This is a genomic window from Polaribacter sejongensis (assembly GCF_038024065.1).
Taxonomy (GTDB): domain Bacteria; phylum Bacteroidota; class Bacteroidia; order Flavobacteriales; family Flavobacteriaceae; genus Polaribacter; species Polaribacter sejongensis.
In genome coordinates this window covers 3,864,360-3,922,030 of sequence record NZ_CP150667.1, presented here as the reverse complement: position 1 = coordinate 3,922,030, position 57,671 = coordinate 3,864,360, and the positions used below count along the sequence as shown (strand labels likewise).

Here is a 57,671-nt window from a genome sequence, read left to right as displayed (position 1 = left end):
TTTTACTCCATCAGCATTTAAAATAGTTTCTTCGGATATTTCTTCTGATTGATATGTAGTTTGGTCTTTAATATCCTGACCACTCATCACATTTAAAACAATTCTAATATCTTCGATTGATTTTGCAATTGGCCCAACACAATCTGTAGACGATGCGTATGCCATTAATCCGAATCTAGAAATTCTTCCGTACGTTGGCTTTAATCCGTAAATTTTATTATAACCTGCCGGTTGACGAACAGAACCTCCTGTATCTCCACCAATTGAAAATACAGTAAAATCTTTGGCAACGTTTACTGCAGAACCTCCACTTGATCCTCCAGAAACTAAATCTGTATCAATCGCATTTTTAACGGCTCCAAAAATGGTGTTTTCAGACGATGAACCATGTCCAAAACTATCGCAATTTTCTTTTACTAACGGAATTGCGCCAGCATCAAATAATTTCTGAATGGCAGTTGCTGTATATGGTGATTTGTATTTTTTTAATAAATCTGAACTTGCCGTTGTTAAGGTTCCTTGTACCATGTACACGTCTTTAATTCCGAAAGGAATTCCCTCTAACAGACCAATTTCTTGTCCATTTGCAATTTTTGCATCTACTTTTGCAGCCAATTCTAACGCTAACGTATCTAAAAGTGAATTGACGGTATTGTGGGTGTTCGATTTTAATAAATCTAATCTTTCTTGTACTAATTGTGTACACGAAATTTCTTTGTTCACCAATTGCTGATGAATTTTACGTATTTGCGATTCCATAATTATTCTTCTATCACTTTAGAAACTACTAAATAGCCATTTTTTTCTTTCGGGAAGTTTTCGATAATGATTTGCTTTTCCGCTTGCGGACTATCAATAACCACATCTTCTCTTAAATCATTTAAAGACACTGCATTATTATGATTGCTATTAGAAGTAGAATTTGATGTATTTGCTTTTTTAATTACCTCAAATAACTGATTCACCGATTCCGATGGTTTTGCTCCTTTAATGCTAGACAAAATGTCTACCGTCATTATTTTACTCATGTCTTTATTTTTAGATTCAAAAAAAAGCCTTCCGATTTGGAAGGCTTTATTTATATATTTCTAAACAACAACCTTCCGTCCTAACAATTAGGATTATTGAAATTACGATTGTTATTATTGTTTGTCATTTTTGTTATACTGATGACAAATATATACAGAAAAAACTGTTTATATTCTTCTTTTTTAAGATTTTATACAGCCTTTACAGTATTTTTAAAATATTGATATTTATTTATTGATATAGCAACAGATTAAAGAATATTTACAAGAAACTTACTAATTAAATAGTAAGCTTCAAATAAACATCTCGATAAAATTGGGGGATTTCACTGTTTTTATTAAAATAAACTTATTTTCTTAAAGGAATTGCAATATTAGGGTAATCGGTAATAATTCCGTCTACACCCATTTTTAGTAGGTTTACCATATCCTCTTTTTTATTGACCGTCCAAGGAATTACTTTCATATTTTTATTTTGAATCGTTTTCACCTCATCTTTATTCAATAAAACAAAATACGGACTGTAAATTTCTGGCACAAAACTTAACATTTTCATATTCGTTTCAAAATCATTTTGATACGTTAAAAATGCCAATATAAACTCAGGGTATTTCTTATGAATATATTCTAAAATACGAGGATCAAAACTTTGAACCGTTATTCTATTTTTAGGAATTTTTGCTTTTATCAATTCCGCTATAACAAGGTCAGAAAATTCGGCAACAGCAGGTTGAAACTCTCTTTTTTCATCATCAGGCGTACTTTTAATTTCGATATTATAACGAATCTCCTCATTTTTAGCTTCGGCAAAAGCAATTACCTCAGACAACAATGGTTTGTATGCTTTCTCTTTTTTCTGCTCTAAGAATTTTGGATTTCCGATAGAACCAACATCATAACTTTTAATTTTTTTGTATTTATTTTTATACATATTAAAAGCCAAAGCGCTTTCTTTAGAAATCTTATTTCCTTTAGCATCTAAAGTAACGTCCTCATTTAACCAAGGCTCATGAGAAACTACAACCTTATCATCTTTACTAATTACAACATCTAACTCTAAAGTATTTACACCTAATTCTAATGCTTTTTCAAAAGCCTGAATTGTGTTTTCTGGTGATAAACCTCTCGCTCCACGATGACCCTGTAAATCAAATTCGAACTTTTGTTCTTTCTCTAAAATTACGTCGTCAATAAAAGTTACTGTTTCGTTATAAACACCTTGCCAATCGTTAGATCTTAAATCGCACGCAATTACATGGTTTCCTGCTTCCGGAAAAGAAACTTTCACTTTTTTATCCGCAGAAGTTCCTAAATCATCATACATTTTTAAAATTGCCTTAACAGAAACCACCTGATCTTGTTCTTCTTCATTCTTATAATAATAGCCAACAAATACAGGAACTTTAACTTTAGCAAAAGTTGCTGGCTTCATATTATCTAATAACATTTTTATTAAAGCCTCGTAACCATTAACATGATACGTAGTAGACCAATATTTAGCTTCTTCTTCAGGTCTTTTCTGCTTTGTAATTTCACTTCCGTTCATTTTTATAAATCCGGCTTTTCCTTCTGGAGTGGTAATTGCTGCAAATGCAGGATTTTTAAGTCCAATAAAAGGAGAATACATTACCAAACCTAAAATAGAAGCATCTTCCGAAGCTAGTTTTAAGCTTAAAGTTCCGCCAGTAGATGTACTTACCAAAATTACTTTCTTACCAATTATTTTACCAATGGATAAAGCTTCTTTCGCTGTTTCTATATAATTTTCTGGAGTTAACTTCTTAAAACTATCATCTCTCTGTATACCATGTTCTTTTAAACGAGACACATAAACATTTGCGTTGTATTTTTTAGAAAGCATACTCAATATAGGCTCTCCCTCCCTACCACTTGCTCCAAAACCATGCAAATAAACAAATGCAATATCAGATTGTTTATTTTTATAATTATCAGCCCAAATAATTCTAGCATCATTATTAGGTTTAATGTTTTTATTACTATCCTCTTTCTTTTTTACAATACTTTCAATTGTCATAATCGTTTTTACTTCTTGACCTAAAACTATAAAATTAAAGGCTATTAATAAAAGCGAAGTTAAAAATGTTTTTTGCATAATAAATTGTGTTTAAAAAAAAGCTATCTAAAATGTTTGTTAAAATACATTAAGATAGCTTTTCTATTAATTATAAGCGTTCTTAAAAGTTCGCTTTTACTTGCATTCCAAAAAATCTTGGTGCCCCAGCAATAAAGGTTGGTATACCAAAAGCTCCTCCAGTATTACCTGCATCAACAATAAACTCTTTATTTAAAGCATTATTCATAAAGAAAGTAAGTTCGTAATCTTTGTTAATTACAAGACCTGTTTTAAAATTTAAAATTCCGTACCCATCTTGAGAAATATCTGGCAAATTTGTTTCTTCAAAAAATACTTTAGATTTATACGTATAAGTTGGTCTAAAAAAGTAGCTTAAATTTTTAGTAGCATCTATGTTGATATTAAATCCTGCAGAAAAAGAATTCTTAGGTGTTAATCTAAATGTATTTCCTGCTAAAGCTTGTGCATTTCCATTAGAGTCTTCGTCATCAAAAGAAGCATCTATATAACTATAATTTGCAAAAAAGCTTGATGTCTTAGAAAAAGCATATTGCATAGCCGTTTCAAAACCAAAAGAACTTGCACTTCCACTATCTTCTGGCGTTGCCGTTAAGACTCCATCTTCAAATTTAGAAATAGTTGTTTGAAAATTTGAATACTCATACACATACGCATTAACATCAAATTGTAATTTATTATTTAAAAACAATGATTTTGCACCTACCTCATAAGACCAAACTGTCTCGTCTGATAATACATTTGTTTCTGTTGCCGTTACATTAATAACATTTGGCCTTCTCCCTCGGGCTGCTGTACCAAATAATGTAATATTATCATTTACATCATAATTTAAAGCGAAACGCCCAACGGCTGATAAAAAGTTTTCACTAGCTTCTATTTTTTCTCCATTTGTTGATGCAAACAACACATTTGGATAACTACCTAATAAGTGCCCTAAAACAGAAGGATTTTCTGAATCCGTTACTTGATATCCTGCATTAATGTTTTCTAATGTTGCTCTTAATCCTAAAGTAACAGATAATTTATCTGTAAAATCATAAGAAGCATCTGCAAAAACATCTCCAGAATAATTTTCTCCAAAGTTAGTATTAGATTCTGTATTAAAAGAATTTAACGGAGCACCTGCAAGTGATCCAAAAGTATCTGGATCATTTGGTACGTTCGGTAATAATGTTGGCACACCACTAATTAATAAAGCTTCCGGATTTAAAAATAACAATGCTACACTTTGCTCATTATATTCCCAAGGCACTCTTTGAGAACCTTTTTCATAAAAGAAGTTCCCTCCAAAAAACCCTCTAAACTTATCATCAGTATCAAAATTGAATCTTAACTCTTGGCTAAATTGTTTTCCTTCTGATATCTCATGGAAAAACAAAGCAGGAGCTGCAGTTCCGTCTGCATCAAAAGCTTCATCAGAATTAAATTTTCTGTACGCTGAAGTAGCAGTAACACCCCAAACATCATTTAAATCATGTTTTAAAATTGCAGTAACACCCCAAACAGTTCTGTCTAAACCTAATTCTTCTCCCCTTTCTAAATCTGCAAAAGTATTCGGGTTTGTATCTCCGCCGAATGGCGCATAAGTTCCGCTTTTAAAAGAAGTTCCCGGAGGCGTATCTTGTTGCCAGTTTGCAATTACATCTAAAGTAGTCTCATCATTTAATAAATATCTAAATGAGGTTCTAAAAGCAACTGTTTCTTTTCCGTTTAAATCTCCACCAGAAAGGTTTTCGATATAACCATCTCTTTTATTATAAATTGCAGATGCTCTAAAAAATAATTTATCTTCAACTAAAGGTGCATTATAATGTCCTGTTGCTAAAAACTGATTAAAGTTACCATACCCTAATTTTACAGCACCAGAAGTTTCATTTTTTGCTTTATTTTGAATAATATGCATTGCTCCTATCTGTGCACCTCTGCCAAACAACGTTCCTTGCGGACCTTTTAAAACCTCTACACGTTCTATATCATACAATTCTACCACAGATCCTCTAGATTTACTAATAGAAACTCCGTCTTGAAAAATAGAAACTCTTGGCTCTACTCTAGAATCTCCACTATCACTTGTAATACCTCTTACTACAATCCCAGGATTGTTAACACTTTGAATTTGCACTTGAAAACCTGGTACATATTCAGATAATGCATCATACTCAAACGTTCCTTGGTTTTCTAAAAAATCCGTTCCGTAAGAAGTTATTGCAATAGGCACATCTTTATTTTTTTGTTCTCTTTTTTGAGATGTTACCACAACACCTTCTAATTGATAAGCACTTTCTTTTAAAACAAAGTTCTGAATAGTTTCTAACTTATTAATAACTACATTACTAATAATAGTATTGTACCCTAAATACGAAATCTCTACACGATATGTCCCCTTAACAATCTTATCTAACAAAAACGTACCATTTTCATTTGAAGTTGCTCCTTTTGCTATTTTTTTAACATGAACATTTGCTCCCATAATAGGCTCTCCTTGTTCTGTAGTAATAGTTCCTTTTAGGACACCTATATCTTGGGCATTTATACTAATTACACTAAAGAGTGTTAAAAATGTAAGTACAATTTTTGAAAACATTGTTTTATGAGTTTATAATTAATTTGAACCGCAAATTTATCATCGTAAACCGAGACTCTTATTAATTTAAAATCATACAAACGTTACTTTTTTAATCATTAGGACCTATTCTATACAGATAATTTACAAAACAATAACACCAAAGTTTCAGCATATTAATGTTGTTTGCCTTTATCAGAAAAAACACTTTTAGATTAATAACTGATTTATAAATTATTAATCAATTTAACCGTAAAATAAGCTACTTTAAACAAAGAATCATAAACTTAACTTACACATATCCATAACACCTTAATATCGTACTAATATTCCTTCAAACTAAGAATGTCTGCTATTTTGTAGTTTTAAAACAAAAGGTTTAAGCTACTTTAAATCAACCGAAATTTAAACTCGATTTAAAAAACATCAAAATTAAATTTAACACCCATTTTAAGCGATTTAAAGCACTTTTTAAAAATTAACAAATGTTGATAATTTCAGACAATAATCTCTAAAAAGCTTTTAAAACCCCTTTATTAATTGTAAATTTGAGATTGTGAATTTTGCTTTTTAAGGGCAAATTTCATCAATCTAAAAAAACATTAATTTACTTTATATAATGAGCGAAGAAATTAAAAAAGAATATGATGCTTCCAGTATTCAGGCACTGGAAGGAATGGAGCATGTTAGAATGCGTCCTTCCATGTATATTGGAGACGTTGGCGTACGTGGTTTACACCATTTGGTATACGAGGTTGTAGATAACTCTATTGATGAAGCAATGGGTGGTTATTGTGATACAATTGACGTTACTATAAACGAAGATAATTCTGTTACAACTAAAGATAACGGACGTGGAATTCCTGTTGGAATGCACGAAAAAGAAGGCGTTTCTGCATTACAAGTAGTAATGACAAAGATTGGTGCTGGTGGTAAATTTGATAAAGATTCTTATAAAGTTTCTGGAGGTTTACACGGTGTTGGTGTTTCTTGTGTAAACGCACTTTCAGATCTTTTAGTAGCAACAGTGCATAAAGATGGTAAAGTTTGGAGACAAGAGTACTCTCAAGGTAAAGCATTATACCCAGTTAAAACCATTGGAGAAACTGATTTTACAGGTACAATTGTTACTTTTTTACCAGACAAATCTATCTTTAAACAAACTACAGTATTTAATTACGAAACGCTAGCTACTCGTATGCGCGAGTTATCGTTTTTAAATAAAGGGATTACCATTACTTTAACAGACAAACGTGAAACAGATGATGAAGGAAACTTTATTTCTGAAATTTTTCATTCTGATGAAGGTTTACCAGAATTTATTAAATATTTAGATTCTACTCGCGAACAATTAACATCGCAAGTAATTTCTATGGAAGGCGAAAAAAACGGAATTCCTGTTGAAGTTGCCATGGTATATAATACTTCGTATGCAGAGAACTTACATTCTTATGTAAACAACATTAACACACACGAAGGAGGAACGCACTTATCTGGTTTTAGACGTGGATTAACAGGAACTTTAAAAAAGTATGCTGATGAATCTGGTTTATTAAAAAATGTAAAATTTGATATTGCTGGTGATGATTTCCGTGAAGGATTAACGGCAATCGTTTCTGTAAAAGTGGCAGAACCACAATTTGAAGGGCAAACAAAAACAAAATTAGGGAACAGAGAAGTTTCTGCTGCAGTTTCGCAAGCAGTTTCAGAAATGTTAACTGATTATTTAGAAGAAAACCCAAATGATGCTAAAACAATTGTTCAGAAAGTAATATTAGCTGCAACCGCAAGACACGCTGCACGTAAAGCCAGAGAAATGGTACAACGTAAAACGGTAATGTCTATTGGTGGTTTACCTGGTAAATTATCTGACTGTTCTGAAACAGATCCAGCACAATGCGAAATTTTCTTAGTTGAGGGAGATTCGGCAGGTGGAACAGCAAAACAAGGTAGAGATAGAAACTTTCAAGCAATTTTACCACTTCGTGGAAAGATTTTGAACGTGGAAAAAGCAATGCAACATAAAGTTTTTGAAAACGAAGAGATCAAAAACATGTTTACAGCTTTAGGTGTTTCTATTGGTACAGAAGAAGATCCAAGAGCTTTAAACTTATCTAAAGTTCGTTACCATAAAGTAGTTATTATGTGTGATGCCGATGTAGATGGTTCACATATTGCTACCTTAATATTAACGTTCTTTTTTAGATACATGAAAGAAATGGTAGAGCAAGGTTATATTTACATTGCAACACCACCTTTATACTTAGTTAAAAAAGGTCAGAAAAGAGAATATGCTTGGGATGACAATCAACGTGATATTATTGCTCAAAACATGGGTGGTTCTGTAAGCATACAGCGTTACAAGGGTCTTGGGGAAATGAACGCAGATCAACTTTGGGACACAACAATGAATCCTGAATTTAGAACACTACGTAAAGTGGTAATTGATAGTCCTGCAGAAGCAGACAGAGTTTTCTCTATGCTAATGGGAGATGAAGTTCCTCCTCGTAGAGACTTTATAGAAAGAAATGCAAAATACGCAAACATAGACGTATAAGATTTCAATCTAAATAATTTTATATCATACACATTTCTAGCAATAGGAATGTGTATTTTTTTTGACCATAAAACACACATATTTCATACGTTTTGCACATACTCATTTATAGGTATTTTCTCCCTTTTTAAAGTATTAAAATATCAGTAACCTTTGTTTATTAATAAAATTATCTATTTTAGCAATCACTTTAACAGAACTTTAACCAATTATAAATAAAGCACCACAACCAATGAAAAAAAGCATTTTAATTATTATCTGCGTATTTGCATTTACATTTAACCTAAAAGCACAAGATGGTTTAGAGAACATTCTTTTTGCCGATATTTCAGACGCAAACCTACTAACAGAGGCTTATTTAAAACCAGCGGCAGAAGGCTTTATCTACGGAATGAGCAGCGGTTGGTTTCACACAGCAAAAGTTCACAAAACACTAGGTTTTGATATCACCATAGGCGCTAATCTTTCCCTTGTTCCATCTGATAAAGAAATTTTTAATGTAAATTCATTAAACTTATCCGATAAAATCACACAAAACCCAATAACTTCTCCTACCGTTTTAGGGAGTGGTGATAGTGCTTTACAAAATGGTTTTGAGGTAACCATACCTGCAAACTCAGACCCTACGATAAATAATGGTATTCACCCAGAATTAGTGAGAAACTTTACAATGCCAGATGGTTTTGGAGATGATCTACCTTTAAACGCAGCACCAACTCCATCCGTACAAATAAGCTTAGGTCTACCTTATCAATTTGAAGCAACTGTACGTGTTGTTCCAGAAGTAGGTAGCGATGATGTAAAGGGAAAATTATTTGGTTTAGGAATAAAAAAAGAAATCACCAATTGGTTTGGCCCTTTAGATAAATTACCTCTTCATGTTTCTATAATGGGTGCTTTTACGAATATGACAGTTACAAGTGCTATAGACGACCCTAACGACAATGGAGTAACCATAACTGACGGTTTAGGAGAATTAAAATTAGACTCTTATACAGTACAAGCTTTAGCTTCATTAAATTTTCCTTTTATAAATGTTTATGGAGGTATTGGATACGTTAGCGGTTCTTCTTCTTTAAACATAAACGGAACTTACGAATTAGAATATTCAGGAGGGCTTGGACAAACATATAGAAAAACACTTGTAGACCCTTTAAACTTAAACTACAAAGTTGGTGGATTAACATCTACAATCGGAGCAAGATTAAGCTTAGGATTCTTTAAGATTTTCGGAAGCTACACCCTACAAGAATACAACACAGTAAATGCAGGTATTGCATTTAGTTTTAGATAAAAAGAGTCGAAATCCTTTTCGTAAAAAGACACCTTTATAGGGTGTCTTTTTGTTTTTATAAGACTAAAACCTTAAGTAATTTTCGTACTTTTGTTAGAGATCAAATACATTATAAATCTTAAAAATTATATATATGAAAGTTTCAGTAGTAGGAGCAGGTGCAGTAGGTGCAAGTTGTGCAGAATACATCGCAATTAAGGATTTTGCATCCGAAGTTGTTATTTTAGACATTAAAGAAGGTTTTGCAGAAGGTAAAGCAATGGATTTAATGCAAACGGCTTCTTTAAACAGTTTTGATACAAAAATTACAGGAAGTACAAATGACTATTCTAAAACAGCTAATTCTGATGTTTGTGTTATTACCTCTGGTATTCCACGTAAACCAGGAATGACTCGTGAAGAATTAATTGGTATTAATGCAGGAATTGTAAAAACAGTTTCAGCTAATTTAATAGAACACTCTCCAAATACAATTATCATTGTGGTTTCTAACCCAATGGATACAATGACTTATTTAGTTCATAAAACTACTGGGTTACAAAAAAACAAAATCATTGGAATGGGTGGTGCTTTAGATTCTGCTCGTTTTAAATACAGATTAGCAGAAGCTTTAGGTGCGCCTATTTCTGATGTTGACGGTATGGTAATTGGTGGTCACTCAGACACTGGTATGGTTCCTTTAACTCGTTTAGCTACTCGTAACTCTGTTCCTGTTTCAGAATTTATTTCTGAAGAAAGATTAGAACAAGTTTTACAAGACACTAAAGTTGGTGGTGCAACCTTAACTGGTTTATTAGGTACTTCTGCTTGGTATGCTCCAGGTGCAGCAGTTTCTGCAATGGTACAAGCAATTGCTTGTGATACTAAAAAAATATTTCCTTGTTCTTCTTTATTAGAAGGTGAATTCGGTTTAAGTGATTTATGTATTGGAGTTCCTGTTGTTTTAGGTAAAAACGGAATTGAAAGCATTGTAGAAATTAAATTATCTGATGCTGAAAAAACTCAAATTCAAGCTTCTGCAAAAGGAGTAAAAGCAACTAACGCTTTGTTAGAATTATAATAAATAGTCTTTTACAACAAATTATAATACATAAAGCCTCAAAGAAATTCTTTGAGGCTTTTTTTACACCTCTACTTCTATCCCATCTTTTCTAGGAAACCAAATAGATATTACTGTACAAATATCTAAACCCGTATATTTGAGCCCCAATTGTTGAAAAAGTGAAAAATCAAACACATACCCTTTTAAAAAACGTATACGGTTACGACAACTTTCGTCCTTTACAGGAAGAAATAATCAACAGAACCATAGACGGAAAAGATAGTTTTGTACTAATGCCTACCGGAGGAGGGAAATCAATTTGTTTCCAAATTCCCGCATTGGTTTTTGATGGAATTACCATTGTAGTTTCACCATTGATTTCATTAATGAAAGATCAAGTACAAGCCTTAAAATCTAACGGAATAAAAGCTGATTTTTTTAACAGCTCCATTTCTCCGCAAGAAGAAAACGATGTAATTGGTAGAGCAATGAATGGAGAATTACAATTATTGTATTTATCTCCAGAAAAATTAATATCCGTAAGCAATACTTGGCTTAGAGAATTAAACATAAAATTAGTCGCTATTGATGAAGCACATTGTGTTAGTATGTGGGGACACGATTTTAGACCTGAGTACACACAACTAAAAGTTTTTAGAAACTCTTTACCGAAAGTACCTTTTATGGCTTTAACCGCTACTGCGGATAAATCTGCTAGAAAAGATATTGAAGACCAATTGGGCTTAACAAACTCTAAATTATTTATTTCTTCTTTTGATCGAAAAAACTTAAGCATAGAAGTTAGAGGTCAAGTTCCAAAACAGAAAAAGCTACAAGAAATCGGCAATTTTATAGAACGACGAAAAGAACAAAGTGGTATTATTTACTGTTTGAGTAGAAAAAACACCGAAGAAGTAGCGAGTCACCTGAAGCAAAGAGGTCATTCTGTAGCATTTTATCATGCCGGAATGAATAATGAAGAAAGAGAAAAAACACAAACGGATTTTATAAATGACGATACTAAAATAATTGTAGCTACGATTGCTTTTGGAATGGGGATTGACAAATCAAATGTTCGATTTGTAATTCATTATAATTTACCAAAAAACTTAGAAGGCTATTATCAAGAAATAGGAAGAGCAGGAAGAGACGGATTGCCATCAGAAACTATCCTCTACTACAACATGAGAGATTTTGTATTATACAGCCAATTTGCAGATGGTGGAGCAAATAGCGATATGCAAAAAGAAAAACTAAACAGAATGCTTCAATTTGCAGAAGCTAAATCGTGTAGAAGAAAAATATTATTATCCTATTTTGGAGAGCATCTCACAGAAAACTGTGGAAATTGTGATGTTTGCGAAAATCCTCCTAAAGATTTTGAAGGCACTGTTATAACTCAAAAAGCACTTTCTGGAATTGCAAGAATGAAAGAAAAAGACGGAATTACTATGTTAATTAATGTTTTAAGAGGAAGTAACAATGCAGATATCCACTCCAAACAGTATTATAATCTAAAAACATACGGAATAGGAAAAGATGTTAGTTTTTTTGATTGGCGAGATTATGTAATTCAAATGGCAAACCAAGGTTTGATAGAAATTATGTATAGCGAAAATTCTGCTTTAAAAATATCACCCATCGGGTGGGCAGTTTTAAAAGGAGAAAAAACAATACGACTAACAACACCTCTAACTTCAGATGACAAAAAGAAGAAAGCAAAAACTATAAAAGCAACAATTGGAAGTGAAGCAAATAAAGATTTATTTACAGAACTAAAAAAAATAAGATATTCCATTGCTAAAGAAGAAAACATGCCAGCGTATATCATTTTTAATGACAAAACATTAAAATTAATGGCAAGTGAACTTCCAACAACCGAAAATGAATTTTTAGCTATTTCTGGGGTTGGAATGAACAAAATGGAAAAGTACGGTGACGAATTTATGAGCGTGATTCGTAAATTTAAAAGCGTGGCAAAACCTAGAAAAGTTAGTACAATGCAACACACGTTTAATTTATACCAAGAAGGTTTTAATGCTTCAGAAATTGCAGAAAAAAGAAACTTATCTATCACTACTGTTTTTTCACACCTTTCTCAATTGTATATGGAAGGAAAAGAGGTGGAATTAGAAAAACTTGTGGATACAAAAGTTATAGATAAAGTACGAATTGCTTTTAATGAATTAGATCGTAAAGTAGCATTGAAACCCATTTACGAAAAACTAAACGAAGAAGTTTCTTATGGGGAAATAAGGTTGAGTATTACACTCATTTTAAAAAACGAATAACAGCCATAAATTATCAATAGGTACACATTTTTACTTTTCAACAAAAAAGAATAGCATTAAAGCCTTTTCATAATTTCTGTCTTCCAATTTAATTTTTCAGCAAGAATTTTTTCTTCATTTATTTTTTTAAGATTCATAACATAATCATGAAATTCAAAATTGAAAGAAAAGTATAATACAGAAAAATTAACCTTATCATCTACAAAGATAGAATTACCATTAGAATCATTAATAGCACACTCTGAAAAACAAACCTTAGAGTCAATATTTAAATATTTTTCCCTTAAGATATTTTCAATTTTACTTTTATTATTCATATTAGAAAAAGTATACCTAAAAAGAACTAACTTTTTTTTATAAAAATGAAGTTCCAAGATAACTTTGTCACTTCCAATTATAGTTTTAGAATATAAAATAACTGTACCACAAAGCGTTTTAACAGTATGAAAATCATCTTTAAGACCACTTTTAACACTTCTAATTGTACTGCCGAATTTAAACTTAGAAGTAAAAAAAATTTCATTTTCAGTAGTAACTACCTTCCTTAGTTTAAGCTCTTCAAACAATAACAAATAGTAGTTAATATTTTTAATACTAAAAAAAGACCTATAAAAATAACTTGCGTCTTTATAATTATTCTTTTTTAGAAAACGAAAAAACAAGCAAGGCTTTAAAAGGGAAAGAGTACTCAATTGGTATAATATTTTGGGGGTTATTGTATAATAACAAACATACTTAAATTATACAACAATCAAATCATTAAATAAAACCTTTTAATTTATTAATATAATCAAATAACTGTAATTATGTTAAAATTTTTAACAAATTCACAAATAAAACTCGATTATCACAAATAAAACGCAATTAAAAAACTCAAAATTTTATAAAAACAGTACAATATAACGATGCTATTCTAAGTAATAAAACAAATGCACAACACCTAGTCTAATACATTTTAAAAAACTAGAACACAAAGTAATAAACAACTAAAAAAAAACATAAAACATAGAATTACAATGAAAGAAAAGAGTAAATATAATTAGTTTTAAGAAGCAAGAATATGACAATTATCTTGCATTTAAAATTACATTATAATCTGTTAAAGTTCCTATCAAGAAAATTAAATTAGATTCTTTATTACAGAACGATAAAGCAATCTTTTTTATATATTTGACACATGAGAACAAAATGGTACATCGGTACTTTATTCTTACTATTTATTTGCTTCGGAGCATTTCATGAAGAGGTTACTTTACCCAATCAAGAAATAGTGCTCGAATTTGTTGATGTTAAAATTGACCAAAAAGATATTGAAAGCACCATTGCTGACGTAAAAGAAAAACTATTAAAAATTGGTGTTTCAAACATTAAAATCAATGAAACAGACAGCGGAACTTTAAAGATTTCTTACTACAGTACTTTTCATATTGATAAAATCAAGAAAAAACTAGCTAAGAAACATACGTTAGTTTTAAATGAAGACCCTGATCATAAAGAAAAAGATGAGAATTCTTATAAATACCATATTGATATTCATGAAATAACAAATAAATCTGATATTTCTAATTCTGATTTTCATTTTGTTGTAGAACTTAAATATAATTTAGATAAAATAACCAATTACAATTTATTTGCTTTCCTAAAAAAAGCAGACCAAAACAAAGAAAATCAACTCTTTAAAACTAGTTATAAAGTTCATAAAACAAATCCTTTTATAAAAGATAAAACATCTTACAACGAACCAGAAGTTAGAGCAGGTCCCAGAAGCTTCCATCTATAAAAAATGTAATCATTTACACTTTTTTATATCTACTTTAAAATCATGAGTACCAAACTCATAATTACAAAAAACAATCAACAAAAATAATTGTCAGATTTTACGAGAAACTATATATTTGCTCGTTTTTTAAAAACCTAGACAATAAAATAATTATAAAATGCAAAACAAAGGACTTATAAAGTTATTTGCTATCCTTTTTGGAATAGTAAGTTTATACCAATTATCATTTACATTTTTAGCCACTAAGGTAGAAGATGACGCTGTAGCTTACGCTGAGAGCAAAGGTGATAATATTGATGCAAGACAAAAAGCTACTTTTGAGAGAAAGTACTTAGACAGTGTTGCAAACCAAGAGATTATTAATTTAGGTGTTGCCTCTTACAGCTACAATGATGTAAAAGACAAAGAAATGAATCTTGGTCTAGATTTAAAAGGTGGTGTTAATGCTATTTTGCAAGTATCTGTAAAAGAAGTTTTAAAAAGCTTAGCTAACGACTCTAAAAACGTTGCTTTTAACCAAGCACTAGAGGCTGCAGATGAAGCTCAAAAAAGTAGTAACGCTACTTATTTAGACTTATTTTTTGAAGAGTTTGAAAAAGTTGCAGGAGACACTAAATTAAGTGATCCTTCTATTTTTGGAACAAAAGCTTTAAGCGAGAAAATTACTTTTAACGAAGCAAATGCTACCGTTAAAGCAACTTTACAAGAAGAGATTAACAGTTCTATTGGTACTGCTTTTGAAGTATTAAGAAGTAGAATTGATAAATTTGGTGTTACACAACCAAACATTCAAAGAATTGGAAATTCTGGTAGAATTCAAATTGAATTACCAGGAGCAAAAGATATTGAGCGTGTTACTCGTTTAATTACTAGTAAAGCAGAATTACAGTTTTGGGAAGTTTATACCAATGTAGAAGTTCAGAATTACTTTTTTACTGCAAATGCTAAAATTGCTGAAATCTTAAAAGACAACAGTGCAGCAGAAAAAGTAATCGACTCAACTAAAACAGATGATATTGATGATTTATTAGGTGAATCAATCGATTCTACAGATGTAAATCAAAAAAACCTTTTCACCTATTTATTTCCTAACGTAGCACAATCTCAGCAACAAATGAGTTCTCTAGTAGGACAAGCTAGAGTGTTAGATACGGCAATGGTAAATGATTTATTAAGCAGAAAAGACGTAAAAGCTTTATTGCCTAACGAATTAAAGTACGTTAAATTCTTATGGGATTATAAATCTAACAAAGGTACAGACGGAACTGAGCTAATTGGATTATATGCAATTAAAGGAAGCCGTAGTGGTAATGCTACTATTGAGGGTGATGTTATTTTAGATGCTTCTCAAGTATTTGACCAATTAAATAAGCCAGAAGTTTCTATGACTATGAACAGTTCTGGAACAAAACAATGGGCTAAAATGACTACCGAAAACCAAGGTAAATTTGTTGCTGTTGTATTAGATGACTATGTATATACTGCTCCTTCTGTAAATACGCCAATTACTGGAGGTAGAACTTCTATTTCTGGTGGAACAATGACAATTACAGAAGCAGAAGATATTGCTACTGTATTAAAAGCGGGTAAATTACCTGCAGCTGCAAGAATTATTCAAATAGAAGTTGTAGGGCCATCATTAGGACAAGAATCTATAGATCATAGTATTCAATCTTTTGGATTAGCTATTTTATTAGTATTAGTTTGGATGGCTTTATATTACGGAAAAGCTGGTTTATATGCAGACATCGCTTTAGCGGTAAACATCTTATTTATCTTCGGAATTTTAGCTTCTTTCAACGCCGTGTTAACATTGCCTGGTATTGCAGGTATTATCTTAACCATTGGTATGTCTGTAGATGCAAACGTAATTATCTTTGAAAGGATCAAGGAAAGTTTAGCTATTAAGAAAGGATTAAAACAGTCTGTAGAAGAAGGGTTCTCTATTAAAGGAGCTTTATCTGCAATTATAGATGCAAATATTACAACGCTTTTAACAGGTGTTATTTTATATGTTTTTGGTACAGGACCAATTAAAGGTTTTGCTTTAACATTAATGATTGGTATTGCAACGTCATTATTTACAGCAGTATTTATTACTCGTTTATTAATAGACAGATCTATTAACAAAGGTGGTAAATTAACATTTAATACTTCTATCTCTAAAGGATGGTTCCAAAACATAAATATAGAATTCTTAAGAAAACGTAAAATTGCGTACATCGTTTCTGGTGCTGTAATTATTGCAGGTATTGTTTCTATTTTCTCTATCGGATTAAAGCAAGGTGTAGATTTTAAAGGAGGACGTTCTTACGTTGTTCGTTTCGATCAAAGCATGAATGCTACAGAAGTTGCTTCTACTTTAAAAGATGCTTTTGGTACGGCTCCAGAAGTAAAAACATACGGTTCTGATCGTCAATTAAAAATAACAACAGTTTATAAAATTGATGAAGATGGACAAGATGTAGATGACCAAGTTCAGAGTGCATTATTTACAGGATTAAAATCTTATTTAGGAACAACTACTTATGAAAACTTTAAACCAGGTTTCGAAAAAGAAGGTTCTGGTGTAATGAGTTATATGAAAGTAGAGCCAACTATTGCAGATGATATTAAAACATCAGCATTATACGCGGTATTTGGATCATTATTAGTTGTTTTCTTATACATCTTATTACGTTTTAGAAAGGTATCTTTCTCTATTGGAGCTGTAACTGCAGTTTTCCATGATGTTTTAATTGTATTAAGTGTATTCTCTATTACATACAGCTTTATGCCTTTTGATATGGAAATAGGTCAATCATTTATAGCAGCAATTCTAACCGTAGTTGGATACTCTCTGAATGATACTGTGGTTATTTTCGATAGAATTAGAGAGTTTACAGGAACACATCCTAATTGGAAATACAGCGAAGTTGTAGACAAAGCATTAAGCTCTACTTTAGGTAGAACTATAAATACATCTTTAACAACATTATTAGTAATGTTAGCAATCTTCTTATTTGGAGGAGACTCTATTAAAGGATTTATGTTCGCCTTAATTATTGGTGTAGTAGTAGGTACCTATTCATCATTATTTGTGGCAACACCAATTATGTTTGATACTTCTAAAAAAGAAGAAAAAAATAATTAAACTTATTTATAGAAATATTAAAACCGTTTTTAATTTGTGAGATCAGATTAAAAACGGTTTTTTCATTCAACAAATAGCTATTAAAAACAACAATCTAATGAGTATTATAAAACTTCAAGATCTATATTTTAAACCTTTTATTACTAAGGAAGAAATTGCAGTAATCGTAAAGCAATTAGCAGTACAAGTAAAAGAAGACTTACCTAAAGGGGAAGTTCCTATTTTTGTAGGAATTTTAAACGGGTGCTTTTTATTTGCAGCAGACTTTGTTAGAGAATTTAATGGAGATTGTGAGGTTTCTTTTGTAAAATTAGCTTCTTATAGCGGCACTACTTCTACAGAAAACGTAAAACAATTAGTAGGTATTAATGAAGATTTAACAGGAAGAACTGTAATTATATTAGAAGATATTATAGATACAGGGAACACTCTTCAAGAAATTTATAATATCTTTAGAGATAAAAATTTAAAACAATTAAAAGTTGCAACGTTATTTTTTAAACCAGACGTATTTAGAAAAGAACTACCAATCGATTATATCGGAAAAGGAATTGAAGATAAATTTATTGTTGGTTACGGATTAGATTATAATGGTTTAGGGAGAAACTACCCTGCAATTTATCAATTATCAACACAACCTAAAATGAAAAACATCGTATTATTTGGCCCTCCAGGTGCAGGGAAAGGAACACAAGCAGATTTTTTAAAGGACATGTACAACTTAGTGCATATCTCTACAGGAGATGTATTCCGTTTTAACATTAAAAATAAAACTGAATTAGGCTTGTTAGCTAAAAAATATATGGATGAAGGAGATTTAGTTCCGGATCAAGTAACTATAAATATGCTAAAAGCTGAAGTTGAAAAAAATGCTGATGCAAATGGCTTTATTTTTGATGGGTTTCCTAGAACAGAATCTCAAGCAGAAGCATTAGATGCTTTTTTAGCTGAAAAAGGAGAACAAATAAACGGAATGGTAGCTTTAGAAGTTCCTGAAGATGCTTTAGTAACTCGTTTATTAGAAAGAGGAAAAACAAGCGGAAGAACTGATGATACTGATGAAAGTAAAATTAGAAACCGTTTTAATGAATACAATACCAAAACAGCTGTTTTAAAAGATTATTTTGAAGCTCAGAATAAATACTATGGCGTTAATGGTTTGGGTTCTATTGAAGAAATTACACAAAGAATTGCAAAAGTATTTGATACTTTATAAAATGTGTAACTGTGTAATTGTTTAACTGTGTAACCTTTAAACGTATATTACATAGGGCAATTAAACACTTAAACATTTACACGATTAAACAAGAATTATGACTGAAGGAAATTTTGTCGATTACATAAAAATATACGCTTCTTCTGGTAAAGGCGGACAAGGTTCTATGCACTTACATAGAGAAAAGTATATTACCAAAGGTGGACCTGACGGTGGAGACGGTGGACGTGGAGGACACATTATTTTACGTGGTGATAAAAACATGTGGACGTTGTTTCATCTAAAATTTAAACGTCATTTTAGAGCCGAAAGTGGTGGTGGCGGAAGTGCTAGTAGAAGTTCTGGTGCAGATGCAGATGATATTTATATTGATGTGCCTTTAGGTACCATTATTAAAGATGCTGATACTGACGAAGTAATAATAGAAATTACAGAACATCAAAAAGAAGTAGTTTTATTACGTGGAGGAAAAGGAGGTCTAGGAAACTGGAACTTTAAATCTTCTACAAATCAAACACCAAGATACGCTCAACCTGGAATGGATGGTTTTGATGGTTGGTTTAGAATGGAATTAAAACTATTAGCAGATGTTGGTTTGGTTGGTTTCCCTAATGCAGGAAAATCTACTTTATTGTCTGTTTTAACTTCTGCAAAACCAAAAATTGCAGATTATGCTTTTACTACTTTAAAACCGAATTTAGGTATTGTAGAACATAGAAATCATCAAACATTTGTAATTGCAGATATTCCTGGAATTATTGAAGGTGCTGCTGAAGGAAAAGGATTAGGACATCGTTTTTTACGTCATATAGAACGTAACTCGGCGTTGTTATTCTTAGTTCCCGCAGATAGTGATGACATTAATAAAGAATATGAAATTCTTTTAAACGAGCTAAAACAACACAATCCAGAATTGTTAGATAAAGACCGTTTATTAGCTATTTCTAAAACAGATATGTTAGATGAAGAGCTAGAAGCAGAAATAAAAGCAGATTTACCAAAAGGTGTCGAGGCTATATTTATATCTTCTGTTGCTCAAAAAGGATTACAAGAATTGAAAGACAAACTTTGGAAAATGTTGAATTAGGCAACGCAGTTGCCTTTTGTATTCTTTTAAAATAAACAAAAACTCAAACTATTACTGTTTGAGTTTTTTTATGCTTAAAAAAGAAGAAAGCAAATGATAATTTCCTTTTTTGTCATTTCCAACAGAGAGAGAAATCACATAAAATTTGATTAGTCTCTTGTTATCACTGTAATGAGATTTCTCCTTACCTCGAAATGACAATTGTTGTTGCTTAGTTTTGTGGTAGCACAGTTATGGAATGTCTAAATAATTCGAAATGAAATGATTGTATTTTCAGCGTCCAGTATTGTCATTTCGAACCTTTTCGGGAGAAATCTCATAAAGTTGCTTTTTTTTACGTTAGCTCACCTATGTAATTTCTCCTTTCCGAATGGCAGGAATTAATTATTCTGTTAATTGAATTCTAATCGGCAATCTATATTTAGTAGTAACCGGTATTCCTCTTTTGTTTGCTGGATAGATTTTTGGAAGTTTTTCTACACTCGCTTTTAGTAAACTATCTAATTCTGGTAATTCCTTTTTAAGCTTTTCAGAAGCCTGAATAGTATCTAAACTAAAGATTCCTTCTGCATTTATAATGACATCTACATACACAATTTCATTGATAGAATCTTTAACAGCCAATGAATGTTGTTGCAACTCCGCTCCTATCTTCTGATGGATAGTTGTTCTAAAACAATCCATTTTTTGTTGTTTATCAATGATAGCGTCGCAACCTTTGAAAGAAGGAAAAGTATCTACAGAAGAAAAATCTACAATCGTATCTAAAGCTGCACTATTATTGCTTTTTGGAGGGCAAAATAAATCACAAGAAGTGATAAAAACCATCATTATTAAAAAAGATAAAAACCTTAAATACATACTTTTAATTAAAATGTGAATTTACAAAACTTTAACGACTTTTATTCTAAATATTTAACACACAAAAAAGAACCTATTTAAACAAGAAAAAGCCGGAGTATGTAACCCGACTTTAACCATTTCAAATAAAAATACAATTTTCTTTTTCTAAACCTTTTTCTCTACTATTACTGCAAACGGAATTGAATATTTTACTCCTACTTTTTCACCATCTTGTTCTCCTGGAATCATTTTAGGTAAAGACTTCATTACCCTAATAACCTCTGCTTTAATTTTTGGATGTGGAGCTCTTGCCGCAATATCTACAACATTCCCTTCACTATCTATTTTAAAGCCAACAAAAACTCTTTTTCTACCAGCATCTAAACCAAGTGTATTTACCATATCTGCATCAAAATATTTTCCAAAATGTTTTTGAACACCTTTAGAAAAACATTTTTTATCTCCAGATTCACAGCCAGGGAAAGTAGGTGCTTTGTCAATTATCATAAAAGAAACAAAATTACCATCTCTTTCAGCTTTTACTCTTTCATCAACTTTATCATATAGTTTCTTTTTCAGAAATTTATTAGATTTTAAATTAAATGCTATTTCATCATTTAACTTACTAATGGAATCCTTTAAATTTTGATTTTCTAAAGCAACATTTTTTAAATTTTCATGTGCAATTTTTTCAGACTCTGTCAATCTATTTACTGTAGCTTTTGAGGCACAAGAAGTGTAAAATAACATACTTGCCAATACCGGAATCAAGACCAAATATTTTAATTGATTCATTTTTTTTGATTGTGTTTTCTTCATCATAATAATTCTTTTTTTAATTAAGGTTTTTTTATAAAATTGATTGACAAACGCTATGTTTTCAACTTGAAAAAAGTTGGATAATAAATTATTGATATACATTTCTTTGGTTGCTGATTTTGCAGCCACTTCGTCAGAAATGTACTCATGTAGTAAAGTGATTCTTTTCTGATAGAAATAAATCATAGGGTTAAACCACATGACGATTTTTAAAAACTCGAAGAATAACAAATCGAATGAATGTTTTTGTTTGCTATGTACAAACTCATGTGCTATAATTTGCTGCTGTTGAGAAACGGGAATTTCTTGTCCTAAAAATATGAAGTTAAAAAAAGAAAATGCTTTGGTTTCTTCAGGTAGTAAAACCAATTTGTAAGATGGTTTTTTAACAATTTCATTTTTGCTAATTAAGCTGATAATTTTTAAAAACTTGACTAAAAATAAGACTGAAAAAATAGCAACGCCTACATAAAATAATATATTTATATAATTTACTTCACTTACAGATTGATACATTACAGTTTTCTGTATCACTTTTTCTGGTGATAAAAAGATTTCTGGTAAATAGATAATCATTTCTTTCGGAACTGCTTTTTGAAACGTTGGTATTTTTATAAATGGCAACACAAAAGATAAAATGGGTGTTGTAAGTAAATACCATCTGTTTTTTGTAAAGAAGGTTTCTTTACTTAAGAAAAAATCATAAATAGCCAAGAACAATACTTGAAATAATATGACTTGTAAAATATAATTAATCATAGTTTTTTTAATTTTAACTTTTACTGTTTGTCATTTCGAAATGAACCTTTTTAGGTGATTGAGAAATCTCATACCAACAGATAATTATGAGATTCCTCTTCATTCTTCATCGGAATGACAGATAATTTCAATATTTAAAAAAAAAAACAACTCCTACTACAAATTGCAACTGAGAACTGTTTTTTATTCATAATAATTAAGACTGCTAACTGAGACTGCCAACTGAATACTGAAAGACTGCTTACTCTTTCTTATTCACTTCCTTTAAAATAGATTCTAATTCAGAAACATCCATTTTATTTTCTTTTACAAAAAAGGAAACCATACTCTTAAATGAACCATCGAAATAACCATTCATTAATTTGTGTAAACTTTGGTTACTGTAGGTTTCTTTTTCTATTATTGGAAAATATAAAAATCCTCTTCCAACAGGTTTATGGTCTACAAATTCTTTCGTTTCTAAAATTCTAATAATGGTAGAAACGGTGTTATATGCCGGTTTAGGCTCTGGTAGTTTATCTATTACTTCTTTTACGGAAGCTTCTTGCAAATCCCAAAGTACTTGCATAATTTGCTCTTCTGCTTTTGTTAATTGTTTGCTCATAATATCAACTAAGTTTTTAGTTCAAAAATACAAATATAACTAAATATTTAGTTTTAACTAACTTTATAGTTAATGATTATTGTAACAAACCTAATTTGTAATCGTCTTATTATTAGAAAAATGCTGTTATTATTGACTTTAAAGCAGTATAATTATTAAAATAAAATATGGATATTTTTTTATTACTCTTAGGATTTCTTTTTGTGTGCTTAGGTATTATTGGCTCATTTTTACCAGTTTTACCTGGCCCTTTAACAAGTTGGGTGGGTTTACTTTTATTACATTTTATTACGATTATTCCGATGGATTGGACTTTTTTAGGGATTACTTTAGGATTAGCAATTCTAATTTGGATTCTCGATTATTTTATTCCTGCTATGGGAACAAAACGTTTTGGCGGCACTAAATATGGCGTTTATGGAACCACAATCGGATTAATTGTTGGCCTACTCTCTCCTATTCCGTTTGGTATGTTGATTGGTACTTTCTTAGGTGCGCTAATCGGAGAATTACTTTATGATAGTAAAGACACAAACAGAGCAATTAAGGCTTCTTTTGGTGCTTTTTTTGGCTTTTTAGCTTCTACAACTATTAAGTTTTCTATTTCAGTTATTTATTTTGTGTTGTTTGTGATTCAGTTTTGGGAGTTTAAAGGAAATTTCTTTTAAAAATTGAACACATAGGAACATAGAAAACATAGGTTCAGAATAAAATTAACCTAAAGCTATAAGCCTACAAACAAGTTTAGCCCAGATTAAAGTGGCATCCTTTTTTCTGTCAGTTCGAGTGAATTTTGAAGAATGAAAAATTTGTATCGAGAACAGAAGAAAAAAGATATAACGGAAAGCTGGAAATAGCTACAAAAAAATAAAATGTAAAATTGAAGTGAGAATATCACATAAATGAAAGTACTTCGAAGTGATTAAAAAGCATAAAAAAAGCGTCCCGTTTCAGGGAAGCTTTCCATTGGTTAACAAAACCACGACGCTTTTACTAAAGCGCCAAAACAACACAACTAATGCTGCCCTAACAAAAAGCAGCCGACAAATATACGATGTTTTTTAATATTCTCAAATAAAGAAGTTGTTTTTTATTTATTTCTCAATTGTCTATTAATGCTTTTGATTGTATCTTTGTGCTCTTAAATAAACATTAGAAAACTAAACAGCAAATGCAATTATCAGAACAAGAAGTTGTACGTAGAGAAAAGCTTGTAAAATTACGCGCTTTAGGCATCAATCCTTATCCGGCAGATTTATATCCTGTAGATACAAATTCAAAGGAAATAAAAAAGGATTTTGTTGCAGAGAAACAGGTGGTAATTGCGGGTAGATTAATGTCTATCAACATACAAGGAAAAGCTTCTTTTGCGCAGTTGCAAGACGGAGAAGGTAGAATACAAGTGTATTTTAACAGAGATGAAATTTGTGCTGGAGAGGATAAAACCTTATACAATGATGTTTTTAAAAAATTACTAGATTTAGGTGATTTTGTAGGAATTGAAGGAGAATTGTTTACCACTAAAGTGGGAGAAAAAACAGTGCGTGTTAAGAACTTTACGTTGTTAAGCAAATCTTTAAAACCATTGCCATTACCTAAAGAAAAAGATGGTAAAGTTTATGATGCTTTTACAGATCCAGAATTAAGATACAGACAACGTTATGCAGATTTAGTTGTAAATCCGCATGTAAAAGAAGTGTTTATTAAAAGAACAAAGTTGTTTAATGCAATGCGTTCGTTCTTTAACGATGCTGGGTATTTTGAAGTTGAAACTCCGGTTTTACAACCAATTCCTGGAGGAGCAGCAGCAAGGCCTTTTATGACGCATCACAATTCTTTAGACATTCCGTTATATATGAGAATTGCTAATGAATTGTACTTAAAAAGATTAATTGTTGGTGGTTTTGATGGAGTTTATGAATTCTCTAAAAACTTTAGAAATGAAGGAATGGACAGAACGCATAACCCAGAATTTACAGCCATGGAAATCTATGTTTCTTACAAAGATTACAATTGGATGATGGATTTTTCTGAAAAACTTTTAGAGCATTGTGCAATAGCTGTAAACGGAACATCTGAAGCTACTTTTGGTGAACACCAAATTAACTTTAAAGCTCCTTATGCCAGAGTAACAATGGCAGATTCTATTAAACATTTTACTGGTTTTGACATTACTGGAAAAACAGAAGATGAAATTAGAACCGCTGCTAAAGGAATGAATATTCCTGTGGATGAAACTATGGGGAAAGGAAAATTAATTGATGAAATTTTTGGTGAAAAATGTGAAGCAAACTACATTCAGCCAACTTTTATTACCGATTATCCGAAAGAAATGTCTCCTCTTTGTAAAGAACACAGAGACAACCCAGAATTAACAGAGCGTTTTGAGTTAATGGTTTGTGGAAAGGAAGTTGCAAATGCTTATTCTGAATTAAATGACCCAATTGACCAACGTGAGCGTTTTGAGCATCAACTTAAATTGGCTCAAAAAGGTGATGATGAAGCTACTGAGTTTATTGATGAAGATTTCTTACGTGCATTAGAATACGGAATGCCTCCAACGTCAGGAATGGGAATTGGAATGGACCGTTTAATCATGTTTTTAACTAACAATCAATCGATACAAGAAGTACTTTTCTTCCCTCAAATGAGACCAGAGAAAAAGGCTGCTTCAGTTGAATTAAATGATGATGAAAAAGGACTTTTAGCAATTATTACCAAAGCAGAAAAAATAGACTTAAATGATTTAAAAGTAAAATCTGGTTTGTCTAATAAAAAATGGGATAAAACCATTAAAGGTTTAACAAAACATAAAGTTGCCAAGGTTTCTAAAACAGACGAAGGTTTGTTTGTAGAGATTGTTTAACTACCATATAACAACTATCATTCCGAAATGAGCCTTTTTAGGCGATTGAGGAATCTCATAAATAACAAAAGGAATTACAGCAATGTAGTTCCTTTTTTTTGATTTCTAATTTGTTGCTTCTTAAGAAATATTCTAATAGGTTTGCAATCTCTAATTTTATAGATTATCAATGGAAAAATATAAGGAAGTAATTGAATGCGTTTATAACGACGTTAAAAATATTGATGATATTGGTAAAGTAGCTAGTTATATTCCGGAATTGGCTTTTGTAGATGCTAATAGTTTTGGTATAAGTATTACGAACATCAAAAATGAAAATTTTGGAATTGGAGATTTTGAAACAAAATTTTCTATTCAAAGTATTTCTAAAGTGTTAACTCTAAGTTTAGCTTATAAGTTTGAAGGTGCTGAATTATGGGACAGAGTTGATGTAGAACCATCTGGAAACCCTTTTAATTCTTTATTACAATTAGAAGCTGATTTAGGGAAACCAAGAAACCCTTTTATAAATGCAGGGGCTATTGTAATTTGTGATGTATTGGTAAGTCATCTTAAAAACCCAAAAGCAGATTTTTTAGATTTTTGTAGAGAAATTTCTAACAATCCTACCTTAAATTATGATGAAAAAGTAGCGGAATCTGAAAGAGTTTCTGGCTTTAGAAATGTAGCTCTTTGTAATTTTATAAAGTCTTTTGGTAACATTAAAAATAATGTTGAAGAAGTTTTAGATCTCTACTTTCATACTTGCTCTTTAGAAATGACTTGTAAAGAGCTTTCTCAAATATTTTTATTTTTAACGATTGATAATTTTACTACTAAAAAAGGAGAAAAAGTAATTACTGAAAGTCAAACAAAAAGGATTAATGCCATTATGCTTACGTGTGGTTTTTATGATGAATCTGGTGAGTTCGCTTTTCGTGTAGGTTTACCTGGTAAAAGTGGTGTTGGTGGTGGCATTGTTGCTATTCATCCTGATAAATACTGTATTGTCGTTTGGAGTCCGAAATTAAATAAAAAAGGAAATTCTTATAAAGGGATGTTATTTTTAGAGAAGTTTACATCAAAAACAGCTTCTTCAATTTTTTAGAGAAATTCTAATAAAACTATTCGTATCAGATAAAAACAGCTATCTAAAGGGTAATAAAAGTCCTTTTAACCCTCTACATACTTTCTATATTCGTAATTAAAAATATGAATTATGAAAACTAAATTTTTATCTCTTGTCATTATTATTACTTTTTCTTATCAGGTTAAAGCACAAACACCTGTAAAATTAAGTACAGATCAATTTCGTTTTATTGAAGGTCCAGCTTGGGATGGCGCTGAATTTATTTATTTTTCGGATATTCCTGATAAAAAAATATACAAATACTCTGTAACCAATAATACCTTTTCATTAGCTTTTGATAATAATACCGATGGTTGTAATGGATTAATGTTTGATAACGATTCTAATTTAATCGTCTGTGGGTTTAGAGCTGGAAATATTGCCAGAAGAAAGATAGATGGAACACTGATTGAAACCTTGCATTCCGAATACAATGGAAAACGTTTTGACAACCCAAACGACATTTGTATCGATAAAAAAGGCGGAATTTACTTTACCGATCCAACAAGAAGGAATCCTCCTTTTCAATCTGCCAGAAGCGTTTATTATATCACTCCAGCAGGAAAACTAACAGTTGCCACCGAATCAGGATTCACATTCCCAAATGGCGTTTTAATTTCTATTGATGGAAAACATCTTTTTGTAAACGATTCTGATACGCATGATATTTATAAGTTTGACATCAACCCCAAAGACGGTACAATTAGCAACAAAATAGTTTTTGCTACAATCACAAACGCAAATGATGGTGAAGTAAAATCTCAAGCAGACGGAATGGCATTAGACACAGAAGGCAACTTATACGTAGCATCTAAACTTACAATTCAGATTTTTGATAAAAACGGAACGAAAACTGGTGCTATTTTATTTCCAGAACAAACCACAAATTGCACTTTTGGTAAATCTGATAAGAAAACATTATTTGTTACGGCTACAAAAAACTTATATAGTGTAGACTTAATAAAAAAAGGTTTTCAACATCCTTTTGATTTACCTGAATAATGCATTTGTTTACGACTAAATATTTTCAATAATTTCGTTGCATAGTTCAATAAAAATGAGGAACTTTCTTGTACTTTCAATTGACATGAAATGAAACAAGATGCTCATAAATTTTCTTCATTTGAAGAATACCCTACAACAGATAAAAGTCTTTGGTTAGACTATTCTAAAGAAAAAACTACTTTTAAAATTTGGTCTCCAACTGCAACTGCCGTAAAACTAAATTTGTACAAAACCGGAAATAATTCTGAAGCCTTTACAGTATTAGACTTAGAAGCTAAAGAAAATGGACTTTGGCAAAAAATGGTTAAAGGAGATTTAAACGGAACTTATTACACCTATCAAATTTGTATTGACAATAATTGGCTAGCAGAAACCCCAGGTATTTATGCAAAAGCAGTAGGTGTAAATGGACAAAGAGCCATGGTTTTAAACTTTAATAAAACAAATCCTAAAAATTGGAAAAAGGATACATATGTACAATTAGATTCGCCAAATGCTGCGATTATTTATGAATTGCATATTAGAAATATTACCATTCAAACTGAAGCCAATTCTTCTTATCCTGGTAAATATTTAGGTTTGATAGAAGAAGGCGTAAAAAGCAATCTTGATGTACCAACAGCTATCGATCACATTAAAAGGTTAGGAATTACACACGTTCATATATTACCCACTTTCGATCAATATTCTATTGATGAAAATCATTTAGAAATCCCACAATTTAATTGGGGTTACGACCCTCAAAACTACAATGTACCAGAAGGTTCTTTTTCTACAAATCCGTTTAAAGCAGAAGTAAGAATTCCCGAATTTAAAAAAATGGTACAAGCATTTCACAATGCCGGAATTGGAGTTATTTTAGATGTTGTTTACAACCATACTGGAGTTATAGAAAACTCTAATTTTAACTTAGAAAACCCAAAATATTATTATCGTTTTAATGAAGACGGAAGCTATTCTAATGCTTCTGGTTGCGGAAATGAAACATCTTCTGAACGAACAATGACCAGAAAATTCATACTTGAATCTGTTAAGTATTGGACAGAGGAATATCATTTAGATGGTTTTCGTTTCGATTTAATGGGAATTCATGATGTAGAAACCATGAATTTAATTGCAGATGAAGTCACAAAAATAAATCCAAGTGCACTTATTTATGGTGAAGGTTGGACAGGTGGAGATTCTCCGTTACCGGAAGAAAAAAGAGCGTTAAAAAAACACATTCCCCAAATGCCAAAAATAGCAGCTTTTTCTGATGAAATTAGAGACGCTATAAAAGGAAGCACGTTTGATGATAGAAGTACTGGGTTTGTTAGTGGCGCAAAATTTAAAGAGGAATCTCTAAAATGTGGAATTGTAGGAGTTATAGAACATCCTCAAGTAAATTACATGTACATAAATCATACAGATTTTCCATGGGCACAGCAACCTTGGCAAGCTATTAATTATGTTTCTTGCCACGACAATTACACCTTATACGATAAATTAAAAATATCTAGACCCGATGCCAATTACAAACAAATTAAAGCGATGCATAAGTTGGCAACTGCCATTGTAATGACTTCTCAAGGAACTCCTTTTTTACATGAAGGTTCAGAAATAATGAGTACCAAAAAAGGAGATCATAATTCGTATAAATCTCCTGATAAAATAAATGAAATAGATTGGGCTTTAAAAGTAAAAAATGCAGATGTTCTAGCCTATTATAAAAACCTGATTCAATTAAGGAAGAAACATCCTGCATTTAGAATGGCTACTGCTAAAAAGGTACAGGAAAATTTAGAGTTTAAGAAAATAGACCATGGTTTGGTTTCTTATCAACTTAAAAATAATGCCAATAAAGATTCTTGGTCAAAAATATTGGTTATTTTTAATAGAGAAAATACAACGATCAGTTATCAATTAGACCAAACTTATAAAATTGCCGTACTAAAAGATACTTTTGATTTTGAAGGAAAACAAGAAGTAACAAACCAAGTAAATGTTCCTGCTATTTCTATGATGGTTTTGTTTGAGAAATAAATAAATTTTTATTTATTTTGGCTTAATCCTATCCTAAAAAAATAGAACTTTGCATCTATAACTTTTCGTTATTTTATAGATATACACAAAAGAAGGAAACCATAATGAGCTTATCTCAGCATAAAAGTCAAATTTATAAAGTTGATAACTTTAATGATTTACTATCTACAAAATTTAAAGGAGATATTAACGCAATCTGTTGGAACCGTACTTTAAAAGGTGATTTTTCTGAAATAGTCAATAAAATTACACTAGATGGAAATATGGCAGAAATTCTTCCTAAACAACTTCTAGAACTTCAGTTAAGTGAACAAGGTCAACTTGCGAGAGAAATTCTTTTAAATGACTTCAACGTATTAAAAGAGCATGGAAAAATTCCAACGTTAAATATCATCAAGCATTACGAAAGAGATGATGCATTTCCTTTTTTCCCTACGGATGTATATTCGTTTCATGTAGATCGTTCTCCAATACCTGCAGATACTTTTTTATGCACGTATCACGGAGCGTCAAGTGATATTTTACCCAATTCACAAGGCACACAAAAAATTTTAATTCCAGAAATAAGAGCAGAACTTAAAAAATTATACGGAGAAGAATCTGATGAAGGTTTTGAATCCTTTTTAAGTGAATTTTTCTTTGATCTGCATTATCAAGCGAAGCCAGAAGCGCAACCTATTAACTTAGGTATTGGACATTTATGGAAACTAGCAATAGATCATCCAGAAAGCGAAGTACTTCCTTGCTTACATAGAGCCCCAAAGGAAAAGACAGGTGAACCTCGTTTAATGATGATTTGTTAATTTTACAATAAAATATATGAACATAAAGATTGATAAATTTGTAGTATCTATAATCATCGTAATATTACTAGCGTATCTATTTCCGCAATGGGGAACACAAGAAAACAAATTCCCTATCAACACTATTAGCTCTATTGGTATTTCGCTTATTTTCTTTTTCTATGGATTAAAATTGAGTCCGAGTAAGTTAAAAGCAGGACTCAAAAACTGGAAATTACATGTTTTGGTACAATTATCTACTTTTTTAATTTTTCCAATACTTGTTTTATTGATACATCCATTTATTCAAAATAAAGAACAAGAAACCATTTGGTTGGCTTTCTTCTTCTTGGCCGCATTGCCATCTACCGTATCTTCTTCAGTGGTTATGGTTTCTTTAGCTAAAGGAAATATTCCTGGAGCCATTTTTAACGCAAGTATTTCTGGCATTATTGGTATTGCCATAACTCCATTATGGATGGGGTTATTTGTAAATGAAATTCAATCTGATTTTGATTTTACAGAAATCTACCTAAAACTGATTTTACAAATAATTGTTCCTGTTGTAATAGGTCTTTTTTTACAACATTTTTTGGGTGCTTTTGTTCAGAAACACAATAGTAAATTAACCCTTTTTGATAAATCGATTATCCTATTAATTATTTACAAGAGTTTTGCAGAATCTTTTGAAGGAAAGATATTTAGTGCTGTTTCTTTTGTAGACTTAATGCTAATCCTAGTTGGTGTTATTGTCTTATTTAGTCTCGCTTTTTTTCTCACTGGTTTTTTATCAAAAAAACTACAACTAGATACAGAAGATCAAATTACAGCACAGTTTTGTGGAACAAAAAAATCTTTAGTTCATGGTACCGTTTTTTCAAAAATAATCTTTGGTAATATGGCCTCTATTGGTATTATCTTATTACCACTCATGTTGTTTCATGCAACTCAAATTTTAATAATTAGTGTTGTAGCAACAAAAAAGGCTGCTAAAAAATAGCAACCTTTAAGAATCTAAATAATTTATTTTTTATAAAAAGCGCTACGCTTTATATTTCATCCCTAAGTGAACCACTTTTTTGGTTTCATAAAAATCTTCTTCAAAAAAGTCAGGTAAATCATAAATTGTAGCAGATGTGTATAATTTCAATTCTTCAGATAAATCTCCACCTTTTAGATATAAAATCCCGTTTTTTAAATCGTGATTTTGCTTTTTTGAGATTCTACCTTTTGTCCAACCAACAAAAGTTTCCATTTGCGCTACTGCTCTACTTACAATAAAATCATAAGTATCTTTTATCTCTTCTACTCTACAGTTAGAAGTTTTTACGTTTGTTAAACCTAAACCTTCAACAACTTCATTTACTACTTTTATCTTTTTACCGATAGAATCTACCAAATGAAACTGTGTTTCTGGAAACAAAATTGCTAACGGAATTCCAGGAAAACCACCACCAGTACCAACATCCATTACTTTAGACCCTGGTTTAAATTGCACCACTTTTGCTATTGCTAAAGAATGTAAAACATGGCGTAAATACAATTCGTCTATGTCTTTTCTAGAAACAACGTTTATTTTTAAATTCCAATCTTGGTATAATTCTTGAAGTTTAGAAAACTGTTCTATTTGAGTTGGGGTTAAGTCCTTAAAATACTTGAGTATAATTTCCATTAATAAATAAATTTGAATTGCAAAAATAGTTATTTGTATTGGAACAATTCTAAACAAAAACTGACGTTTATCATAAAAATCCATTTCAAAAAGTATATTTTTGCAGATTATAAACATATAAATGAAAACAATAAACTTTTCAAGAGTAGATAAAGCGAAATTCTTTAGAACTCTAAACAAAAGAGTAAATACATATTTTAAAGAAAACGAAATCAAAAAAACAGGAAACTGGAAATTGTACACAAAAGCAATTATTATGTTTTCGCTATTCTTGGTTCCTTTTATTTTAATTCTAACGGTTACTATGCCACAATGGGTAATGGCACTTTTAATGGTGGTTACAGGAATAGGAATGGCTGGAGTTGGAATGAATGTAATGCACGATGCCAATCATGATTCTTTTTCTAAAAGAAAATGGGTTAATAAATTGATGGGAAGTAGTATTTATATACTTGCCGGAAATGTATATAATTGGAAAGTACAGCACAACGTTTTACACCACACCTTTACCAATGTAGAAGGACATGATGAAGATATCGACGCAGGACGAATTATTCGTTTTTCTCAACATTCTTCATGGTTACCAATTCATAAAATTCAGAAATATTATTCTATCTTTTTATACGGATTACTAACTATAAACTGGGCTATTACTACAGATATTAAGCAAATGCATCGTTATTTAAAACGTAAATTATCTTATGGTAAATTTCCAAATCCTACAACAGAATGGACAAAATTAGTCGTTTCTAAAATTGCTTATTATTCCCTTTGGATCGTTTTACCTCTATTGGTTTTAGACGTTGCTTGGTGGAAAATTTTAATCGGTTTTTTTGTAATGCACTATACCGCTGGTATGATTTTAAGTTTGGTATTTCAATTGGCACACATTGTACCAAATACAGAAATGCCGTTACCAGATAAAGACGGAAATTTAGAACACACTTGGGCAGTCCACCAATTATACACCACATCTAACTTTGCCCCTAGTAACTGGTTGGTAAACTTCTATACAGGAGGTTTAAATCATCAAGTTGAACATCATATTTTTCCGCATATTTCTCATGTACATTATGATAAATTAGCTAAAATTGTAAAAGAAACGGCCAAAGAATTTAATTTGCCCTATAACGAATACGACACTATGCGTAAAGCGATTGTAGAACATTTTAGACATTTGGGAGTTTTGGGTAAAAACCCTGAATTAGCATAAGTAACACAACAACAACTAACAGTAAGATGAAAAATCCATTATCGGACAGAATTAACAGTTTACCTGTATCTCAAACCTTAGCAATGGCTGCTAAAGCAAGAGAACTAAGAGCAGAAGGAAAAGATATTATTGGTTTAAGTTTGGGAGAACCAGATTTTAATACACCAGATTTTATTAAAGACGCTGCAATTGAAGCTATCAATCAAAATTACAATTCGTATTCTCCAGTAGATGGATATGTAGATTTAAAAGAAGCTATTTGCACCAAATTTAAGCGCGATAACGACTTAGTTTACAAACCTAGTCAAATTGTTGTTTCTACAGGAGCAAAACAATCTATTGCAAACATTGCACAGGTATTATTAAACCCAGGAGACGAAGTTTTATTACCTGCACCTTATTGGGTAAGTTACTCTGCAATTGCAATTTTATGCGAAGCAACGTATGTAGAAATTCCTTCTTCTATAGAGAATGATTTTAAAATCACTCCAGAGCAGTTAGAGGCTTCTATTACCCCTAAAACAAAAATGATTTTCTTTAACTCTCCAAACAACCCAAGTGGAACTATCTATAGTGAAGCAGAATACAGAGCGTTGGCAGCAGTTTTAGAAAAACACCCACAGATTTTTATCTTATCAGATGAAATCTATGAACATATCAATTACGAAACAAAACCTTTTAGTTTTGCAGCAATTGAAAGCATGTACGACAGAACCATTACTGTAAACGGTTTGGCAAAAGCATTTGCTATGACAGGTTGGAGAATTGGTTATATTGGTGCTCCAGAATGGATTGCTAAAGCTTGTACAAAAATGCAAGGTCAAATTACTTCTGGTACAAACTGTATTGCTCAAAGAGCAGCAATTACAGCAGTTTTAGCGCCAGTTTCTAAAATTCAGTTTATGGTAGACGAGTTTAAAACTCGTAGAGATATCATTATTGGATTGTTAAGAGAAATAGACGGATTTAAAGTAAATGTTCCTGAAGGAGCTTTTTACGTTTTTCCAGATGTTTCTGCCTTCTTTGGTAAAACAATCAACGGATTTAAAATTGAAACTGCAAGTGATTTCTCTTTATTCATTTTAGAAAGAGCAAATGTTGCAACTGTAACTGGAGAAGCTTTTGGTACGCCAAACTGTATTAGAATTTCTTATGCAGCATCAGAATTACAAATTAGAGAAGCAATCAAGAGAATTAAAGAAGCATTAAGCTAGTCTTTAAAACAAATATTTATATTGAAATCCATCTTTAATTAGGTGGATTTTTTTGTTTGGGCGTGCCCTAAAAGTCAGGCTAAGCTAAAAAGCGTGAGAGCTCAAACAACTGCTTCTATCCTTCACGCAAGCTTGTTTTCCTTCTTATTTCATAAATTAAGACACATAAAAAAACCACATCTTTAAAAGATGTGGTTTAGTACTTATAAAGAAAAGTATTAGAGGATTAATCGGGGGACAAAATTTTAATAATAATAATAATATAGTCCGTTGTTTTCTTATTCTTATTCAAATATAGAACTTAACTAAAGTTAATTCATATAAAATTAGACCATTAGCAATCATAAACCGTTAAAATGATACTTTAAACCGATAAGCAAATAACCTTAAAACGAATTTTTAGCCTATTAAGAATCAGAAACATCTAACTTTAAGAACAATATTTTTCAACTCTATTCTTAATTTATTATAAAAATAGTAGGATTTATATATTATAAATTTGGTAGATAAATGCTAATACAATTCCACTTATTAACTCCTTAAAAAACAAAAAACCATATCTAAAAGATATGGCTTCATGCTATTTTTGGGGGAACTTATTAAAATTTAATCTACATTGTCATGTAAAAAAGAATTATTAGATTTAAAACTAATTTCATCTGTATTCTTTTTAATAGATGTTTCTGTACTACTAATAGAACTATTTGTGTCTAAGTTTATTCCTAGTCTTTTATAAGCTGGCTGACGCTCAATTTCATCAATGTTCTTATTCATTTGATCATTGAACTTATAATTAAAACCTTTCATTGTTTTACGTCTCTCTTCAGCTCTTTTTTGCAACTCGGTAATTGTCAAATCTAAAGGAGAAACTTCTTCACTTTGCGTTTCTATTTGGTTAACTTCTGCTTGAGGAGCTCTTGTTTTTAGTTCGAAATTAATTTCTTCTTCAACACTTTTTTTTTCAACAATTCCAGAACTTTTACCAATCGTTGGCTGTGCATCAAAATCTTCTAAAACATAACGCTTTTCTACCACTTTTCTTTCAAAAACAACCTCTTCTGGTTGTGTAGCTTCTATCTCGTTTACTTTAGGGGTTTCTACTTCTGCTTTCGGATTTAGAGGTAAATCAAATAATAGGTGAGGCTGAACTGCTTTTGGCTCTTCTACAGCTTGTACTTCCTGAACTGGAGTTACATCTGTAATAACAAAATCATCCTCAGCGGCAACTTCTACTTCTACCTCATCATAATCAACCGCCATATTTACAATCTCATTGGTCGTTTTAACCAAGTTTGATTTTGGTGTTACTACTTCCTCTTCTAAAGTATGAACAACTTTTTCCTCTACAGCGTTAGTTAACGGCTCGTTTAAAGAAGGTGCTTTCGTAATGGTTTTTTCACTAAAATCATACGTCGCTTTTTGCTCATCCTCTAAGGTGTGAACAATTTTTTTTACCTCTGTATTTGTAATTGTACTTTGTTGATCTGCAGCAAAACCTGTAGCTACAATAGTTACAGCAATAGCATCACCCAACTCTTCATCTTCACCAATACCCATAATAATATTGGCATCATAACCAGCTTCATCTTGTATGTAATCGTTTATTTCACCAATTTCATCTAAAGTAACTTCATTAGTACCAGATACAATTAACAACAATACGTTCTTAGCTCCTGTAATTTTATTATCATTTAATAAAGGAGAATCTAATGCTTTAATAATAGCAGTTTTAGCTCTAGTCTGACCTTCTTCTTTTGCAGAACCCATAATTGCAGTTCCACTATTAGAAAGTACAGTTTTAGCATCATGTAAATCTATATTTTGTTTATAGTGATGCGTAATTACCTCTGCAATTCCACGAGAAGCTGTAGATAAAACCTCATCCGCTTTAGAGAAACCAGCTTTAAAACCAAGGTTTCCGTAAACTTCACGAAGTTTATTATTGTTTATCACAATTAGAGAATCAACATTTTGGCGCAATTGATCAATTCCTAACTGAGCTTGTTTAGCACGTCTTCTACCTTCAAAGGCAAAAGGCATTGTAACAATACCAACAGTAAGCACATCCATATCTTTTGCAATTTTTGCAATAATAGGAGCTGCTCCTGTACCAGTACCACCACCCATACCAGCAGTAATAAATACCATTTTGGTTTGGGTATTCAGCATTTGCTGAATTTCTTGCATACTTTCTTTAGCTGCTTGTGCTCCTACTTCTGGATTTGCACCTGCACCTAAACCAGAAGTTAAACTTACTCCTAATTGAATTTTATTAGGAACAGGACTGTTTTCTAAAGCCTGTGCATCTGTATTACAGATTACAAAGTCTACTCCTTTAATTTGTTGTGTAAACATGTGGTTTACTGCGTTGCTACCGCCTCCACCAACTCCAATTACCTTAATTGTGTTAGATTGTGTCTTAGGCATGTCAAATGAAATGTTATCGAATTCTGCGCTCATAATAACCGATATATTGTTTATTATTATTTTTTTGATTTTTGTTCTCTTTTCTTAATCTCAATCTTTATTCTGCGTTGTCCAAAAAATCTTTTAAACTTTCTGTAAACTTTTCAAAAAACGACTTCTTTTTAGGTTTTCGTTCTTTTTCTACTTCAACTACAGGTGGTCTTTCTTCTATAGGTTGTTCTTTCTGTTCATCAACAACTGGCTCTATAACCTCCTCTTCAATTACTTCTTGCTCTTCTTCTACAACAGGTTTTTGTTTTTCTAAACCTTCCATCAATAAACCAACGGTTGTAGCAAAAGCCGGACTAGATAAAAGTTCATCAGATTCTCCTGCCAAATGTTCATTAGGATATCCTATTCTTGCATCCATACCTGTTATATACTCTACCAACTGGCGTAAGTGCTTTAATTGTGCACCACCACCAGTTAACACAATACCTCCAATTAGTTTCCCTTTTGCAGTTTCATGTCCGTAATTTTTTATCTCTAAATACACATGCTCAATAATTTCCTGAACTCTTGCATGTATAATTCTTGATAAATTCTTTAAAGTAATTTCTTTAGGTTCTCTACCTCTTAAACCAGGTATAGAAACTATTTCTGTTTCTTTATTTTCTCCAGGCCATGCAGAACCAAACTTTATTTTTAATAATTCTGCTTGCTTTTCTATTATAGAACAGCCCTCTTTAATATCTTCTGTAATTACATTTCCTCCAAAAGGAATTACAGCTGTATGTCTAATAATTCCGTCTTTAAAAATAGCTAAATCCGTTGTTCCACCACCAATATCAATCAATGCAACTCCTGCTTCTTTTTCTTCCTGACTTAATACTGCATTTGCAGAAGCTAAAGGCTCTAAGGTAATTTCACTTAAACCTAAGCCTGCACTTTTAACACAACGCCCAATATTTCTAATAGAAGAAACTTGTCCAACAACTACATGAAAATTCGCTTCTAAACGACCTCCATACATGCCAATTGGTTCTTTTATATCTGCTTGAGAATCTACTTTATATTCTTGTGGCAATACATGAATAATTTCTTCTCCTGGTAACATTACTAATTTATGAACCTGGTTTATTAAATCTTCAATATCGTTATCATCTATTACCTCATCAGCATTATTTCTTGTGATATAATCACTATGGTGTAAACTACGAATATGTTGCCCAGCAATTCCCACAACAACTTCGTGAATCTTTAAACCAGAAACACTTTCTGCCTCTTCTACTGCTTGCTGAATAGACTGTATGGTTTGCGTAATATTACTTACAACTCCACGTTTTACGCCTAAACTTTTGGCTTTACCAATTCCTATAACTTCAATCTTGCCATATTCATTCTTGCGACCAATCATTGCTGCGATTTTGGTTGTACCAATATCTAAACCAATTGCTATTTTATTGTTCTCCATTTTGATTTATTTTGCGCACACAACTTGGTTGTGATATTTTAAATTAATCGTTTTATACTCTTCAATCGTTTTATCTTCAAATGTCTTGTTATAAAACGCTTTTAACTTCTTAAATTTCACATCAATTTCAGATAATTTTCCAAAATCAATTTTATAATTTCCACTTCTCACAGAAAATTGATACTCACCATCGGCAAATTTCTCTATTCCCACCACTTCTTTATGCAAAAAATCATCCTCTAAAATAAAGGATATTAATGGTAATAATTCTTTAACTTCTTCATCTTCTTTAACGCCAGAAACGAGCATTACTCTTGCTGTAAAATTATGAGACAAAGGTATTTTTACACCTTGTTTATCAACATAATAAGAATCTTTTTTATTTATAATTCTAGCAACAGGTGAACGTTGTTTTATGATCGTTTTTAGGGTCCCCGATATGGTTAAAAATACTGATGCATTTTCAACATAAGGGTTTTCTGAAACCGTTTTTTCCAAACTGTATAAATTTATCACAGATTTCGCTTGGTTTTTCACAGTTGTATCATTTTGTATTAACAATTTATCAACCATAGAATGTGTCAAAAATTGATTGTCTCCAGCCTCAAATTCTATGACAACTTCCGATACTTTTTTATTAGAATTTCTTTTTTCAGAAAAACTAGACAAAAAGGCCAAACCTCCTATTAACAAAAGGAATGCTATGTATTTAAAAAACTTCTTAAACTTCATTTCCTATTGCTTTTAAAAGTTCATTACTTACCTCATCAACCATCATACCAATATCACCCGCACCTAACATTACAACTACTTTTGCTGATGAATTTTTAATATCTTTTTCTAAATTATTTTTTTTAGTTAATTTTTTATTCTTACAGACAACTTTATTTAATAACCATTCAGAATCTACTCCGGCAATTGGTTCTTCTCTTGCAGGATAAATATCTAGCAATAAAACTTCATCGAATTTTGATAATGCAACAGCAAAATCTTCAATAAAATCTTGTGTTCTAGAAAATAAATGTGGCTGAAAAACAACCAACACTTTATCATTAGGATACATTTCTCTGACAGAACTTTCTACTGCATTTATCGCTGTTGGATGATGTGCATAATCATCGATCAAAACAAAATCGTTTGTTTTAATTTTATACGAAAATCTTCGTTTTACTCCTTTAAAATTTGATAAACGTTCTTTTATTAGTTCTAACGAAACTCCATAAACATCTGCCATAGCTATTGCCGCCAATGCATTCATAACATTATGCTGACCTGGTAAATGGAATTCAATATTTTTTATTTCTGATGAAGGTGTTTTCACATCAAAAATATATTTACCGCTTTCTATTTTTAAGTTAAATGCAGCATAATCTGCTTCTTCATTAACTACATACGTTAACCCCTCTAAAGGCAAACCTTTTGCTACAATTAAAGTGTTTTCTACTTTATTCGTAAACTCAATAAACGATTCGTTTAAAGCTTCTGAGTCTCCATAAATATCTAAATGATCTGCATCCATAGAGGTTACACACGCAATATTAGGACTCAGCTTTAAGAAAGACCTATCAAACTCATCTGCTTCTACAACACTCACTTTATCATCACCTAAAATTAGGTTAGAATTATAGTTTTCTGCAATACCACCTAAAAAGGAAGTCGCATTTACTGTATTCATAATATGACCTAAAATAGCAGAAGTCGTAGTTTTACCATGTGTCCCCGCAACTGCTAAACAGAAAGTTGTTTCCGTTATTTTTCCTAAAATTTCAGCTCTCTTTAAAACCGTAAAACCATTCTCTAAGAAATAACTTAGTTCAGCATGATTTTTAGAAATTGCTGGTGTGTAGACCACCAACGTTTTTTCAGTATTTAAAAATGAAATAGGGATATTTTTCACAGCATCTTCAAAGTGAATTTCAACACCCAAACCTTCTAAACCTAAAGTAATTTGAGTTGCAATTTTATCATAACCAGCCACACTTTTCCCATTAGACGCAAAGTAACGAGCAACTGCACTCATTCCTATGCCTCCAATTCCGACAAAATAGACGTTATGTATAGTATTTAAATTCACTTTTTTAATAATTTTTCTACTTCATTAACAATATCTGTAGTTGCTCCTGGAAGCGCTAATTCTTTTATATTTTCGGACAAATTACTTTGTTTTCCTTTATCTTTTAATAACGTTTCAAAAACGATTGGAAACGACTCCAATTCACTTTCTTTTAACAAAATTGCACCATGCTTATCTGCAATTGACTTTGCGTTTTTTGTTTGATGATCTTCCGACACATTTGGTGAAGGAATAAACAATACTGGCTTACCCACAATACATAATTCTGAAACTGAACTTGCGCCTGCTCTAGAAATAATAATATCTGATGCAGCATATGCAAAATCCATTCTATTTAAAAACTGATGTACTTGAATATTTTCTATTTCGTTGTATTTTTTATATTCTTCAAAATATAGTTTTCCACATTGCCAAATAACCTGAACGCCTTGTTTTTTAAAGAATTCTAAATTAGCTTCCACCAATTGATTAATTTTTCTCGCTCCCAAACTACCCCCTAAAACTAAAATAGTTTTCTTCTTTTTATCTAACTTAAAAAAGTCTTTCCCTTCGTCTGTTTTTGAATAAATTGACAACAAGTCTTGACGAACAGGATTTCCTGTTTTAACAATTTTATCCGCAGGAAAAAAACGTTCTAAATGATCATATGCAACACATATTTTGTGCGCTTTTTTACTTAATAATTTATTAGTAATTCCTGGAAACGAATTCTGTTCTTGTATTAACGTAGGAATCCCTTTTCTATTTGCCATTATTAAAGTTGGCCCACTTGCAAAACCACCTGTACCAATTGCTACATCTGGTTTAAATTTTCTAATAATCTTAGAAGCATTCCATAAACTACTGATCAACTTAAAAGGAAAAGATAAATTATCTACAGTTAACCTTCTTTGTATTCCAGAAATCCACAATCCTTTTATTTCATATCCCGCTTGCGGAACTTTTTCCATTTCCATTTTATCCTTTGCACCTACAAACAAAAATTTGGCATTCGGATAGCGCAACTTTAATTCGTTTGCAATAGCAATTGCAGGATAGATATGCCCTCCTGTACCTCCTCCAGAGATCAATATATTAATCGAGTGTTTCATGAAGTATGTTTAAAGGGTTATCATCTAAAATATCTTCTTCTGTTTCATCTGTCGATGCACTTACGCTTAAAATCATTCCCAACGCAAAACAAGTCATCCAAATAGAAGTACCTCCACTACTAATTAACGGTAAGGTTTGCCCTGTTACTGGGAATAAATTGGTTGCAACCGCCATATTTATGGACGCTTGAAAAATAATAGGAAGTCCAACTCCTACCACCAATAAAGTCCCAAAAATTGTAGTTGTTTTTCTAATCACCACAAAAATTCTAAACAAAAGAATAAAATAGATAGACACTATTAAAAAACCACCAACTAAACCATATTCTTCTACAATTATCGCAAAAATAAAATCTGATGTAGACTGAGGTAAAAAGTTTTTTTGTACACTTTTACCAGGACCAACACCAAAAGTTTCACCCATTGCAATTGCAATTTTTGCTTTTTCTACTTGATACTGTTCTTTTCCTTCATCGTCAGAAAAACTAGCGATTCTGTTTTCCCAAGTTTGTACTCTATTTGGCATTAAATCTGGAAACGCTTTGGCTGCTAAAATAAAAATTAACAACAAACCAATTCCTGCTCCTATTATAAATCCTAAGTACTTAACTGGATATCCACCAATAAAAGTTACAATTAAAATCATCGTGAAAATAATTGCCGTTGTAGAAAAGTTTGCCGGTAAAATTAAGATTAAAACAACTGCAACTGGCAACCATAATTGCCACAAGCTATCTTTAAAACCAATTGTGTTATCTTTATTCCTAGACAAATACCTTGCTACATAAACCATTAACACTAAACCTGCCAAAGTAGAAGTCTGAAAACCAATTCCTCCAATACTAATCCATCTACTTGCATTTGCTCCTCCAATGGTTGTACCCTGAGACAGCGTATAAATCAATAAAAAGACAATTACAGGAAGCATTATAACGGAGCCACCAGAGAAAAATCGATAAGGCACTTTATGAACCCCATAAATAATGGCAAATCCCATTATTAACAGCACAATATGCTTTATCAAGTACCCAAAAGAAGAACCAGAACCAACAACATACTCCAAGTTTGTGCTTGCGCTATAAACTGGCATAAATGAGAATATTGCCAAAATAGCAACAATTGCCCAAATGGTTTTATCTCCTTTTATATATTGAAAAATGGTTTTCATTAAATAGTACTTAGATTTTTTAAATATTAAACTTTACTTTATAATACAACGTATAAACAGTTACACGATTACACAATTTTTATAAACTTCTTACTGCTTTCTTAAATTGACGACCTCTATCTTCATAGTTTTCAAACAAATCGAAACTTGCACATGCTGGCGACAATAAAACAGCTTCTCCACTTTCTGCTAATTTGTGAGATACTTTTACAGCTTCTTCTGCTCCTGCAGTTTCTACTATAATATCTACCACGTTTCCAAAAGTGTTTTTAATTTTATCATTATCAACACCTAAACAAACAATTGCTTTTACTTTTTCTCTTACCAAAGGCAACAAATCATTATAATCGTTCCCTTTATCTACACCACCAACAATCCAGATAGTAGTTTTGTCCATACATTCTAACGCATAATACGTTGCGTTTACATTAGTTGCCTTAGAATCATTTATATACTCTACACCTCTAACTTTTGCTACATTTTCTAAGCGATGCTCTGCTCCTTCAAAATCTTCTAAACTCTCAATAATAACTTGCTTTCTAGCTTTTAATAATTGAGCCGCCATAGTAGCTGCCATAGCATTTTTGGTATTGTGTTTTCCTTTTACTGATAAAGTTGATAACGGCATGTTAATTTTGTCTTTATTTATATTGATAATAATATTATTGTCTTTGATATACGCTCCATACTCTAATTCTTTTTCAAGCGAAAACGGAACTAATTTTGCGCTTGTTTTATGTTCTTTTAACCAATTATTGATGGCTTTATCATCTGCATCATAAATTAAATAATCGGTTGCTGTCTGATTCTTTGTGATCCTAAATTTTGAATCTATATATTTATTAAAATCGTATTCGTACCTATCTAAATGATCTGGTGTAATATTTGTTAAAATTGCAATATGACTATTAAAATTCTCTATTCCATCTAACTGAAAACTACTTAACTCTAACACATAGTTTTCGTAAGATTCTTCCGCAACTTGTTGTGCAAAACTATCACCAATATTACCTGCAACACCTACATTTAATCCTGCTTTTTTTAAAATATGATGCAGTAATAATGTTGTGGTTGTTTTTCCATTAGAACCTGTAATCCCTACAATAGTCGCGGCCGTAAACTGTGCTGCAAATTCAATTTCTGAAACAACAGGAATTAATTTTTCTCTTAGTTGCTGAATTAAAGCAACCGTGTCTGGAATTCCAGGACTTTTCATCACTACATCTGCATTTAAAATTTTGCTTTCTGTATGTTGATTTTCCTCAAAATCGATCTCGTTATTTAAAAGAACTTCTTTATACTCTTTTGATATTTTATTTTTATCTGAAACAAAGACTTCGTATCCTTTTTGTTTTCCTAAAAGCGCTGTACCAACACCGCTTTCTCCTCCACCAAGAATTACAAGCCTTTTCATTTATCTTAATTTTAAAGTAACAATTGTAAATACTGCTAACAAGATTCCAATAATCCAAAAACGGACTACAATTTTACTTTCGTGATAGTTTGATTTTTGATAATGATGATGTAAAGGCGCCATTTTAAAAATTCTTCTTCCTTCTCCAAATTTCTTTTTGGTATACTTAAACCAAGAAACCTGCATAATTACCGAAAGATTTTCTATCACAAATATTCCTGCTAAAATTGGCAGCAATAACTCTTTACGAATAGCAATTGCAATAACCGCTATAATTCCACCAATTGTTAAACTCCCCGTATCTCCCATAAAAACCTGAGCAGGAAACGTATTGTACCACAGAAAACCAATTAATGCTCCCGCAAATGCCAGTATAAAAACAGTCATTTCTCCTGAATCTGGTATATACATAACATCTAAGTAATCTGCAAAAATGATATTACCAGAAACCCAAGCAAAAACCGCTAAGGTTAACACTATTATGGCAGATGAACCAGTAGCTAAACCATCAATTCCATCTGTTAAATTTGCACCATTTGAAATTCCTGTTACAATAAAAACAGTTACAAAAATGAAAACAATCCATCCATACTTCTCGTATCCATCACCTAAAAAACTGAAGGCTTTTGAATACTCTAATTCATTATCTTTAAAAAATGGCACTGTAGTTTTAGTAGATTTATGCGCTTCTCCAAAAACAATTTTTCGTCCATCTTTATTTACTATTTGCTGCTCTTTTGGTAATTGCTCCTTTATGGTAACTCCATCATTAAAATATAACATAGAACCTACAATAACACCTAAACCAACCTGACCTAAGACTTTAAACTTACCGCTTAAACCACCTTTATCTTTTTTGAAAACTTTTATATAATCGTCTAAAAAACCAATTAACCCCATCCAAACGGTAGTAATAATCAATAAGATTACATAGATATTATCTAATTTAGCTAATAACAAAACAGGAATTAAAGTTGCTAAAATGATAATAACACCTCCCATTGTTGGCGTACCCGTTTTTTGTTTCTGTCCGTCTAAACCTAAATCTCTTACTGTTTCTCCTACTTGCTGGTTTCTTAAAAAATCTATAATTCTTCTACCATAAATGGTTGAAATTAATAATGATAAAATAAAAGCTCCCGCAGCTCTAAATGTGATAAACTGAAACAATCCAGCACCAGGGAAATCCATTATATTTTCTAAATATTCAAATAAATAATATAGCATTCTTAATTATTTTTTAATTGATTGAAACAGTTCTTTACTTCTTCTAAATCATCAAAATGAGCTCTCACTCCATTAATTTCTTGATAATTTTCATGACCTTTTCCTGCTATTAAAATAATATCTCCTGTTTCAGAGAATTTACAAGCAGTTTTAATTGCTTGTCTTCTGTCTAAAATTGACAATGTTTTTTTATAGTTCTCAGCTGCAACACCAAGTTCCATTTCATCTAAAATAGTCTGCGCGTTTTCTGTTCTAGGATTGTCTGATGTAAAAATTGCTTGACTACTTAACTGAGAAGCAATATGTGCCATTTTTGGTCTTTTCGTAACATCTCTATCACCACCACAACCAACTACTGTTATCAGTTTTTCATTACCGTTTCTAATATCATTAATGGTTTCTAACACATTTTTTAAAGCATCTGGCGTATGTGCATAATCTACAATTGCCGTAACCCCATCACTTGAAATAACATACTCGAAACGACCACTTACATTCTCTAACTGACTAATTATGGTTAAAATTTCTAACTTCTCTAACCCTAACAATTCTGCTGTTGCAAAAATTGCTAATAAGTTAGAAGCGTTAAACTGACCGATTAACTTGGTCCAAACTTCTGTTTCATTTATTTTTAAAAGCGTACCAGAAAATTGCTTTTCTAAAATCTTAGCTCTATAATCTGCTAATGTTTTTAAAGCATAAGTTACTTTCTTAGCTTTCGTATTTTGCAACATAAAGTCGCCATTTTTATCATCGATATTAGTAAGCGCAAATGCTGACTTAGGTAATGAGTCAAAAAACACTTTCTTTACATCTCTGTATTCAGCAAACGTTTTATGATAATCTAAATGATCATGAGATAGGTTGGTAAAAATTCCACCAGCAAACGTTAATCCCTCTGTTCTTTTCTGATGAATTCCATGAGAACTCACTTCCATAAAACAATAATCTACACCTGCATCAATCATTTTATCTAAATAACTGTTGATGGTTACAGAATCTGGAGTTGTATGCGTTGCCTTAAATTCAACATCATCAACTAAAATTTTAACTGTTGAAAGTAAACCTACTTTATAACCTGCTTTTTTAAATAATTGATACAAAAGTGATGCTATCGTAGTTTTTCCGTTTGTACCCGTAACACCTACTAACGGCATCTTATTCGACGGGTTTTCATAAAAACTAGACGCCATTATCGCCAAAGCAACATTAGCATCTGCAACCTGAATATATGTAATTCCCGTTTTTTTATCCACAGGAAAATCCTCACAAATAATTGCAACTGCACCTAAACTAATTGCTTTCTCAATATATAAATGACCATCTACTGAAACTCCTTTTTGAGCAACAAAAACGTCATTCTTTTCAATTTTTCTAGAATCGAAAACAACAGCATTTACTTCAATATCTGTAATCCCAAATACTTGATCAATAGCAACCTGATATAATATGTCTTTTAAATTCTTCAGTTTATGAAAGTTTTAAAATAATAGTTCGTCCTTTTATTAATTTTTCTCCTTTTCTTAGTGATTGAGACTTCACTTTACCAACACCAGTAAACTGTACTTTTAATCCGATATTTTCTAACAAAGCCAAAGCATCCATACCAGACATTCCTCTAACATCCGGAATTTCTTGATACTCTACATTTGATTTTTTATCAAAATCTAAATACTGCTTATCAATAGCTGCAAATTCTATTTTATCATCTACAGATTGATTGTCTATAGGAGTTGTTGTATAAATCTTCTGTGCAATCTCCTTAAAAACAGGTCCAGCAACTGTTGCACCATAATATCCTTTCTTTTTCTTCGGATCATGAATAACTACAATACAAGAGTATTTTGGATTATCAGCAGGAAAAAAACCAGCAAAAGAAGCCACATAACGTTTACTTGAATAAAAACCGCCTTCCCATTCTCCTTTACTATTTTTAGTTCTAGGAATGTATTTTTTAGCAGTACCTGTTTTACCCGCCATAGAAAAATTAGGAGAATAAATACCTCTACCTGTACCTTTTTCTACTACGTTTTCCAACACTTTTTTCAACTTACTTAAAGTTTCATCAGAAGCTATTTTCGGATTTAAAACCTCAGTTTCAAAAACTTTTTCAACTTTATCTTCCTTTCTTAATTCTTTTACAAATCTTGGTTTCACCATCACACCATTGTTTGCAATAGCATTATAAAACATTAATGTTTGCATTGGCGTTATAGAAATACCATAGCCCCAAGACATCCATTCTAATGAAATTTTACTCCATTCTTTATCTTTTGGATTTGGTATGTAAGGCTTCCCTTCTCCTTTTATCTGAAAACCAATTGGCTCTGTAAAACCATATTCAGCTATTTTATCATAAAACCTTTGAGGGTTTTTATCATAATATTTCTGAATCACTTTTACGACACCAACATTAGAAGAAACCTCTAAAATTCGACCAACAGAAATCTTACCATAACCACCGTGATGAGAATCTTCTACCTTTCTTCGGTTTACAAAAATCCTACCTTTCTCCGTATCTATAACCGTAGATGTATCTACAACCTTATCATCTAAAGCAATCATCATACTTGCTAACTTAAAAGTAGAACCAGGTTCATGACTCTCCCAAACAGCATAATTTCTTTTCTCGTAATAAGTTCCTCTAGAAGTTCTACCTAAATTAGAAATTGCTTTAATCTCACCCGTAGCAGTCTCCATAACCACTGCACAACCATGTTCAGCCTCAAAATACTCTAACTTATCTAACAAAGCATGATGCGTAATATCCTGAATATTAACATCTATTGTTGTTATAATATCATGCCCATCAACAGGCTCTTTTTCATTTACATCATTTATAGGTTTCCATTGATTTTTAGCAATTTTCTGCTTCCACCTTAAACCATTTTGCCCCTGCATATAATCTGCAAAAGCACCTTCTATCCCTGCTTCACCTCTAAAATCATCATACCCAATAGTACGTTCTGCAATTTTACCAATAGGATGCGCTCTTACCGTTTTATGCTCTGCTATAAAACCACCGCTATAAACACCTTTTTTAAAAATTGGAAATTCTTTAACCTTCAAATAATCTGTATACCCTACATTTCTAGCGATTAACAAATACCTGTTTCTTCTCTTTTTTGCAGTTCTTAATTTATTTTGATAATAATAAGGTGTTTTACCAAACATGCCAGAAAGAGCCTTAGACAATGCTACAAAGTTTTTTTCAAAAACCTCACTATCCACAGCCACCACATCCATCCTAATTGTAAATTTAGACATAGAAGTAGCCAACAAATTACCATCTGCCGCATAGACATTTCCTTTATTAGCGTAAATAGTATCTTGCCTGATAGTTAATTCTGTAGACAGTTTTCTATACTTATCTCCCTCCGTATGTTGAATGGAAAAAATACGAAACACAATAGCCAACAAAAACAGCGTCATAAAAGCAGCTACTATGTAGAATTTGGTAAGTATGCTTTTTTTGTGAGTTGCCAATTTTATTAATCTTTAATGGTTACTTTTATTTTTTTGGGAGGGGATTTTAAAGGCTCTAAACCTCTTGCTTTTGCTTTTTCTCTGATACTCGACTCCATTTTCATTCTCATTAAAATAGTACCAGTATCTACATACACTGCTCTTAACTCTCTTTTCTCTTTATTCAACTTTGATATCTGAATAACTTTTCGCTCCGCTTTGTGCGCACTCGTTATCATAATCAATAACAACACAACCACAAAAATGATGATTCGCCAATTTTTAAAAGCCGCTTCATCTGTAAGAAAACTTCCTCTCAGAAAATCGTAGACTCCTTTTTTAACTTTAGACATCCTATTTTCTTAAAGTTGCTATTCTTAGCTTAGCACTACGAGCCCTATTATTAAGCTTCACTTCTTCTACCGTTGGTACAATTAACTTACCAACTTTTTGCATTGGCTCATTACTTCTACCAAACACATCTTTCTCCAACTCACCTTTAAATAAACCAGTTCTTATAAACCTTTTTACCAATCTATCTTCTAAAGAATGATATGAAATTACACTTAAACGACCATCTTCTTTTAATAAATTAGGCATCTGTTCTAAAAACTCTTTTAAAACATCTAATTCCTCATTTACTTCTATTCGAATTGCCTGAAAAATCTGTGCAATTATTTTATGCTCTTTTGCTTTCGGCAAATACTTTTGCAACACTTGCCTTAACTGAAAACTTGTATCAATTTTCTCTTCTTGTCTTTTCTCTACAATTGTTTTTGCTATATTTCTAGAATTTCTCAACTCACCATATAAAAACAATATTTCCGCTAATTTCTCTTCAGAATACGTGTTCACAATTTCTTTAGCCGATGTTTTAGATTTTTGATTCATTCTCATATCTAAATCACCATCAAAACGAGTAGAAAAACCTCTTTCCGCTTCATCAAATTGATGAGAAGAAACGCCTAAATCTGCCAAAACGCCATCTACTTTTCGAACACCATTAAACCTTAAAAATCTTGAGATATATCTAAAATTCTCAGGTATTAAAGTAAAACGCTCATCATCAATCACATTCCCTAAAGCATCTGGATCTTGATCAAAACCAAACAATTTTCCATTAGCACCCAATCTTTTCAAAATTTCTCTTGAATGCCCTCCGCCACCAAACGTAACATCTACATAAACACCATCTTCTTTAATAGCTAACGCGTCTACACTCTCTTGCAATAAAACTGGATTATGATAATTCATCTAATTCTGTATTTCCCATTACCTCTTCAGCCAAATCAGCAAAATCATCTGCTGCATCATCAATGGCTTTTTCATACTTCTCTTTATCCCAAATTTCAATGATATTCACTGAAGAAGACATTACTACTTGCTTTTTAATACCCGCAAACTCAAACAAGTCTTTCGGAATTAAAATTCTACCACTAGCGTCTAATTCTACCATCTTTACTCCTGCTGTAAATCTTCTAATAAAATCATTATTCTTTTTATTAAACCTGTTAAGTTTGTTGATTTTTTCCATCATCAAGTTCCACTCTTTCATTGGATACAACTCTAAACACGGTTGAAAAACAGCTCTTTTCACCACAAAACCATCTTGTAACACAGAATCCAGTTGCTTTTTAAAGGCTGATGAAAACATCAATCTCCCCTTAGCATCTGATTTACACTCATATGTACCGATTAGGTTTATCACTCTTAATATATATTATATTGAAGTCAAAAATATGTAAATTTTACCACTTTTTACCACTTTTTACCACTTTGTTAATAAATAACGCTTTTATTAACAATTCATTGCAGTTAGAATCTATTTTATTTTAAAAATAGTCGTTTACGAAAACGATATTTATTTCGCAAAAAAGAATTACATTTGCTTCTAAGCCAATTAAAAATTAATGACTGATAAGTTAACAGAGGAAGGGAAATTTACATATGCAGAAGCTGGAGAAGGACCTGCAATCATTATTTTACACGGATTAATGGGTGCTTTAAGTAATTTTGATTCCACATTTGATCATTTTTCCAATAACGGATACAAGGTTTTAATACCTGAATTACCTTTATACTCATTACCCCTTATAAAAACGAATGTTAAAAACTTAGCGAAGTTTTTAAAAGAATTTTTAGAACATAAAAATATAGATCACGCCATTCTTTTAGGAAATTCTTTAGGAGGACACATAGCGTTGTATTTTACAAAACACTACCCAGAAAAGGTAAGTGCGCTTGTACTTACAGGAAGTTCTGGAATGTATGAAAAAGCGATGGGAGATAGTTTTCCTAAAAGAGGAAACTACGAATATATAGAGCAAAAAGCTAGAGAAGTATTTTACGACCCTGCAATTGCAACTAAAGAGTTAGTAGACGATGTTTACAGTACTGTTAATGACAGAATGAAAGCATTAAAAACGTTATCTATTGCCAAAAGTGCCATAAGACATAATATGGCGAATGATTTACCCGACATGAAACATCCAACATGTTTAATTTGGGGAAAACAAGACGGTGTTACACCACCTGAAGCAGCCGAAGACTTTCATAAACTTTTATCGAACTCAGACTTATTCTGGATTGATAAATGTGGACATGCAGCAATGATGGAAAAACCAGAAGAATTTAATACAATTCTTCATACTTGGCTTACTTCTAGAAACATATAATTCTCGCAGAGAAATATTATAAAAATTAAAGAACCTTATACTATATAATGAAAATTAGATCTGCAGATTTTGTAATGAGCAACAGTAATGTTACGAAGGCTCCACAGGAAAGAATGCCAGAATATGCATTTATTGGACGTTCTAATGTTGGTAAATCTTCATTAATTAACATGTTGATGGAGCGTAAAGATTTAGCAAAAATCTCAGGAAAACCTGGTAAAACACAACTTATTAATCATTTTAAAATAAATGATGAGTGGTTTTTAGTAGATTTACCTGGTTACGGTTATGCTAAAGTATCTAAAAAGAAAAGAACCATTTTTCAGTTTTTTATAGAGAACTACTTCAAAGAAAGAGAGCAATTAGTATGTACTTTTGTTTTAATTGATTCTAGACACGATCCTCAAAAAATTGATTTAGAATTCATGAAGTTTTTAGGTGAAAACCAAATTCCGTTTTGTATCGCTTTTACCAAAGCAGACAAATTAGGAAGTTCTAAACTGAACAAACAAATTACTTCTTATAAAAAGAAATTATTAAACACTTGGGAAACGCTTCCTAAATCTTTTATTACATCTTCTTCAACCGGACTTGGTAGAGAAGAGTTTTTAGATTTTATTGATGGAGTGAATGAAGATGTTGCTAAAGATTTTAAATAATCAAAAATGCATTCTACTAAAGAAAATCTACAAATTTTATTTGAAGACAACCACATTATCATTGTAAATAAACGCGCAGGCGATATTACACAAGGTGATAAAACAGGTGACAAACCTTTAAGTGATGTTGTAAAGGAATACATTAAAGACGAGTATAACAAACCCGGAAATGTTTATTTAGGTGTTGTACACAGACTAGATAGACCCACTTCTGGTATTATTATTTTTGCAAAAACGTCTAAATCTCTAGAACGTCTTAATAAGATGTTACGAGAAAAAACCATTCATAAAACGTATTGGGCAGTTGTAAAAAACCGTCCAAAAAAAGAAAAGGACACTTTAATTAATTTCTTAAAAAAGAATCCGAAGAATAATAAGTCTACAGCATACGCTAAAGAAATTGACGGAAGTAAAAAAGCAATTCTTCATTACACAGTAATTAAAAAACTAGACAATTATTCTTTAATAGAAGTTGATTTAGAAACTGGTAGACATCACCAAATTAGATCGCAATTATCAAATATTGGTAGCCCTATAAAAGGAGACTTAAAATACGGATTTGATAGAAGCAACAAAGATGGAAGTATTCATTTACATGCTCGCAAAATTCAATTTATACACCCAGTAACTAAAGAACAAGTTACCGTTACAGCACCAACTCCAAAAGAAGTTATTTGGAACGCTTGTTTGTAATTTTACATTCTTAAAACACCTCTGAATATCATTTTTGACTCCAATTTTCATTTCAACGAAAGGAGAAGTCTCATAGCAGTGATAACAAACACCTACCTAATTTTATATAATTTTCCACTAAGGATAGAAATGACAAACTGATTGCAAAACCGCATAACAATTGTCTTTTCGACGATAGGAGAAATCTCATAACAGTGATAACAAGGACCTACCTAACTTTATGGGATTTCTCCCAAAAGGTCGAAATGACAAAACTAAGTGTTTTATTTTTTTCAGATGACTAAGAAGAAAACATCCTATTTCATCGGCTTAAAGATCATAACATCTTCACTTTGTTCAATTTCAGCTTGATTCAACTTCATTTTCACAAATTTACCTTGTAAATACTTTTTAGTTTGATTTTTGTAATACTTACTAAACACATTTCCAGATTGCCCTGTAGGAATAATTGCTAAACTATTTTCTATATCAGAAAAATCGATAACTCTTCTTGTAGATGGCCCTGCAGTTACCTTATAATACCCTGTGCTATCTAATTTAAAAATCTGATTATTTATCACTTCATTTCCTCCAATAGTTTCATAAGGCCCTAAATTAAATAGTTTACGCAACAAGCCACCTGCTTTACCTATGGCGTGCTCATATTCTACAGAAAAAACTCTGTTCCAAGTCCAATTTTCTACATTTTCACCTAACTGATTTTGTAAAAACATAAAAGACTTTTTAAAAGAAGCCTGAACAACATCACTTCTTGTTTCAATCTTATCTTTAGTAGTCACATTATCCCACCAAACAGAATTTTTTCTATTTAGTTGATTTGGCAATACTTCATCTTGCAATTGCGAATTGATAAACAACTCGAAACTATCACCCAATTCATCTTTATAGGTAGCACTTAAAAACTCATATAAAAAACGATTGTAAATTGTAGGACCTACAGCTGTTTTTAAATAGTTTCCATCCCAACTTTCAAGTACAGAAAACGCTTTTCTTTCCGATGCAGACAAATCAGATTTATCTACACTTTTTAACAAATCACGAATAATATTAGGCACGGTAGACGACTTCACATCATAAGTCATATTCGCAACATCTTCTTTTGTAAAATCATTCTTATTATCTAATAATTCTACAATTCTTTTAGCTCTGTCTTGAGGTTGATAATAACCAGGATACAATTTCCCTCTTACTGAATCTACTTGATTATTGGCCGAATACACATAGTTCCAACTTGGGTTTATAGCTTGCGGATTTTCTTCAAAAGGTAAAAACTCTAAAATCTCATCATTACCTGAAGATCCGCTTAAATAAGTTTTAGAAGACAAACTGTCTCTTAGTTGATACAATCTTGCCGAAGAAAACCAAGCAATATTATCTTTCGCATCACCATACATTACATTCAATCCTGGTGCGTGAATTCTAGCAACTCCACTTTTAAAATCTGCCATAGAGTTTGCATGAGACATTTTATAAGAAACATCTAACATTTCATTAGGCAATTGCGTGTACACCCAATTCATGGCAATAGGTCTATCATCTATAATATGTGTTATTAAATTATTCATTATAGGTCCATGTTTACTTACTTTAACATGAAAAGTAGTATCATCTTCATTCTTTATACGAATGGTTTTGTCCCTAAATTCATATTTTTTATAACCATCTACGGTTTTGTATTCTGCTGCATCCGCAGGATTATTTTCTTCTACATAAAAGTTTAAATCATCATTAGCCAACATAGTTAAACCATAAGCATATTCTCTATTATGTCCTAATAAAGGAAATGGCATTAAAGCAATATTGAATCCATAAATTTCAAAATCTGGTGTTTTTATATGGTTTTGATACCAAACTGAAGGTTGCGAAAACCCTATGTGCGGATCGTTTTCAAAAATCACTTTTCCGTTCTTCGTTTTTTCTGGACCTAGAATCCAAGAATTACTACCAATAAAAGGAGAAACAGGTAAATCGTCCATAATGGCAGCTACTGATTTAGAAAATGTTGCTTCAACTTTAGTTGGAATACTTGTTCTGTTAATTGTTAAATACTCATTATTAATATTCAATAATTCATTCAAATAAGAATCCCCAAGTTTTTCTTTAATTTCAGTTAATAAAGGATCTGTTTTATGAGCAACAGCAAAACTAAAAGACATATAACCAAAAACATTATAAATATCTTTTATTGTATATTTCTCTTTCTCCACTCCTACCATCGTAAATTCTAAAGGCGTTTTTCCTTCTTCTATATATTGATTGATTCCATCTAAATAAGACTGGGTTAAAATATAAGATTGAGTCGTTTTATCTAAACCTGCAATAGTTACCTCTGCAGCTTCTTCAATTCCTAATCCCCCAAAAAACTGATCTACGCTCACCAAATCCTTTCCAAAAATCTCAGACAATCTTCCTGATGCAATTCTTCGCATTAATTCCATTTGCCACAATCTTTCTTGCGCATGCACATATCCTAAGGCAACATAAGCATCTTCTTGATTTTGAGCATTGATATGAGGCACTCCAATATCATCAAAATAAACGGTTACTTCTTCAGAAATATTTTTCAATTCTAACTCCCCAGAATATTTTGGATGATATGTTGTAGAGTACAACCAAACAGAAACCACTAGCAAGACTACAAGAATTAACAGAATTTTAAAAAAACGTCCTAAAAACTTCATAAAATTGATTTTTTTCAAAGATAACAGAATTATTATTTACGGATAACTACAAAGAAAATGAAAGTAAGTTCGTATTTTTGATGAGCAAAATTTTTTATATGAAAAAAATTCAAATGGTTGACCTACAAGGTCAATATCAACAAATAAAAGAAGCTGTAAATTCTTCTATAGAACAAGTTTTAGATACTTCAGCATACATCAATGGACCTTTAGTTCATGAATTTCAGGCAGATTTAGAGAAATACCTAGGTGTAAAGCACGTAATTCCTTGTGCAAACGGAACAGATGCATTGCAAATAGCAATGATGGGATTAGGTTTAGAACAAGGTGATGAAGTAATAACTGCCGATTTTACTTTTGCAGCAACTGTAGAAGTAATTGCATTGTTAAAACTGACTCCTGTTTTAGTAGATGTAGATGCAGAAACGTACAACATAGATATTGAAGCTTTAAAAAGAGCGATTACTCCAAAAACAAAAGCCATTGTACCTGTTCACTTATTCGGACAAGTAGCAAATATGGATGCTGTTATGGAAATTGCAAAAGAGCACAATCTTTTTGTAATTGAAGACAATGCACAAGCAATTGGAGCGGATTACACCTTTAAAGACGGAACAAAAAAGAAAGCAGGTACTATTGGAAACGTAGGAACAACTTCTTTTTTCCCATCTAAAAACTTAGGTTGTTATGGTGATGGTGGTGCAATTTTCACAAATGATGACGCATTGGCTCATACAATTAGAGGTATTGTAAATCATGGAATGTACACGCGCTATTACCATGATGTAGTAGGTGTAAATTCTCGTTTAGATTCTATACAAGCCGGAGTTTTAAAAGCAAAATTACCACTTTTAGATACTTATTGTGAAGCAAGAAGAAATGCTGCTCGTTTTTATAACACAGCATTATCGACTTCAGAACACATTATTACACCTGTAACAAAATCGAACGCAACACAAAGTTGTGGAGAAATTTGCGATACTTGCGATTGCCACGTTTTTCATCAATATACGTTGCAAATTACAAACGGAAAAAGAGATGCTTTACACAAACATTTGTTAGACAGCGGAATTCCGAATGCGATATACTATCCAGTAGCTTTGCATTCTCAAAAAGCGTATACAGATACTCGTTACAACGAAAGTGATTTCCCAGTTACTAATGAGTTGATAAAAACAGTAATTTCTTTACCAATGCACACAGAGCTAGACAAAGAACAGTTAGAGTTTATTACAAAGACTATTTTAGAATTTGTAAACTAAAAAGGACAGCATTGTTATTTAGAGGAAAAACAACATTGCTATCTTATAATAACCAAACATACTACTGCATTATAACTCCTCTTAATTATGCATAAATAAAACAGAATGAAAAGAATATTAGTTACAGGAGGATTAGGATTTATTGGTTCTCACACCGTTGTAGAATTACAAAACGAAGGTTTTGAAGTAGTAATTATCGATGATTTATCGAACACATCTATCGGTGTACTAGATAACATTACATCTATAACAGGTATTAAGCCAGATTTTCATCAAATCGATTTAAGAATTAAAAGTGATGTAAAAAGCTTTTTCGAAAACAACAAAGTAGACGGTATTATTCACTTTGCTGCTTTTAAAGCGGTTGG

The 57,671-nt window shown here is 31.5% G+C and carries 45 protein-coding genes (2 of these 45 cut by a window edge); 22 read left to right on the top strand and 23 right to left on the bottom strand.

What is annotated here, in order from left to right:
* The 4 genes from WHD08_RS16130 to WHD08_RS16115 form a co-directional block, all read right to left on the bottom strand.
* Positions 1–759, bottom strand: the 5' portion of a protein-coding gene (locus tag WHD08_RS16130; protein ID WP_208890053.1) for an amidase family protein. Its footprint begins 642 nt before the window's first position; the window shows 759 of its 1,401 coding nt (coding positions 1–759); the start codon lies at positions 757–759; the stop codon falls past the left edge of the window.
* Positions 760–761: 2 nt separating this feature from the next.
* Positions 762–1,028: a hypothetical protein gene (locus WHD08_RS16125; protein ID WP_165732531.1), complete on the bottom strand. Its 267-nt coding sequence runs from the start codon at positions 1,026–1,028 to the stop codon at positions 762–764.
* A 349-nt stretch (positions 1,029–1,377) separates the two neighbouring features.
* Positions 1,378–3,141 (bottom strand): glycerophosphodiester phosphodiesterase family protein, encoded by a 1,764-nt coding sequence (locus WHD08_RS16120; protein ID WP_244183292.1) that lies wholly within the window; start codon positions 3,139–3,141, stop codon positions 1,378–1,380.
* An 82-nt stretch (positions 3,142–3,223) separates the two neighbouring features.
* Positions 3,224–5,728, bottom strand: a complete 2,505-nt coding sequence (locus WHD08_RS16115; RefSeq protein WP_208890054.1) for a TonB-dependent receptor — start codon at positions 5,726–5,728, stop codon at positions 3,224–3,226.
* A gap of 598 nt (positions 5,729–6,326) precedes the next feature.
* Here WHD08_RS16115 and gyrB point away from each other — a divergent pair.
* The 4 genes from gyrB to recQ all read left to right on the top strand — a co-directional run bounded on the left by gyrB (position 6,327) and on the right by recQ (position 12,891).
* Entirely contained in the window at positions 6,327–8,264 is a 1,938-nt protein-coding gene (gene gyrB, locus WHD08_RS16110) for a DNA topoisomerase (ATP-hydrolyzing) subunit B (protein WP_208890055.1), read from the top strand.
* 232 nt (positions 8,265–8,496) lie between these two features.
* Positions 8,497–9,558 (top strand): DUF6588 family protein, encoded by a 1,062-nt coding sequence (locus WHD08_RS16105; protein ID WP_208890056.1) that lies wholly within the window; start codon positions 8,497–8,499, stop codon positions 9,556–9,558.
* Between the two features lie 133 nt (positions 9,559–9,691).
* The gene (gene mdh, locus WHD08_RS16100; protein ID WP_208890057.1) at positions 9,692–10,618 is read left to right on the top strand and encodes a malate dehydrogenase; all 927 of its coding nucleotides are present in this window, start codon (positions 9,692–9,694) and stop codon (positions 10,616–10,618) included.
* 161 nt (positions 10,619–10,779) lie between these two features.
* Positions 10,780–12,891 carry a DNA helicase RecQ gene (gene recQ, locus WHD08_RS16095; RefSeq protein ID WP_208890058.1) on the top strand — a complete coding sequence of 704 codons (2,112 nt, stop codon included), beginning with the start codon at positions 10,780–10,782 and terminating at the stop codon, positions 12,889–12,891.
* Positions 12,892–12,947: 56 nt separating this feature from the next.
* Here the strand turns inward: recQ and WHD08_RS16090 are convergent, their stop codons facing one another.
* The gene (locus WHD08_RS16090) at positions 12,948–13,463 is read right to left on the bottom strand and encodes a hypothetical protein (RefSeq protein ID WP_261972643.1); all 516 of its coding nucleotides are present in this window, start codon (positions 13,461–13,463) and stop codon (positions 12,948–12,950) included.
* Positions 13,464–14,068: 605 nt separating this feature from the next.
* On the opposite strand from WHD08_RS16090, the gene WHD08_RS16085 reads away from it, so the two are divergent.
* The 4 genes from WHD08_RS16085 (at position 14,069) to obgE (ending at position 20,107) form a co-directional block, all read left to right on the top strand.
* Positions 14,069–14,671 carry a hypothetical protein gene (locus tag WHD08_RS16085; protein ID WP_208890060.1) on the top strand — a complete coding sequence of 201 codons (603 nt, stop codon included), beginning with the start codon at positions 14,069–14,071 and terminating at the stop codon, positions 14,669–14,671.
* Positions 14,672–14,828: 157 nt separating this feature from the next.
* Positions 14,829–17,804 carry a protein translocase subunit SecDF gene (gene secDF, locus WHD08_RS16080; RefSeq protein WP_208890061.1) on the top strand — a complete coding sequence of 992 codons (2,976 nt, stop codon included), beginning with the start codon at positions 14,829–14,831 and terminating at the stop codon, positions 17,802–17,804.
* Positions 17,805–17,901: 97 nt separating this feature from the next.
* Complete coding sequence (locus WHD08_RS16075) at positions 17,902–19,020, top strand: adenylate kinase (protein WP_208890062.1); 1,119 nt, start codon at positions 17,902–17,904, stop codon at positions 19,018–19,020.
* A 97-nt stretch (positions 19,021–19,117) separates the two neighbouring features.
* Entirely contained in the window at positions 19,118–20,107 is a 990-nt protein-coding gene (gene obgE / locus WHD08_RS16070; protein WP_208890063.1) for a GTPase ObgE, read from the top strand.
* A gap of 384 nt (positions 20,108–20,491) precedes the next feature.
* Here the strand turns inward: obgE and WHD08_RS16065 are convergent, their stop codons facing one another.
* The 3 genes from WHD08_RS16065 to WHD08_RS16055 form a co-directional block, all read right to left on the bottom strand.
* The gene (locus tag WHD08_RS16065) at positions 20,492–20,968 is read right to left on the bottom strand and encodes a hypothetical protein (RefSeq protein ID WP_208890064.1); all 477 of its coding nucleotides are present in this window, start codon (positions 20,966–20,968) and stop codon (positions 20,492–20,494) included.
* Between the two features lie 147 nt (positions 20,969–21,115).
* Positions 21,116–22,528: a M56 family metallopeptidase gene (locus WHD08_RS16060; protein ID WP_208890065.1), complete on the bottom strand. Its 1,413-nt coding sequence runs from the start codon at positions 22,526–22,528 to the stop codon at positions 21,116–21,118.
* A gap of 241 nt (positions 22,529–22,769) precedes the next feature.
* Positions 22,770–23,132, bottom strand: coding sequence for a BlaI/MecI/CopY family transcriptional regulator (locus WHD08_RS16055; RefSeq protein ID WP_165732512.1), 363 nt, complete (start codon positions 23,130–23,132; stop codon positions 22,770–22,772).
* 167 nt (positions 23,133–23,299) lie between these two features.
* Between WHD08_RS16055 and WHD08_RS16050 the strand changes: the two genes are divergently transcribed.
* From WHD08_RS16050 to WHD08_RS16020, 7 genes are all read left to right on the top strand, one after another.
* Complete coding sequence (locus WHD08_RS16050; RefSeq protein ID WP_208890066.1) at positions 23,300–23,800, top strand: DUF456 domain-containing protein; 501 nt, start codon at positions 23,300–23,302, stop codon at positions 23,798–23,800.
* A gap of 503 nt (positions 23,801–24,303) precedes the next feature.
* Positions 24,304–25,998, top strand: coding sequence for a lysine--tRNA ligase (gene lysS / locus WHD08_RS16045; RefSeq protein ID WP_165732510.1), 1,695 nt, complete (start codon positions 24,304–24,306; stop codon positions 25,996–25,998).
* A gap of 169 nt (positions 25,999–26,167) precedes the next feature.
* Positions 26,168–27,085, top strand: coding sequence for a glutaminase (locus WHD08_RS16040; protein ID WP_165732509.1), 918 nt, complete (start codon positions 26,168–26,170; stop codon positions 27,083–27,085).
* Between the two features lie 111 nt (positions 27,086–27,196).
* Positions 27,197–28,108, top strand: coding sequence for an SMP-30/gluconolactonase/LRE family protein (locus WHD08_RS16035; protein ID WP_208890067.1), 912 nt, complete (start codon positions 27,197–27,199; stop codon positions 28,106–28,108).
* A gap of 90 nt (positions 28,109–28,198) precedes the next feature.
* Positions 28,199–30,133 (top strand): type I pullulanase, encoded by a 1,935-nt coding sequence (gene pulA, locus WHD08_RS16030; RefSeq protein WP_208890068.1) that lies wholly within the window; start codon positions 28,199–28,201, stop codon positions 30,131–30,133.
* A gap of 104 nt (positions 30,134–30,237) precedes the next feature.
* Positions 30,238–30,936, top strand: coding sequence for a hypothetical protein (locus tag WHD08_RS16025; RefSeq protein ID WP_208890069.1), 699 nt, complete (start codon positions 30,238–30,240; stop codon positions 30,934–30,936).
* Between the two features lie 16 nt (positions 30,937–30,952).
* Positions 30,953–31,915 (top strand): bile acid:sodium symporter family protein, encoded by a 963-nt coding sequence (locus WHD08_RS16020; RefSeq protein ID WP_208890070.1) that lies wholly within the window; start codon positions 30,953–30,955, stop codon positions 31,913–31,915.
* A 42-nt stretch (positions 31,916–31,957) separates the two neighbouring features.
* Here the strand turns inward: WHD08_RS16020 and rsmG are convergent, their stop codons facing one another.
* Positions 31,958–32,587, bottom strand: a complete 630-nt coding sequence (gene rsmG, locus WHD08_RS16015; protein ID WP_208890071.1) for a 16S rRNA (guanine(527)-N(7))-methyltransferase RsmG — start codon at positions 32,585–32,587, stop codon at positions 31,958–31,960.
* A 121-nt stretch (positions 32,588–32,708) separates the two neighbouring features.
* Here rsmG and WHD08_RS16010 point away from each other — a divergent pair, with 121 nt between their 5' ends.
* Positions 32,709–33,800, top strand: a complete 1,092-nt coding sequence (locus WHD08_RS16010; RefSeq protein WP_208890073.1) for a fatty acid desaturase family protein — start codon at positions 32,709–32,711, stop codon at positions 33,798–33,800.
* Between the two features lie 26 nt (positions 33,801–33,826).
* Complete coding sequence (locus WHD08_RS16005) at positions 33,827–35,014, top strand: pyridoxal phosphate-dependent aminotransferase (protein ID WP_208890075.1); 1,188 nt, start codon at positions 33,827–33,829, stop codon at positions 35,012–35,014.
* A 606-nt stretch (positions 35,015–35,620) separates the two neighbouring features.
* Here WHD08_RS16005 and ftsZ read toward each other — a convergent pair.
* The 13 genes from ftsZ to mraZ form a co-directional block, all read right to left on the bottom strand.
* The gene (ftsZ, locus tag WHD08_RS16000) at positions 35,621–37,474 is read right to left on the bottom strand and encodes a cell division protein FtsZ (protein ID WP_208890076.1); all 1,854 of its coding nucleotides are present in this window, start codon (positions 37,472–37,474) and stop codon (positions 35,621–35,623) included.
* A gap of 64 nt (positions 37,475–37,538) precedes the next feature.
* On the bottom strand, positions 37,539–38,894 hold the full coding sequence (ftsA, locus tag WHD08_RS15995; protein ID WP_208890078.1) for a cell division protein FtsA: 1,356 nt from the start codon (positions 38,892–38,894) through the stop codon (positions 37,539–37,541).
* 6 nt (positions 38,895–38,900) lie between these two features.
* Complete coding sequence (locus WHD08_RS15990; protein ID WP_208890080.1) at positions 38,901–39,626, bottom strand: cell division protein FtsQ/DivIB; 726 nt, start codon at positions 39,624–39,626, stop codon at positions 38,901–38,903.
* Complete coding sequence (murC, locus tag WHD08_RS15985; RefSeq protein ID WP_208890083.1) at positions 39,616–40,968, bottom strand: UDP-N-acetylmuramate--L-alanine ligase; 1,353 nt, start codon at positions 40,966–40,968, stop codon at positions 39,616–39,618. Before murC ends, WHD08_RS15990 begins: the two co-directional genes overlap by 11 nt.
* Positions 40,965–42,059, bottom strand: a complete 1,095-nt coding sequence (gene murG, locus WHD08_RS15980; protein WP_208890085.1) for an undecaprenyldiphospho-muramoylpentapeptide beta-N-acetylglucosaminyltransferase — start codon at positions 42,057–42,059, stop codon at positions 40,965–40,967. The genes murC and murG overlap by 4 nt, the downstream gene beginning before the upstream one ends.
* Entirely contained in the window at positions 42,043–43,227 is a 1,185-nt protein-coding gene (locus WHD08_RS15975) for an FtsW/RodA/SpoVE family cell cycle protein (protein ID WP_165732497.1), read from the bottom strand. Before WHD08_RS15975 ends, murG begins: the two co-directional genes overlap by 17 nt.
* Before the next feature lie 79 nt (positions 43,228–43,306).
* Positions 43,307–44,641, bottom strand: coding sequence for a UDP-N-acetylmuramoyl-L-alanine--D-glutamate ligase (gene murD, locus WHD08_RS15970; protein WP_208890087.1), 1,335 nt, complete (start codon positions 44,639–44,641; stop codon positions 43,307–43,309).
* The gene (gene mraY, locus WHD08_RS15965; protein WP_165732495.1) at positions 44,642–45,868 is read right to left on the bottom strand and encodes a phospho-N-acetylmuramoyl-pentapeptide-transferase; all 1,227 of its coding nucleotides are present in this window, start codon (positions 45,866–45,868) and stop codon (positions 44,642–44,644) included.
* Positions 45,869–45,870: 2 nt separating this feature from the next.
* The gene (locus tag WHD08_RS15960; RefSeq protein WP_208891157.1) at positions 45,871–47,337 is read right to left on the bottom strand and encodes a UDP-N-acetylmuramoyl-L-alanyl-D-glutamate--2,6-diaminopimelate ligase; all 1,467 of its coding nucleotides are present in this window, start codon (positions 47,335–47,337) and stop codon (positions 45,871–45,873) included.
* 1 nt (position 47,338) lies between these two features.
* Positions 47,339–49,300: a penicillin-binding protein gene (locus WHD08_RS15955; protein WP_208891158.1), complete on the bottom strand. Its 1,962-nt coding sequence runs from the start codon at positions 49,298–49,300 to the stop codon at positions 47,339–47,341.
* Positions 49,301–49,359: 59 nt separating this feature from the next.
* Entirely contained in the window at positions 49,360–49,686 is a 327-nt protein-coding gene (locus WHD08_RS15950) for an FtsL-like putative cell division protein (RefSeq protein ID WP_165732494.1), read from the bottom strand.
* Position 49,687: 1 nt separating this feature from the next.
* Positions 49,688–50,587 carry a 16S rRNA (cytosine(1402)-N(4))-methyltransferase RsmH gene (rsmH, locus tag WHD08_RS15945; RefSeq protein WP_165732493.1) on the bottom strand — a complete coding sequence of 300 codons (900 nt, stop codon included), beginning with the start codon at positions 50,585–50,587 and terminating at the stop codon, positions 49,688–49,690.
* The gene (mraZ, locus tag WHD08_RS15940; protein WP_166386584.1) at positions 50,574–51,041 is read right to left on the bottom strand and encodes a division/cell wall cluster transcriptional repressor MraZ; all 468 of its coding nucleotides are present in this window, start codon (positions 51,039–51,041) and stop codon (positions 50,574–50,576) included. Before mraZ ends, rsmH begins: the two co-directional genes overlap by 14 nt.
* A gap of 202 nt (positions 51,042–51,243) precedes the next feature.
* Here mraZ and WHD08_RS15935 point away from each other — a divergent pair, with 202 nt between their 5' ends.
* Genes WHD08_RS15935 through WHD08_RS15925 form a run of 3 tightly spaced genes read left to right on the top strand, consistent with a single transcriptional unit; the run spans position 51,244 to position 53,360 of the window.
* A complete protein-coding gene (locus WHD08_RS15935) occupies positions 51,244–52,008 on the top strand; it encodes an alpha/beta fold hydrolase (RefSeq protein ID WP_165732491.1) in 765 nt (254 codons plus the stop codon).
* A gap of 47 nt (positions 52,009–52,055) precedes the next feature.
* Entirely contained in the window at positions 52,056–52,667 is a 612-nt protein-coding gene (yihA, locus tag WHD08_RS15930) for a ribosome biogenesis GTP-binding protein YihA/YsxC (protein ID WP_208890089.1), read from the top strand.
* A 6-nt stretch (positions 52,668–52,673) separates the two neighbouring features.
* Complete coding sequence (locus WHD08_RS15925; protein ID WP_208890091.1) at positions 52,674–53,360, top strand: RluA family pseudouridine synthase; 687 nt, start codon at positions 52,674–52,676, stop codon at positions 53,358–53,360.
* A 296-nt stretch (positions 53,361–53,656) separates the two neighbouring features.
* Here the strand turns inward: WHD08_RS15925 and WHD08_RS15920 are convergent, their stop codons facing one another.
* Positions 53,657–56,041 (bottom strand): penicillin acylase family protein, encoded by a 2,385-nt coding sequence (locus tag WHD08_RS15920; RefSeq protein WP_208890092.1) that lies wholly within the window; start codon positions 56,039–56,041, stop codon positions 53,657–53,659.
* Between the two features lie 98 nt (positions 56,042–56,139).
* Between WHD08_RS15920 and WHD08_RS15915 the strand changes: the two genes are divergently transcribed.
* Positions 56,140–57,303, top strand: coding sequence for a DegT/DnrJ/EryC1/StrS family aminotransferase (locus WHD08_RS15915; protein ID WP_208890094.1), 1,164 nt, complete (start codon positions 56,140–56,142; stop codon positions 57,301–57,303).
* A 105-nt stretch (positions 57,304–57,408) separates the two neighbouring features.
* Positions 57,409–57,671 carry the 5' portion of a UDP-glucose 4-epimerase GalE gene (galE, locus tag WHD08_RS15910; RefSeq protein ID WP_208890096.1) on the top strand. The gene runs 748 nt beyond the window's last position, so the window shows 263 of its 1,011 coding nt (coding positions 1–263); its start codon is at positions 57,409–57,411; its stop codon lies off the right edge, out of view.

Coding starts and splice junctions, on each gene's coding strand:
- WHD08_RS16125 (WP_165732531.1), bottom strand. CDS start 1,028: ATGAGTAAAATAATGACGGTAGACATTTTGTCTAGCATTAAAGGAGCA.
- WHD08_RS16120 (WP_244183292.1), bottom strand. CDS start 3,141: ATGCAAAAAACATTTTTAACTTCGCTTTTATTAATAGCCTTTAATTTT.
- WHD08_RS16115 (WP_208890054.1), bottom strand. CDS start 5,728: ATGTTTTCAAAAATTGTACTTACATTTTTAACACTCTTTAGTGTAATT.
- gyrB (WP_208890055.1), top strand. CDS start 6,327: ATGAGCGAAGAAATTAAAAAAGAATATGATGCTTCCAGTATTCAGGCA.
- WHD08_RS16105 (WP_208890056.1), top strand. CDS start 8,497: ATGAAAAAAAGCATTTTAATTATTATCTGCGTATTTGCATTTACATTT.
- mdh (WP_208890057.1), top strand. CDS start 9,692: ATGAAAGTTTCAGTAGTAGGAGCAGGTGCAGTAGGTGCAAGTTGTGCA.
- WHD08_RS16085 (WP_208890060.1), top strand. CDS start 14,069: ATGAGAACAAAATGGTACATCGGTACTTTATTCTTACTATTTATTTGC.
- secDF (WP_208890061.1), top strand. CDS start 14,829: ATGCAAAACAAAGGACTTATAAAGTTATTTGCTATCCTTTTTGGAATA.
- WHD08_RS16075 (WP_208890062.1), top strand. CDS start 17,902: ATGAGTATTATAAAACTTCAAGATCTATATTTTAAACCTTTTATTACT.
- obgE (WP_208890063.1), top strand. CDS start 19,118: ATGACTGAAGGAAATTTTGTCGATTACATAAAAATATACGCTTCTTCT.
- WHD08_RS16065 (WP_208890064.1), bottom strand. CDS start 20,968: ATGTATTTAAGGTTTTTATCTTTTTTAATAATGATGGTTTTTATCACT.
- WHD08_RS16060 (WP_208890065.1), bottom strand. CDS start 22,528: ATGATTAATTATATTTTACAAGTCATATTATTTCAAGTATTGTTCTTG.
- WHD08_RS16055 (WP_165732512.1), bottom strand. CDS start 23,132: ATGAGCAAACAATTAACAAAAGCAGAAGAGCAAATTATGCAAGTACTT.
- WHD08_RS16050 (WP_208890066.1), top strand. CDS start 23,300: ATGGATATTTTTTTATTACTCTTAGGATTTCTTTTTGTGTGCTTAGGT.
- lysS (WP_165732510.1), top strand. CDS start 24,304: ATGCAATTATCAGAACAAGAAGTTGTACGTAGAGAAAAGCTTGTAAAA.
- WHD08_RS16040 (WP_165732509.1), top strand. CDS start 26,168: ATGGAAAAATATAAGGAAGTAATTGAATGCGTTTATAACGACGTTAAA.
- WHD08_RS16035 (WP_208890067.1), top strand. CDS start 27,197: ATGAAAACTAAATTTTTATCTCTTGTCATTATTATTACTTTTTCTTAT.
- pulA (WP_208890068.1), top strand. CDS start 28,199: ATGAAACAAGATGCTCATAAATTTTCTTCATTTGAAGAATACCCTACA.
- WHD08_RS16025 (WP_208890069.1), top strand. CDS start 30,238: ATGAGCTTATCTCAGCATAAAAGTCAAATTTATAAAGTTGATAACTTT.
- WHD08_RS16020 (WP_208890070.1), top strand. CDS start 30,953: ATGAACATAAAGATTGATAAATTTGTAGTATCTATAATCATCGTAATA.
- rsmG (WP_208890071.1), bottom strand. CDS start 32,587: ATGGAAATTATACTCAAGTATTTTAAGGACTTAACCCCAACTCAAATA.
- WHD08_RS16010 (WP_208890073.1), top strand. CDS start 32,709: ATGAAAACAATAAACTTTTCAAGAGTAGATAAAGCGAAATTCTTTAGA.
- WHD08_RS16005 (WP_208890075.1), top strand. CDS start 33,827: ATGAAAAATCCATTATCGGACAGAATTAACAGTTTACCTGTATCTCAA.
- ftsZ (WP_208890076.1), bottom strand. CDS start 37,474: ATGAGCGCAGAATTCGATAACATTTCATTTGACATGCCTAAGACACAA.
- ftsA (WP_208890078.1), bottom strand. CDS start 38,894: ATGGAGAACAATAAAATAGCAATTGGTTTAGATATTGGTACAACCAAA.
- WHD08_RS15990 (WP_208890080.1), bottom strand. CDS start 39,626: ATGAAGTTTAAGAAGTTTTTTAAATACATAGCATTCCTTTTGTTAATA.
- murG (WP_208890085.1), bottom strand. CDS start 42,059: ATGAAACACTCGATTAATATATTGATCTCTGGAGGAGGTACAGGAGGG.
- WHD08_RS15975 (WP_165732497.1), bottom strand. CDS start 43,227: ATGAAAACCATTTTTCAATATATAAAAGGAGATAAAACCATTTGGGCA.
- murD (WP_208890087.1), bottom strand. CDS start 44,641: ATGAAAAGGCTTGTAATTCTTGGTGGAGGAGAAAGCGGTGTTGGTACA.
- mraY (WP_165732495.1), bottom strand. CDS start 45,868: ATGCTATATTATTTATTTGAATATTTAGAAAATATAATGGATTTCCCT.
- WHD08_RS15955 (WP_208891158.1), bottom strand. CDS start 49,300: ATGACGCTGTTTTTGTTGGCTATTGTGTTTCGTATTTTTTCCATTCAA.
- WHD08_RS15950 (WP_165732494.1), bottom strand. CDS start 49,686: ATGTCTAAAGTTAAAAAAGGAGTCTACGATTTTCTGAGAGGAAGTTTT.
- rsmH (WP_165732493.1), bottom strand. CDS start 50,587: ATGAATTATCATAATCCAGTTTTATTGCAAGAGAGTGTAGACGCGTTA.
- WHD08_RS15935 (WP_165732491.1), top strand. CDS start 51,244: ATGACTGATAAGTTAACAGAGGAAGGGAAATTTACATATGCAGAAGCT.
- yihA (WP_208890089.1), top strand. CDS start 52,056: ATGAAAATTAGATCTGCAGATTTTGTAATGAGCAACAGTAATGTTACG.
- WHD08_RS15925 (WP_208890091.1), top strand. CDS start 52,674: ATGCATTCTACTAAAGAAAATCTACAAATTTTATTTGAAGACAACCAC.
- WHD08_RS15920 (WP_208890092.1), bottom strand. CDS start 56,041: ATGAAGTTTTTAGGACGTTTTTTTAAAATTCTGTTAATTCTTGTAGTC.
- WHD08_RS15915 (WP_208890094.1), top strand. CDS start 56,140: ATGAAAAAAATTCAAATGGTTGACCTACAAGGTCAATATCAACAAATA.